The 54,919-nt window shown below is 57.8% G+C and carries 59 protein-coding genes (1 of these 59 cut by a window edge); 22 read left to right on the top strand and 37 right to left on the bottom strand.

Going from position 1 to position 54,919, the window contains the following annotated elements; genetic code table 11:
* The 3 genes in view from ACR0D7_RS15335 to lpxK are tightly spaced (each overlapping or abutting the next) and all read left to right on the top strand, a layout consistent with a single transcriptional unit that may run on beyond the window.
* On the top strand, window positions 1-284 hold the 3' portion of the coding sequence (locus ACR0D7_RS15335; protein ID WP_480679775.1) for an inositol monophosphatase family protein. Its footprint begins 517 nt before the window's first position; only the last 284 of its 801 coding nucleotides appear in the window; its start codon lies off the left edge, out of view; it ends in the stop codon at window positions 282-284.
* The gene (locus tag ACR0D7_RS15330; RefSeq protein WP_480679773.1) at window positions 281-1,504 is read left to right on the top strand and encodes a 3-deoxy-D-manno-octulosonic acid transferase; all 1,224 of its coding nucleotides are present in this window, start codon (window positions 281-283) and stop codon (window positions 1,502-1,504) included. The genes ACR0D7_RS15335 and ACR0D7_RS15330 overlap by 4 nt, the downstream gene beginning before the upstream one ends.
* Window positions 1,504-2,502 (top strand): tetraacyldisaccharide 4'-kinase, encoded by a 999-nt coding sequence (lpxK, locus tag ACR0D7_RS15325; protein ID WP_480679772.1) that lies wholly within the window; start codon window positions 1,504-1,506, stop codon window positions 2,500-2,502. Before ACR0D7_RS15330 ends, lpxK begins: the two co-directional genes overlap by 1 nt.
* A gap of 38 nt (window positions 2,503-2,540) precedes the next feature.
* Here lpxK and ACR0D7_RS15320 read toward each other — a convergent pair whose 3' ends face one another.
* On the bottom strand, window positions 2,541-3,203 hold the full coding sequence (locus ACR0D7_RS15320; protein WP_170571716.1) for a DsbA family protein: 663 nt from the start codon (window positions 3,201-3,203) through the stop codon (window positions 2,541-2,543).
* A 14-nt stretch (window positions 3,204-3,217) separates the two neighbouring features.
* Window positions 3,218-3,724, bottom strand: coding sequence for a DUF721 domain-containing protein (locus ACR0D7_RS15315; protein WP_480679771.1), 507 nt, complete (start codon window positions 3,722-3,724; stop codon window positions 3,218-3,220).
* A gap of 81 nt (window positions 3,725-3,805) precedes the next feature.
* Here ACR0D7_RS15315 and mutY point away from each other — a divergent pair, with 81 nt between their 5' ends.
* Window positions 3,806-4,861, top strand: a complete 1,056-nt coding sequence (gene mutY / locus ACR0D7_RS15310; protein ID WP_480679770.1) for an A/G-specific adenine glycosylase — start codon at window positions 3,806-3,808, stop codon at window positions 4,859-4,861.
* Window positions 4,862-4,930: 69 nt separating this feature from the next.
* Window positions 4,931-6,067, top strand: a complete 1,137-nt coding sequence (locus tag ACR0D7_RS15305; RefSeq protein ID WP_480679769.1) for an alkane 1-monooxygenase — start codon at window positions 4,931-4,933, stop codon at window positions 6,065-6,067.
* Between the two features lie 68 nt (window positions 6,068-6,135).
* Here ACR0D7_RS15305 and ACR0D7_RS15300 read toward each other — a convergent pair whose 3' ends face one another.
* The 4 genes from ACR0D7_RS15300 to ACR0D7_RS15285 form a co-directional block, all read right to left on the bottom strand.
* Window positions 6,136-7,524 (bottom strand): adenylate/guanylate cyclase domain-containing protein, encoded by a 1,389-nt coding sequence (locus ACR0D7_RS15300; RefSeq protein ID WP_480679768.1) that lies wholly within the window; start codon window positions 7,522-7,524, stop codon window positions 6,136-6,138.
* 144 nt (window positions 7,525-7,668) lie between these two features.
* Window positions 7,669-8,769 carry a site-specific DNA-methyltransferase gene (locus ACR0D7_RS15295; protein ID WP_170383905.1) on the bottom strand — a complete coding sequence of 367 codons (1,101 nt, stop codon included), beginning with the start codon at window positions 8,767-8,769 and terminating at the stop codon, window positions 7,669-7,671.
* Between the two features lie 107 nt (window positions 8,770-8,876).
* Window positions 8,877-9,494, bottom strand: a complete 618-nt coding sequence (locus ACR0D7_RS15290; RefSeq protein WP_480679767.1) for a ribonuclease HII — start codon at window positions 9,492-9,494, stop codon at window positions 8,877-8,879.
* A gap of 109 nt (window positions 9,495-9,603) precedes the next feature.
* Entirely contained in the window at window positions 9,604-10,092 is a 489-nt protein-coding gene (locus ACR0D7_RS15285; RefSeq protein ID WP_480679766.1) for a hypothetical protein, read from the bottom strand.
* 176 nt (window positions 10,093-10,268) lie between these two features.
* On the opposite strand from ACR0D7_RS15285, the gene ACR0D7_RS15280 reads away from it, so the two are divergent.
* The 3 genes from ACR0D7_RS15280 to ACR0D7_RS15270 all read left to right on the top strand — a co-directional run bounded on the left by ACR0D7_RS15280 (window position 10,269) and on the right by ACR0D7_RS15270 (window position 12,906).
* Window positions 10,269-10,556, top strand: coding sequence for a hypothetical protein (locus ACR0D7_RS15280; protein WP_170383900.1), 288 nt, complete (start codon window positions 10,269-10,271; stop codon window positions 10,554-10,556).
* A complete protein-coding gene (locus ACR0D7_RS15275; protein WP_480679765.1) occupies window positions 10,528-11,229 on the top strand; it encodes a winged helix-turn-helix domain-containing protein in 702 nt (233 codons plus the stop codon). The genes ACR0D7_RS15280 and ACR0D7_RS15275 overlap by 29 nt, the downstream gene beginning before the upstream one ends.
* A gap of 105 nt (window positions 11,230-11,334) precedes the next feature.
* Window positions 11,335-12,906, top strand: a complete 1,572-nt coding sequence (locus ACR0D7_RS15270; RefSeq protein WP_480679764.1) for a DUF427 domain-containing protein — start codon at window positions 11,335-11,337, stop codon at window positions 12,904-12,906.
* A gap of 31 nt (window positions 12,907-12,937) precedes the next feature.
* On the opposite strand, the gene ACR0D7_RS15265 is transcribed toward ACR0D7_RS15270, so the two are convergent.
* From ACR0D7_RS15265 to ACR0D7_RS15240, 6 genes are all read right to left on the bottom strand, one after another.
* Window positions 12,938-13,729: a DUF1217 domain-containing protein gene (locus ACR0D7_RS15265; RefSeq protein ID WP_480679763.1), complete on the bottom strand. Its 792-nt coding sequence runs from the start codon at window positions 13,727-13,729 to the stop codon at window positions 12,938-12,940.
* Window positions 13,726-14,127: a flagellar biosynthesis repressor FlbT gene (gene flbT, locus ACR0D7_RS15260; protein ID WP_170383891.1), complete on the bottom strand. Its 402-nt coding sequence runs from the start codon at window positions 14,125-14,127 to the stop codon at window positions 13,726-13,728. The genes ACR0D7_RS15265 and flbT overlap by 4 nt, the downstream gene beginning before the upstream one ends.
* Window positions 14,127-14,501, bottom strand: a complete 375-nt coding sequence (gene flaF, locus ACR0D7_RS15255; protein ID WP_480679762.1) for a flagellar biosynthesis regulator FlaF — start codon at window positions 14,499-14,501, stop codon at window positions 14,127-14,129. Before flaF ends, flbT begins: the two co-directional genes overlap by 1 nt.
* Before the next feature lie 77 nt (window positions 14,502-14,578).
* A complete protein-coding gene (locus ACR0D7_RS15250) occupies window positions 14,579-15,820 on the bottom strand; it encodes a flagellin N-terminal helical domain-containing protein (protein ID WP_480679761.1) in 1,242 nt (413 codons plus the stop codon).
* A 209-nt stretch (window positions 15,821-16,029) separates the two neighbouring features.
* A complete protein-coding gene (locus ACR0D7_RS15245; RefSeq protein ID WP_480679760.1) occupies window positions 16,030-16,389 on the bottom strand; it encodes a flagellar biosynthesis protein FlgN in 360 nt (119 codons plus the stop codon).
* A complete protein-coding gene (locus ACR0D7_RS15240; protein ID WP_480679759.1) occupies window positions 16,373-16,654 on the bottom strand; it encodes a rod-binding protein in 282 nt (93 codons plus the stop codon). Before ACR0D7_RS15240 ends, ACR0D7_RS15245 begins: the two co-directional genes overlap by 17 nt.
* A gap of 111 nt (window positions 16,655-16,765) precedes the next feature.
* Here ACR0D7_RS15240 and ACR0D7_RS15235 point away from each other — a divergent pair, with 111 nt between their 5' ends.
* From ACR0D7_RS15235 to ACR0D7_RS15225, 3 genes are read left to right on the top strand one after another with little or no spacing between them, the layout of a single operon-like run.
* Entirely contained in the window at window positions 16,766-17,995 is a 1,230-nt protein-coding gene (locus ACR0D7_RS15235) for a flagellar hook-length control protein FliK (protein WP_480679757.1), read from the top strand.
* A 2-nt stretch (window positions 17,996-17,997) separates the two neighbouring features.
* Complete coding sequence (locus tag ACR0D7_RS15230; protein WP_480679756.1) at window positions 17,998-18,663, top strand: flagellar hook capping FlgD N-terminal domain-containing protein; 666 nt, start codon at window positions 17,998-18,000, stop codon at window positions 18,661-18,663.
* A gap of 55 nt (window positions 18,664-18,718) precedes the next feature.
* Window positions 18,719-19,585 carry a phosphotransferase gene (locus ACR0D7_RS15225; RefSeq protein WP_480679755.1) on the top strand — a complete coding sequence of 289 codons (867 nt, stop codon included), beginning with the start codon at window positions 18,719-18,721 and terminating at the stop codon, window positions 19,583-19,585.
* Between the two features lie 3 nt (window positions 19,586-19,588).
* Here the strand turns inward: ACR0D7_RS15225 and ACR0D7_RS15220 are convergent, their stop codons facing one another.
* From ACR0D7_RS15220 to ACR0D7_RS15200, 5 genes are all read right to left on the bottom strand, one after another.
* The gene (locus tag ACR0D7_RS15220) at window positions 19,589-20,890 is read right to left on the bottom strand and encodes an NAD(P)/FAD-dependent oxidoreductase (protein WP_480679754.1); all 1,302 of its coding nucleotides are present in this window, start codon (window positions 20,888-20,890) and stop codon (window positions 19,589-19,591) included.
* On the bottom strand, window positions 20,887-21,705 hold the full coding sequence (locus ACR0D7_RS15215; protein ID WP_480679753.1) for an ABC transporter permease: 819 nt from the start codon (window positions 21,703-21,705) through the stop codon (window positions 20,887-20,889). Before ACR0D7_RS15215 ends, ACR0D7_RS15220 begins: the two co-directional genes overlap by 4 nt.
* The gene (locus ACR0D7_RS15210; RefSeq protein ID WP_480679845.1) at window positions 21,702-22,592 is read right to left on the bottom strand and encodes an ABC transporter permease subunit; all 891 of its coding nucleotides are present in this window, start codon (window positions 22,590-22,592) and stop codon (window positions 21,702-21,704) included. The genes ACR0D7_RS15215 and ACR0D7_RS15210 overlap by 4 nt, the downstream gene beginning before the upstream one ends.
* Window positions 22,592-23,719 (bottom strand): ABC transporter ATP-binding protein, encoded by a 1,128-nt coding sequence (locus ACR0D7_RS15205; protein ID WP_480679752.1) that lies wholly within the window; start codon window positions 23,717-23,719, stop codon window positions 22,592-22,594. The genes ACR0D7_RS15210 and ACR0D7_RS15205 overlap by 1 nt, the downstream gene beginning before the upstream one ends.
* A gap of 69 nt (window positions 23,720-23,788) precedes the next feature.
* Window positions 23,789-24,874, bottom strand: coding sequence for a polyamine ABC transporter substrate-binding protein (locus ACR0D7_RS15200; RefSeq protein WP_480679750.1), 1,086 nt, complete (start codon window positions 24,872-24,874; stop codon window positions 23,789-23,791).
* Between the two features lie 141 nt (window positions 24,875-25,015).
* Between ACR0D7_RS15200 and ACR0D7_RS15195 the strand changes: the two genes are divergently transcribed.
* Both ACR0D7_RS15195 and ACR0D7_RS15190 read left to right on the top strand, forming a co-directional pair.
* Window positions 25,016-25,699 (top strand): GntR family transcriptional regulator, encoded by a 684-nt coding sequence (locus tag ACR0D7_RS15195; protein WP_480679749.1) that lies wholly within the window; start codon window positions 25,016-25,018, stop codon window positions 25,697-25,699.
* A gap of 75 nt (window positions 25,700-25,774) precedes the next feature.
* A complete protein-coding gene (locus ACR0D7_RS15190; protein ID WP_480679748.1) occupies window positions 25,775-27,172 on the top strand; it encodes an aspartate aminotransferase family protein in 1,398 nt (465 codons plus the stop codon).
* Between the two features lie 397 nt (window positions 27,173-27,569).
* On the opposite strand, the gene ACR0D7_RS15185 is transcribed toward ACR0D7_RS15190, so the two are convergent.
* The 4 genes from ACR0D7_RS15185 to dapE form a co-directional block, all read right to left on the bottom strand.
* Window positions 27,570-28,868 (bottom strand): lytic murein transglycosylase, encoded by a 1,299-nt coding sequence (locus ACR0D7_RS15185; protein ID WP_480679746.1) that lies wholly within the window; start codon window positions 28,866-28,868, stop codon window positions 27,570-27,572.
* 108 nt (window positions 28,869-28,976) lie between these two features.
* On the bottom strand, window positions 28,977-31,235 hold the full coding sequence (gene rnr, locus ACR0D7_RS15180; protein WP_480679745.1) for a ribonuclease R: 2,259 nt from the start codon (window positions 31,233-31,235) through the stop codon (window positions 28,977-28,979).
* Between the two features lie 47 nt (window positions 31,236-31,282).
* Window positions 31,283-31,858: a TIGR04282 family arsenosugar biosynthesis glycosyltransferase gene (locus ACR0D7_RS15175; RefSeq protein ID WP_480679744.1), complete on the bottom strand. Its 576-nt coding sequence runs from the start codon at window positions 31,856-31,858 to the stop codon at window positions 31,283-31,285.
* Between the two features lie 3 nt (window positions 31,859-31,861).
* Window positions 31,862-33,001 carry a succinyl-diaminopimelate desuccinylase gene (dapE, locus tag ACR0D7_RS15170; protein WP_480679743.1) on the bottom strand — a complete coding sequence of 380 codons (1,140 nt, stop codon included), beginning with the start codon at window positions 32,999-33,001 and terminating at the stop codon, window positions 31,862-31,864.
* 209 nt (window positions 33,002-33,210) lie between these two features.
* On the opposite strand from dapE, the gene ACR0D7_RS15165 reads away from it, so the two are divergent.
* On the top strand, window positions 33,211-34,269 hold the full coding sequence (locus ACR0D7_RS15165) for a transporter substrate-binding domain-containing protein (RefSeq protein WP_480679742.1): 1,059 nt from the start codon (window positions 33,211-33,213) through the stop codon (window positions 34,267-34,269).
* Here ACR0D7_RS15165 and ACR0D7_RS15160 read toward each other — a convergent pair.
* On the bottom strand, window positions 34,266-34,610 hold the full coding sequence (locus ACR0D7_RS15160; protein ID WP_480679740.1) for a hypothetical protein: 345 nt from the start codon (window positions 34,608-34,610) through the stop codon (window positions 34,266-34,268). The genes ACR0D7_RS15165 and ACR0D7_RS15160 overlap by 4 nt on opposite strands.
* Before the next feature lie 106 nt (window positions 34,611-34,716).
* On the opposite strand from ACR0D7_RS15160, the gene ACR0D7_RS15155 reads away from it, so the two are divergent.
* Window positions 34,717-35,052, top strand: coding sequence for a cupin domain-containing protein (locus ACR0D7_RS15155; RefSeq protein ID WP_480679739.1), 336 nt, complete (start codon window positions 34,717-34,719; stop codon window positions 35,050-35,052).
* A 57-nt stretch (window positions 35,053-35,109) separates the two neighbouring features.
* On the opposite strand, the gene dapD is transcribed toward ACR0D7_RS15155, so the two are convergent.
* Window positions 35,110-35,937 carry a 2,3,4,5-tetrahydropyridine-2,6-dicarboxylate N-succinyltransferase gene (gene dapD / locus ACR0D7_RS15150; protein WP_480679737.1) on the bottom strand — a complete coding sequence of 276 codons (828 nt, stop codon included), beginning with the start codon at window positions 35,935-35,937 and terminating at the stop codon, window positions 35,110-35,112.
* Between the two features lie 107 nt (window positions 35,938-36,044).
* Window positions 36,045-36,962, bottom strand: coding sequence for a threonine/serine dehydratase (locus ACR0D7_RS15145; RefSeq protein ID WP_480679736.1), 918 nt, complete (start codon window positions 36,960-36,962; stop codon window positions 36,045-36,047).
* Between the two features lie 79 nt (window positions 36,963-37,041).
* Between ACR0D7_RS15145 and ACR0D7_RS15140 the strand changes: the two genes are divergently transcribed.
* On the top strand, window positions 37,042-37,884 hold the full coding sequence (locus ACR0D7_RS15140) for an LOG family protein (RefSeq protein WP_170383847.1): 843 nt from the start codon (window positions 37,042-37,044) through the stop codon (window positions 37,882-37,884).
* A 3-nt stretch (window positions 37,885-37,887) separates the two neighbouring features.
* Window positions 37,888-38,985, top strand: coding sequence for a cystathionine gamma-lyase (locus ACR0D7_RS15135; protein WP_480679735.1), 1,098 nt, complete (start codon window positions 37,888-37,890; stop codon window positions 38,983-38,985).
* Here ACR0D7_RS15135 and ACR0D7_RS15130 read toward each other — a convergent pair whose 3' ends face one another.
* Complete coding sequence (locus ACR0D7_RS15130) at window positions 38,986-39,369, bottom strand: hypothetical protein (protein ID WP_170383844.1); 384 nt, start codon at window positions 39,367-39,369, stop codon at window positions 38,986-38,988. It abuts the gene before it with no gap.
* A gap of 147 nt (window positions 39,370-39,516) precedes the next feature.
* Between ACR0D7_RS15130 and ACR0D7_RS15125 the strand changes: the two genes are divergently transcribed.
* The 3 genes from ACR0D7_RS15125 (at window position 39,517) to ACR0D7_RS15115 (ending at window position 42,497) form a co-directional block, all read left to right on the top strand.
* Entirely contained in the window at window positions 39,517-40,434 is a 918-nt protein-coding gene (locus ACR0D7_RS15125; RefSeq protein WP_480679734.1) for a DnaJ C-terminal domain-containing protein, read from the top strand.
* Window positions 40,431-40,775: a hypothetical protein gene (locus ACR0D7_RS15120; RefSeq protein ID WP_480679733.1), complete on the top strand. Its 345-nt coding sequence runs from the start codon at window positions 40,431-40,433 to the stop codon at window positions 40,773-40,775. Before ACR0D7_RS15125 ends, ACR0D7_RS15120 begins: the two co-directional genes overlap by 4 nt.
* 63 nt (window positions 40,776-40,838) lie before the next feature.
* Window positions 40,839-42,497 (top strand): U32 family peptidase, encoded by a 1,659-nt coding sequence (locus tag ACR0D7_RS15115; RefSeq protein ID WP_480679732.1) that lies wholly within the window; start codon window positions 40,839-40,841, stop codon window positions 42,495-42,497.
* Between the two features lie 3 nt (window positions 42,498-42,500).
* Here ACR0D7_RS15115 and ACR0D7_RS15110 read toward each other — a convergent pair whose 3' ends face one another.
* The 5 genes from ACR0D7_RS15110 to ACR0D7_RS15090 all read right to left on the bottom strand — a co-directional run bounded on the left by ACR0D7_RS15110 (window position 42,501) and on the right by ACR0D7_RS15090 (window position 46,016).
* On the bottom strand, window positions 42,501-43,127 hold the full coding sequence (locus ACR0D7_RS15110; protein ID WP_480679731.1) for a cytochrome P460 family protein: 627 nt from the start codon (window positions 43,125-43,127) through the stop codon (window positions 42,501-42,503).
* Window positions 43,128-43,362: 235 nt separating this feature from the next.
* Window positions 43,363-44,550, bottom strand: a complete 1,188-nt coding sequence (gene rlmN, locus ACR0D7_RS15105; protein ID WP_480679729.1) for a dual-specificity RNA methyltransferase RlmN — start codon at window positions 44,548-44,550, stop codon at window positions 43,363-43,365.
* Between the two features lie 93 nt (window positions 44,551-44,643).
* A complete protein-coding gene (locus ACR0D7_RS15100; protein ID WP_480679728.1) occupies window positions 44,644-45,021 on the bottom strand; it encodes a lysozyme inhibitor LprI family protein in 378 nt (125 codons plus the stop codon).
* A 129-nt stretch (window positions 45,022-45,150) separates the two neighbouring features.
* Window positions 45,151-45,318 (bottom strand): hypothetical protein, encoded by a 168-nt coding sequence (locus tag ACR0D7_RS15095; RefSeq protein ID WP_480679727.1) that lies wholly within the window; start codon window positions 45,316-45,318, stop codon window positions 45,151-45,153.
* Window positions 45,319-45,482: 164 nt separating this feature from the next.
* Window positions 45,483-46,016 carry an invasion associated locus B family protein gene (locus tag ACR0D7_RS15090; RefSeq protein ID WP_170383834.1) on the bottom strand — a complete coding sequence of 178 codons (534 nt, stop codon included), beginning with the start codon at window positions 46,014-46,016 and terminating at the stop codon, window positions 45,483-45,485.
* Between the two features lie 177 nt (window positions 46,017-46,193).
* Between ACR0D7_RS15090 and ACR0D7_RS15085 the strand changes: the two genes are divergently transcribed.
* On the top strand, window positions 46,194-47,192 hold the full coding sequence (locus ACR0D7_RS15085) for an asparaginase (protein WP_480679726.1): 999 nt from the start codon (window positions 46,194-46,196) through the stop codon (window positions 47,190-47,192).
* Window positions 47,193-47,195: 3 nt separating this feature from the next.
* On the opposite strand, the gene ACR0D7_RS15080 is transcribed toward ACR0D7_RS15085, so the two are convergent.
* From ACR0D7_RS15080 to serB, 4 genes are read right to left on the bottom strand one after another with little or no spacing between them, the layout of a single operon-like run.
* Window positions 47,196-47,516: a YciI family protein gene (locus ACR0D7_RS15080; protein ID WP_480679724.1), complete on the bottom strand. Its 321-nt coding sequence runs from the start codon at window positions 47,514-47,516 to the stop codon at window positions 47,196-47,198.
* A gap of 22 nt (window positions 47,517-47,538) precedes the next feature.
* A complete protein-coding gene (locus ACR0D7_RS15075) occupies window positions 47,539-47,964 on the bottom strand; it encodes an SRPBCC family protein (protein ID WP_480679723.1) in 426 nt (141 codons plus the stop codon).
* Window positions 47,952-48,281 (bottom strand): ArsR/SmtB family transcription factor, encoded by a 330-nt coding sequence (locus ACR0D7_RS15070; protein WP_480679722.1) that lies wholly within the window; start codon window positions 48,279-48,281, stop codon window positions 47,952-47,954. The genes ACR0D7_RS15075 and ACR0D7_RS15070 overlap by 13 nt, the downstream gene beginning before the upstream one ends.
* Before the next feature lie 45 nt (window positions 48,282-48,326).
* Window positions 48,327-49,205, bottom strand: a complete 879-nt coding sequence (serB, locus tag ACR0D7_RS15065) for a phosphoserine phosphatase SerB (protein WP_480679720.1) — start codon at window positions 49,203-49,205, stop codon at window positions 48,327-48,329.
* A 279-nt stretch (window positions 49,206-49,484) separates the two neighbouring features.
* Here serB and ACR0D7_RS15060 point away from each other — a divergent pair, with 279 nt between their 5' ends.
* Window positions 49,485-51,002 (top strand): malonate--CoA ligase, encoded by a 1,518-nt coding sequence (locus ACR0D7_RS15060; RefSeq protein WP_480679719.1) that lies wholly within the window; start codon window positions 49,485-49,487, stop codon window positions 51,000-51,002.
* On the opposite strand, the gene ACR0D7_RS15055 is transcribed toward ACR0D7_RS15060, so the two are convergent.
* The 3 genes from ACR0D7_RS15055 to ACR0D7_RS15045 all read right to left on the bottom strand — a co-directional run bounded on the left by ACR0D7_RS15055 (window position 50,989) and on the right by ACR0D7_RS15045 (window position 54,651).
* Window positions 50,989-51,726 (bottom strand): metallophosphoesterase family protein, encoded by a 738-nt coding sequence (locus ACR0D7_RS15055; protein ID WP_480679718.1) that lies wholly within the window; start codon window positions 51,724-51,726, stop codon window positions 50,989-50,991. The genes ACR0D7_RS15060 and ACR0D7_RS15055 overlap by 14 nt on opposite strands.
* Window positions 51,727-51,843: 117 nt before the next feature.
* Window positions 51,844-53,439 carry a phosphoglycerate dehydrogenase gene (serA, locus tag ACR0D7_RS15050; protein ID WP_170383821.1) on the bottom strand — a complete coding sequence of 532 codons (1,596 nt, stop codon included), beginning with the start codon at window positions 53,437-53,439 and terminating at the stop codon, window positions 51,844-51,846.
* A gap of 57 nt (window positions 53,440-53,496) precedes the next feature.
* The gene (locus ACR0D7_RS15045; RefSeq protein ID WP_480679717.1) at window positions 53,497-54,651 is read right to left on the bottom strand and encodes a phosphoserine transaminase; all 1,155 of its coding nucleotides are present in this window, start codon (window positions 54,649-54,651) and stop codon (window positions 53,497-53,499) included.
* Between the last annotated feature and the right edge of the window lie 268 nt (window positions 54,652-54,919).

Raw genomic sequence — 54,919 nt, 5'->3', positions numbered from 1 at the left:
AATTTAGACGGGTCTATCGCCCTTCTCTGGCCTATCGTATGGCCCTCGTGGGACAGGGACGATTTGACGGGATGCTGACACTGCGCCCCAGCTGGGAATGGGATATCGCCGCAGGTGATCTGATCATCCGCGAAGCGGGCGGCAGATGCTCGAACCGGCTGGGTGATCCATTGCGCTTTAACAACCCGCATCCGCGCCTGAATGGAGTAATCGCGGCGGGGGCATTCATACATCATGCATTGCACGCGAAACTTGACCCGAACAGTGCCGGTATTCGCCCATGAGCAAACCGCGTTCCCTCAGCATGGCCGCGTATCGGGTTCTGTCCTGGGGCGTGTCGGGCTCGGCCAATCAACCGCAAATCCCGCGCCCCGAAGGCGAACTGATATGGGTTCATATCAACGCACAGAACCGCCAGCGCGCAGTGGTCGATTTCTGCCTCAGGCTGCAGCAGGCTCACCCCACGCTGAACGTACTGCTGACAGCCCCTCCGGGGGCAGATCTGCAGCGTTGGGAGCAGGTAGACTATCCCCTGATCAATCTACCCCAAGAACAAAGCGGCGCAGCCCGTGCGTTTCTGGATTACTGGCATCCTGAAATTGGCCTGTGGGTCGGTGGTGGGCTGATGCCCAACGTGATCACCCGGGCCGAAGAACGCGGCATCCCACTGATTCTGATCGAAGCCGAGATCGACATCAACGTCGCGCGCGGGGCCAAGTGGCTACCGGATATCACCCGCGTTACCTTCGACTGTTTTAAGTCGATTTTGGCAACAACATCCTTAACTGTCCGAACAGTCCGCCGCCTTGGTGTTACTTCAGGAAAGGTTGCTGAAGCGCCGCCCTTGCAGGTCAGCGCAAATCCAAGGCCCTGGCCCGAGGATGAACTGATCGAAACCAACCACGCTTTGGCAGGACGCCCGGTGTGGTTGGCAGCGTATGTGCTGGACAAAGAGTTTATCTCGGTCCTTAGCGCCCATCGTCAGGCTTTGCGGATGCTGCCGCGGTTGACGCTGGTACTGCATGTAGCCGACATGGCCGAAGCCGAACCCTTGCACCAGCGGCTGGAAGCGATGGACCTGCGCTGCACCAGTTGGGATGATGTTGGGCGGATCGAAGACACGACGCAGGTCGTTTTGACATCTACGCCAGAAGATCTGGGCCTGTGGCATCGGGTGTCGCCGGTTACATTCATAGGCAGCTCGCTGGAACGCGGCGCAGGGGGTCATGATCCGCTGGCTGCCGTGGCTCTGGGCTCGGCTTTGATCCACGGCCCGTATGTGCATCAGCATCAGCAAATTTTCGATCAGTTGGACCAAGCCGGGGCCGCGCGTACAGTTAGAAGTGCAACTGAACTGGGCGACGCTGTTGTTGAACTGCTATCCCCGGACCGGGCCGCGAATATGGCTCTGGCCGGGTGGGAAATCGTGTCCGAGGGCGCGCCACAGGCAGATCAACTAATTGACATGGTGCAGGACTGCTTGGACCAACGGAGTGCGGATTGATGCGAGCACCTGATTTTTGGAACACCGCTCCTGATCAACTGGATCTGCGGGCACGCCTGCTGGCACCACTGGGGCGTGTTTATGCAGCCGCGACGGCGCGACGGGTTGCATCAGGTACAGGTGTCAAGCCGGGCGTCCCGGTAATCTGCATCGGTAACCTGAATGCGGGTGGTACAGGTAAAACACCGACCGTCATCTGGATGATCGAACAGTTGCGCGACGCTTGGCACGAAACGCATGTGGTTACTCGTGGCCATGGCGGCTCGTTGGAAGGACCGGTACGGGTTGATCCCAGCAAACACACGGCCGCGCAGGTCGGGGACGAGCCGCTCTTGCTCGCCGCCTTTGCCGAGGTTTGGGTTGCCAAGGACCGCGCCGCCGGTGCGCGCGCAGCGTCCGAAGCCGGGGCAACGGTAATTTTGCTGGATGACGGGTTTCAAAACCCCTCGGTCGCAAAGGATTTCTCGGTCATCGTGGTAGATGCGGCACGCGGATTCGGAAATGGACTGTGCCTGCCAGCCGGTCCGTTGCGTGAACCCGTTGACGTTGGGCTGAAGCGCGCTGATCTGGTGCTGTCTTTGGGTGATGCAGAGGCACAAACCCAGTTCGCGGACCGTTGGGGCCAAAAACTGATTACACCACACGCCAGAGGCGCTGTTGAACCGCTGCAAACCGGCATGGACTGGCGCGATACGCCCGTTCTGGCCTTTGCAGGTATCGGCCACCCCGAAAAATTCTTTGCCACCCTACGCCAGCAAGGCGCGACCCTGTTACGAGCCGAAGCACTGGACGATCACCAGCCGCTGACCCCGGCGTTGATGACTCGGTTGGAAAACGAGGCCCGCCTGCTGGGGGCTCAGATGGTAACCACGGAAAAAGACGCGGTGCGTCTGCCGTCCGCGTTTCGCAGCAAAGTCGTCACTCTGCCCGTACGTCTGAAAGTGGAAAACGCTGACGAAGTTCGGCAGATGCTGCTAGAGATTGCCCCGTCGCCCTAACAGGCGACCGGCCCGGAACAGGCCGGTCGCAAAGGCAGTTAGCTGCCCAACTCGTCTTCGATCAGCTTCTTGAAATCGCCATAAGACTGGTTGTCGACCTTCTTACCGTTCACGATGAAAGACGGGGTCGACTGAACACCGTCACGTTCAGCGTTTTCCTGATACCAGGCCACCAGCGTCTGAGCGCGGGTGCCGTCCTGCAGACAGGCTTCGAGCTGGTCATTGTCGATGCCTGCCAGACGGCCGATCTTGCGCAGTTCATCCACGATCTCAGCCGGACCACCGGCCTTGGTCCATTCGGACTGGCCCTCATAGATCAGGTCGGAAATGCCAAAGAACTTCTCGGGTCCACCACACCGCGCAACCATCGAAGCCCACAGGCCGTAGCGGTCGAAATACACCTCGCGATAGATGAATTTCACCTTACCGGTGTCAATGAAGTCTTTCTTCAGCTGCTTATAGGCGCCGGTGTGGAAATTCGCGCAATGTGGGCAGGTGTAAGACGCATATTCGATGATCTCGACAGGCGCATCCTCGGCCCCCTGCACCATCTCAACAATGGTCGAAGTGTCCAGATCGGCTTCTTGCGCCTCGGCGCTGCTGATCAACGGATATGTCGGAGAGGAATTCGACAGCGACAGCCAATAGCCGCCTGCGGCTATGGCGACAGCCGCGCAGATTCCAGTTGCAATACGGCTCATTTCTCAGCCCTTTCTCAGCGTTTCTGCTTGGATAAAACGTTTCTCCCCAGACGTTCAAGAGCCGCGCGCAGTTCACCATCGTGAACGTCGCGTGCGGTTCTGTCTGCCTCGGCCTCAATCTCTGGGTCAATCTTGGGTTTCGCCGATTTCGGTTTGTGGTCGAAACTGGCCTGCCCCTCGGCAAATCCTGTCGGAGCGGTCTGGGTGATGCGCACCCGGCTGATGGCGTTATAGCCATAAACCGCGTTCACCTTGCTGCGCAGCTGCTCTTTCTGCATCTCCAGCATCAGAGCCTGCGGGCCGGTAGTCAAAACAGTCAACGTCGCGCCGATCCCGCCTTTGCCATAACCCACGTTTACCGGCCTTGCGATGGTTGCCATGTCCTGGCCCACGATCTCGGCCCAATGGGTCAAAAGGCGCGATACGGCAAAGCCCCGGCTTTCACCGGCGCGCCTGATCTGGCCGTTCAGCAATGTCGCGGTGCGTTTGAACCCGCGGGTCGAAGAACGTCTGCGCTGCATCTGGTTTCCAACTCCTGCGCCGCTATTGTAAAGGGCGTGGCACCGGACGCCAGCGAAACCCGACAGGGAGATACATAAAAGTTGCGTGACACCATTCAACAAGACCTGAGCGCTGCCCTGCTTGGCTGGTATGACCGCCACGCGCGTCAGATGCCTTGGCGGGTTGGCCCATCGGATCGGGCGGCTGGCGTGTTACCTGACCCTTATCGTGTGTGGTTGTCCGAGGTGATGCTGCAGCAAACCACTGTTACTGCTGTCCGCGATTATTTCCTGCGGTTCACCGCCCGCTGGCCTAACGTCGATGCGCTGGCCGCCGCCCCAGATGATCAGGTCATGGGTGAATGGGCCGGTCTGGGGTATTACGCCCGCGCCCGCAACCTGCTGAAATGCGCCCGGGTGGTAAGCGAAGATCACAGAGGCACCTTCCCCGACACCTACGACACCCTGCTGAAGCTGCCCGGCATCGGCCCCTATACCGCAGCCGCAATCTCGGCGATCGCCTTCGACCAACCCGAAACGGTGTTGGACGGCAATGTCGAACGGGTTATGGCGCGACTCTACGACATCCACGATCCCCTGCCCGGTTCAAAACCGCTGTTGAAAGAGAAAGCCGCCGCGCTAACACCCGACATCCGACCCGGAGATTATGCGCAGGCAGTAATGGATCTGGGCGCCACGATCTGCACTCCGAAATCTCCGGCCTGCGGCATCTGCCCCCTCCGCGAACCCTGTCTGGCACGTGCAGCCGGAACCCAGAATGATTTGCCACGCAAGACACCGAAAAAACCCAAACCCACGCGCTTTGGCCATGTCTACATCGCCCAAAGCGATGACGGTGCTCTCCTGCTGGAACGCCGCCCTGACAAAGGGCTTCTGGGGGGTATGCTTGGATGGCCCGGTTCGGACTGGTCCGATGCTCCGATCGAAGCCCCTCCGTTTGCGGCTGACTGGCAGGTAATGGCAGGTGAAGTGCGCCACACTTTTACCCATTTCCACCTGATCTTGCGCATTTGGACAGCTACCTTGCCCCCTGCCTACGCGCCCGAAGACCTTATAGTGATGGAAAAACACGTCTTCCGCCCCAGCGACTTGCCCACCGTGATGCGCAAGGCCCATGACCTTTGGCGCAACCGGTAACCCCCGGTAACCCATTGTGCACACTATCGGACTAGGACTAATCTTGCCGCAGCTGCTCGGAGCCCCAGAATGATCGCAACTGCTACCTTGTCTCGCTGGCAATCGGCCCTTCCTTTCTGGGTTTCGTTCCTGCTGATCCCGCTGATCTGGTTCACCGCTTTTGAAGGTGGCTGGTGGGTGCTGCTGGTCCCGCTATCGACCTGGTGGGCATTTGCCGTTCTGGACCAGTTAACCGGGCAAGAGCTTGGCAACGCGGATCCAAACGCCGATGATTCTGTACTGCGCTGGTACATCCTGCTGACCAATACTTGGGTGCCGGTGCAGTTTTTAACCCTATATGGGTTGATCTGGTACGCCACACATGCTGACCACCTGTCGACACTGTCCAAGATCGGGTTGTTCTTTGGCATGGGGGTGATCTCGGGCACGATCGGGATCAACTACAGCCATGAATTGATGCACCAGAAAGGCCGGTTCGAACGCTGGCTGGGCGATATCCTGCTGGCCATGGTGCTGTATTCGCATTTCCGGTCCGAACATCTGCTGGTCCACCACCGTTATGTCGGCACCCCGCGCGACCCGGTCACCGCGCGCTATAACGAGGGCTTTCACCGGTTCTACCCGCGCGTACTGAAACAATGCCTGATCTCTGCTTTTAGCGCCGAGCGGGACAAGCTGGCCCGCAAGAATCGGCCCTGGACCGATCCCGCCAACCCATTCTGGCGCTACTGGGCGCTGCAAGGCGTCATGCTGGCGCTGGCATTCCTGGTCGGAGGCTTCTCGGGCCTCGCCTTGTTTCTGCTGCAGGCCGGTGTCGCCATCTGGCAGCTCGAACTGGTCAATTACGTTGAACATTACGGCCTGACCCGCAAATACCTGGGCGAGGGGAAGTATGAACATGTCAAACCACGCCATTCGTGGAATGCATCGCAAAAAGCATCAAACTGGCTGCTGATTAACCTGCAGCGCCACTCTGACCACCACTACAAACCCAACCGACGCTTTCCGCTACTACAACATCACTCTGAAGACACCGCCCCGCAACTGCCCTACGGCTATCCGGTTATGACGGTCGCTGCCATGATCCCTCCACTCTGGCGACGCGTCATGAACCCCCGTGTCCGCGCATGGCGCCGCACATACTACCCCGAAGTCGCAGACTGGACGCCTTACAACAAGTCCCTGAACCCCAACCCAAGGGCCTGACAACAGCGCGCTGCCCTGCCCAACGATATGACGGGCATCCTTGATGCAGGCCACATCGGCGCGAGCCGTCACCCCCTCATCACCCACACATCCATAAGGGTCTCTACCCCACGGATGGCACGGTTTTCGTGTTTCTCGAACCCAACCATTAACTCGGAATTGCTGTTTCCCTCCACCCCTAGCTGCGCCCGAACTGCTTCGCTTATGACCACACGCGCTTGAAGCTCACGGGTCATCGCCTCAAGCTTGGCGGCCACGTTCACTGCATCCCCGATCACCGCGAATTCCAGGCGGTTGGCACCTATGTCGCCTAAAACCACCGAACCAAAATGCACCCCGACCCCAATGTTGATCTCAGGCTCGCCCGCCCGTCGACGCTCAACGTTCCATCGCTTGATCACATCCACCATTGCACGGGCACAAGCCACCGCATTGCTGGCGTCCAGCGGCGTGGGAACCGGCGTACCAAAAGTCGCCATCAACCCATCCCCAAGATACTTGTCCAATGTGCCGTGATGACGGAAGACCTCGGCCTCCATCCGGGCGTGGAACCCGCGCAGAACTTCGATCACCTCATAAGTATCGCGCCCGGCGGCATATTTGGTGAACCCCACGATATCGATGAACAGAACCGCGATGTTCTCTTTGCGCACCTGCTTTAGCGGCTCGTCATTCTGGCTCAGTTCGTCCACCACGTTGGGTGAAAAATATCGTGACAGGTTTGCTCGCTCCCTCTCCAAACCTGCATTCATCATCAACAACCGATTGAGTCGGCGCATTGAAATGCCAAGCGTCACAGCAACCATCATGAACACAATGACCTGCTGAATGCGCAGCTCAGGCATAAAGCTGTTTGGGTTCAGCCATTCACCTACATCCGGGTATCCAACCAACGCCTCGGCCACACGTTCGCTCAAACCGGGCATCGGTGTCGCAACCCACCAAGCAATGATCCATCCCGCAGTCCAGACGCCCGCCGTCCAGGACCCGATCGCAATAACCGTGCGCCATGAATAGGCCAGCGTGCCGGCTGCCAGAATGATGAAGAAGTACTGGAAATTGTCGAACCGATACTGCATTGCCAGCGGCCGTACATCATCGCTGAACGGGTTGGGAACGATCATGCCCAATGTCATGATCAGCAGATCCACAAAAATCAGCAGCAACTCGGCTCGTGATTGCCCCACCCGGCCTGCTCGCCGAATAAACCAGCCGTTCGCGCAGATCAGCAGCAGGATGAAGTGATACCAAAGCACTTCCCATTGCGGGTTGAGGAAAACCAGCAGAACCGCAGTCAGTCCCATAGCGATCCACCGGGCGCGGACAGCAAGCTCCAGCCCTTCACGTTTGTGCCGCTCCAGCGCGGCCTCGGTGTATTTGTTGTCCAGATCGAAATTGTCCGGACGTGTCACCGAGAGCCGGTCAAGGCGGGATGGGCTGGCTGTAGTATCCGTCATCGCTAAGGCTCCTTCACTGCACCGCAGAATACAGAAGGCAGACTTCGAGACCAGACATCCTCAAAACAAAAGACCCCGCCGAGGTCGGCGGGGCAAGGCGTAGTGCCTAGTGTCAGGCCACAGGCACCGGCGGTGTTCGTGAAATCAGTTCATCTCGGCCCGGATCTGCTGGCGCAGCACGTCGATCGGCACCGTCTTGCCATCACGTTTAAAGCACCAGTATGTCCAGCCGTTGCAGGACGGCGCGTTTTCCAGGTGCGCGCCCACCTGATGGATCGAGCCTTTAACGTTGTCGCCGACCAGCGTGCCATCGGCGCGGACCTTGGCTTTGTGACGCTGGTTCATGGAGTACAGCTCCTCACCCGGACGAAGCATGCCGCGTTCCACCAACTGGCCAAAAGGCACACGCGGTTCGGCACGTTTGCTGGCGCTGACTTCCAGCGCCTCGCGGTCGAACTTGCGAACCTTGGCGATGCGCTTTTCGGCCACTTTGCGATAGTTTTCCTCGCGCTCGATGCCGATGAACTCACGCCCCAGCATCTTGGCAACGGCGCCTGTTGTCCCGGTGCCAAAGAACGGGTCCAAAATAACATCGCCCGGATTGGTCGAACCGATCAGCACGCGGTGCAACAGCGATTCTGGTTTCTGCGTCGGATGCGCCTTGTCGCCGTTTTCGTCTTTCAGGCGCTCATGCCCGGTGCAGATCGGCAGCACCCAGTCGCTACGCATCTGCACGCCTTCATTCAGGGCTTTCAGCGCTTCGTAGTTGAATGTGTATTTCGCACCTTCGCGTTTCGACGCCCAGATCATCGTCTCATGAGCATTGGTGAAGCGTTTACCGCGGAAATTCGGCATCGGGTTGGATTTGCGCCACACAACATCGTTCAAAATCCAATATCCCGCGTCCTGCAGAGCCGAGCCCACACGGAAGATATTGTGATAGGAACCAATCACCCAGATCGCGCCATTTGGCTTCAACAGGCGATGCGCGGCTTTCAACCAGTCGCGTGTGAACTGGTCATAAGCACCAAAGCTGGAAAACTGATCCCAGTGATCGTCGACCGCATCTACCTGGCTGTTATCGGGGCGATGCAACTGGCCTTTCAGCTGCAGGTTATAGGGCGGATCTGCAAAGATAAGGTCCACCGACGCCTCGGGCAGACTGTTCATCACATCGATGCAGTCCCCGGATAGAATCGTGTTTAAAGGGAGCGCTTTTGCGCCCTTTTTGGTGGTTGTTGTCATTTTACTGCCTCAAGTATCCACGGCGCTTTTGCGCTCATTTGGTTGAGACAAGGATGAGTCAAAGACGATTCGGCGTCAATTTCTTTTTTGAATCAGCAACTTACAATTTACTCTTGATACAAGATATTGTGTACTGGCTTGAACGAACGTCTATGGTGTGGGGTTACACCAAGATTTTGCAGCGCTTCGCGGTGTTGTTTCGACGGATAACCGGCGTTTGTCTCCCAGCCATAGCCGGGATGCTGTTGCGCCAAATCCACCATCAGTTGATCGCGCCAGTTTTTGGCGATGATCGAAGCGGCCGCGATTGAGACGGAACGGGCATCGCCCTTGACCACTGCCTGTGACGGGATTTTCAGCCCGCGAGGTATCATATTGCCATCTATCAGCAAAAAATCGGGGGCCGGATCCAACGCCGCTATCGCCCGCGCCATCGCCAGGTGAGAGGCCCGCAGAATGTTGATCTCGTCAATCTCGGCCACCGAGGCTTCGGCCACCGCGATTTCGGCCCGTTCCCGCAAGGCGCTGTCCAGAGCCTCGCGGCGTTTTGCCGTCAACTTTTTAGAATCGTTCAACCCGTCCGGAATATCGTCGGGGTTCAGGATAACAGCGGCTGCGACCACAGGCCCGGCCAATGGCCCGCGCCCAACCTCATCCACGCCAGCGATCCTCAGGCAACCGCGCGCCAACAGCGCCTTTTCAAGTTCAAAGTCAGGTGTCGTCATACCCCCGGAAGATCGTGTTTCGCCTCGCATCGCAAGAAAAAAGAGAGGGCGGCTTGCGCCACCCTCTCCCGCGTGGCGCTTCTGCGGCGCCACTCCTGCTCGAAATCTGTTACTTGTAACTCACGCGGTATCCTTTCTGGCGCAGGCAGGCAGGTTCGTAAGCCCGCTTGACCTTTTTGCCGTTCCAGAACCCGACCTTGCACTGTTGCGGCAGGCTATCGCTGTATTTGTAGTGCTTGTTAAGGCACTGCGTCCCCAGCAGCGGGCGCTTCGGGGAATATCCTTTGAACGTATGCAAGCATCGTTGTGGCAAGTTGTAGCGTGCAACACGCTTTGGCAGCGGGCGCACGTGATGCGGCCTGTGTTTTGGCTGCTTGCGCACATGTTTCTTAGGCGCCTTATATATGTGATTATAGTTATGCGTCACGGTGTTCTTTTTGCTTTCGTCGCTAAAATGCTTCACGGCAACGCCAAGCAGCGCGATGGCCGCCAACCCGCCAATAATGTCTTCGGCATCAGCCGCCCGCGCCTGCGAAGCCGAGATACCTGTAATGGCAACCGCAGACGCCACGATCAAGGCGATGAATCTCTTGTGCATGGTGCTTGTCCTTCAATAGTCCTAATGCGCCCGGTGCTGGGCCATTTGCTCGATGTCCCGACACTGTTTGCAGCCCACTCCGACAAGCAATAACGGGCCGGTGTTATCCGATATCAGGCCCCGGAAACCCTTTAGGTTATTGAATATCAGGCCGACCCGTGCGCAGGATGCGGCCTATGAAACAGATCCTCTCTTCTCTGGCCGTTTTGGCCCTGATAACGCTTGGAACCACTGCGTCGGCGGCGGATTGTTATGCCGACTACAAGGCCAAGCAGGACAATCCGCTGCGCCTGCATTATGGCGTTATGCAGGTGAACTCCTGCGGTAAGGGAAAGGCCAAGAAAGAGGTCGCCCAGCGCCTGAAAGGGTCGGGTTGGACCTTGCTGAACGTCATGTCCGTATTCGGACCAGAAGGGTTGGATAAAAGGAAGGCCAATGCCGGAAAATTCTATCTCCGTTACTGAAGCCCGTCGATCCGGTGTCAGACTGGTCGGCGCAGGCATAGCGGCGATCGTGTTGATTCTGGTAACGGCAGCGATTTTTTTGTTCTGGACGCTGCCAGATGCCAACGCTTTCAACGCGCGGGTCGAGCGTTTGTTTGTCGAAAGCGATCTAACCTCGCAGACTGAGATCCGCCTGCTTGAAATTCTGGCGCAATCGGGCACCGCCTTTGCTGACACGCTGTCCAGTTACCGAATGGTTATTTTTGTCCTGCTAGTCTTTGCCAGCGCTATGCTGGTCACAGCGCTGGTGTTCCTGGTGATGCTCGTGCTGTTGAATCGCCGAATGGCACAGATCGAACGTACAGGCATTCAGGTGACCTCACTACTGATCAGCCGGGAAGAAAACACCGTCTACCTCAACAACATGGATTTCAAGCTGACCCCGGCGGCGATGGAAACCCTGTCAGTGCTGGCTGAATCCCGTCTGGATGACGAGGTTCTGTCCGGCGTGCAGATCGAGGCGATGATCTCCGGCAAAGACGCCGCCGATTGCGATGAGGCAGCAGGAGCCACCCGGATCAAACGGCTGCGCGATGCTTTGGGCAATCAGATGGTTAGCGAGTTGTTGGTCAAGAACATCGCCAAAAAGGGCTACATGCTATCGATCGAAAAAAACGTGATTCAGATGGTCTGATCCGGACGCACCCAAAGGGGCGGCGTGATAAATTAGCGATGAAACCTCTTGGAATACTCAATCCAAAAGCCCATCCTATAAGGACTCACGTCAGGGAGTCTGATGATGAACGTCCATACCACACCCAAAACCAAAGGCTATGGAATCTCGGTCGAGCCGCTGACCGGCCAGATCGAGATTTACCGAGATGACATTCTGCTGGCCAAAAGCTCCAATGCCAAAGTCATGTATGAAACGCGGCTGCCCGCCACGCTCTACATCCCGCGTGCGGATGTCTGCGTTGATCTGGGCGAGGAAACCGACCTGCAAACTTTTTGTCCATTCAAAGGGACTGCAACCTATCACGACGTTATTCTGGACGGTCAGCGGCTAGCCAATTCCGTCTGGGCCTACGAAGAAGCGCTGCCAGAAAGTATCGCTATTCAGGGATGTGTCGGCTTCATGCCCAGCGCCTACACACATGTCGATCTAGGCGAAAACACCCTGCGAGAGCCCGATGACGGAAACATTAGCGGCCCCTTGATTGATTGGCTGATGCGTGGCGCATCCGAAAATGGCACTCCCGAAGCCTTTACCAAAGCGCTTGCCGAAAAAATGCTGGAACATGGCATTGCCATTCAGCGCCTAAGTATCCTGACCTGGTCTCTACATCCGCTGATCGCCGGCAAACATTATATCTGGGAGAAGGGTGAGGCAGAAATTTCGACCAATGTGCCGACCTATGAAATCCACGATCATCCCGCCTATATCAACAGCCCCCTGCGCCATGTCTCAAACGGTTTGGGCGGCGTACGTCAGCGGCTAAACGACGAAAACCCCCAGAACAGCTTTCCGATCATGGAGGATTTGCGAGCCAAGGGCGCGACCGACTATGTTGCCATGCCACTTCCGTTCTCGGATGGCAGGACCAATGTGCTGACCCTGACCTGTGACCACCCGGACGGGTTCACCACGGAAAACCTTGGGCTGGTGTTCGAATGCTCATCCGTCATCGCCCGTTTCTATGAGGTCTTCATGCAACGCGAGAACGCGCAGGTACTGCTGGAAACATATGTGGGCAAACGCTCTGGCGCGCGCGTTCTGGGCGGTGAGATCCGACGCGGCGATGGAGATGAGATCGACGCCGCCATCATGTTTTGCGATTTGCGTAATTCAACCAGTTTGGAAGAGAAGCTTGGCCGTACAGCTTACATCAGCCTGTTGAACGATTTTTTCGAAACCGTTTCAGGTATCGTGCATGACAATGGTGGCGAGGTATTGAAATTCATCGGCGACGCTGTGTTGGCCGTCTTTCCCGAGGGTGAAGATTCGATCGCAGCACGAGGGAGCGCACAGCGCTCTGCCATCGAAATTGTCGAGAAACTGGGTGAGCTGCGCGTTTCCGGCGACGACACCTATTGTGATTGCTCCATCGGAGTGGCCTTTGGACGGGTCACCTACGGCAATGTCGGATCGCGCGAGCGATTGGATTTCACCGTCATCGGGCAAGCCGCAAATATCGCCGCCCGCCTGGGGGAATACGGGAAAAAAGTGGGGCATCGGATTGTTGTCTCAGCCGACATTCAACCCGCTTGCGCCAGTGCTTTGCCCCTGGGCGAAATCAAGCTGCACAACGTGTCCCAGCCGGTAACATCCTATGCGCTCAGAACGTCGGCGGATACAGTGCTGAACACGTGATACCCTTTTTTCGCAGGGCTGGTAGGAACGATTATGCACCCAGCAGAATCAGCGCGGTTTGGGCGGGTGAAATGGTGCTTTGCAGTTGGGCAATCTGACTGCGGGCAAGATACTGATCCGTCAGCCTGCCCACCGCTGCCTCGTCGGCGAATTGCGCCAGATCATCAGATCCGGTTACTTTGGACAGCCTGTCTTTGAAAACCTCAAGCTGCTTATCGATGTCCAACTGCGCAAAACTCGACGGCAGGCCAAGCGCCGTCTCCATCATGCTGCGCAGAGGAGGCTGTCCCATCAGGTCGAACCACTTTGTATCCGCGCTGCTATCCTGCGCGGCCAGGTCCGACAACGTGTGCTGAGCATAAAGCGAAATCCGCATGGTTTCATTCGCCTCACCCACTGCGACTTCAAACCGGGACACTACATTGTCCTGCGCAATCGCTTCCATATTGGATTTCAGACCCGTTTTCCGCACGTCTCCGGGCCCCAGACCAAAAGCTTGGGAAAACTCTCGATAACGCTTGTCGGCAAGCCGGTTAGACAGAGCGTCATCTGCGCTTGTCCCATCTGACAATATTTTCTGGATGAAATAGCGATTGTTGACGTCACCCTCTAACCCGAAGGCACCCAGCGCCACTTGCAGCAATCGCCGGTCTGAGACCAAATCCTCGGCCGTCTGCACCTTGCCGATATTGTCCAGAAAGTACTTTGCCTCTCTTTCATTGACGGCTGAGGATGAAAAACTCTCTAACTGCGCATCATAGGTACGCTGCAAAAAACGCCAGCCGACGATGCCGCCTGTAGGGATGACAGGCTGAAATGTCATTGCTGATACGCCATCAACCGTTCTTCGCGCGGCAGCAAAGCTCGCAATGACTTAAGGCACTTGTAATAATGTTCAGCAAGCAAAGCTTCGGTGGCTTCGGACAAGACCCGGCGGCTGTCTGCATCAGTGAAGACTTGGCTCAACTCTTCGACTCGTCGAAGAAGCTGTTGCCGCGCGTGCTCTGGCTCCATATCACCCGACAAGACAAGCTGAACGGCGTAGCACACCCGCCGCACGGGCGTGTTCACTTCATCCGGGTGAATGGCGTCGCGCAAACGGAGGACATTGGCGTCCGGCGTCATGATTGAAAACCGGCCACGGCGGTCCCCATTTTCAACGACGACGCCATTGATCAGCACCCTCTCTTTCGGTGCCAGTTTCAGAACCAGCCCCCCCATCAGGTTGCACCCATCTGCCGCAGACCCCGAAGAACCGCCATGTTGATCTCAAGCAGAGGCTCCACGGTTGCCTTATTGCCCAACACCTGACTGCTGTGCTGCTCGGTAAATTCTGCCAGATAAAAGATCCGCGCCCGCAGTTCACTGGGCAGGGCGTTGTCGGAATCCGATACGCCAGTTGCCAGAACGGTCCACAAACGACGATTTTCGTGCAGCGCCTGAACGAATCCCCCGAAGTCGGTTTTGCGCCGCGCGGCCGCTGCCTTGAGCCGATGCGTGATCTTTGAAATCGCCTCGTATTCGGTATCGCGCGGCGTGCGTGTCGGGGCGGCGGTTTGCGCATAGGCACGTTGTGCAAGAGTTTGCGGTGTCACTTGAAATCCTTCCAATGGGCCGTCTTGTGGCAGTCAGGGCCGGGGCGCGTTTTCGCGCCCCGGCCAGGTTCCGAGAATTAGCGGAACAGCGACAGGATCGACTGCGGTGCCTGATTGGCGATCGACAGCGACTGGGTGGCCAACTGCTGCTGCACTTGCAGGGCCTGCAGACGGGCCGAGGTCTCTTCCATGTCGGCGTCAACCATCGAACCGATGCCGGACTTGAACGAGTCCGTCAGCTTGGAAACAAAATCCTGCTGCGTTTCGATACGACCCTGCGCCGAACCAAAAGCCGCCGCCGCGTCAATCGACGTGTCGATCAGGGTTTCGATAGTGCCCAATGCAGCCGATGCCCCACCAGCGGTGGAAACGTCGATCGAGCTCAATGCGCCAAGGCCACCTGCACCTGCATTGGTAAATTGCGCGGAAACGGACACATCCCGATCTGCGGCATCAACACCCGCGCCGGTCACAAACGACAGAGTTCCCTCTGCGCTTGGATCATAATCGATAGACAACCCCTGAACACCCAAAGCGTCGATTTGATTCTTCAGGCCGATGGCAACATTGGCGTCGGTATTCGCCGCGTCATAGGTACCAGATGGATCAAGGTCAGAATCCTGCACAGTGTAGGAGACAGATCGATCACCCACGGTGATTGAGATTTTGTCGCCCACGGCAAAGTTGTCGGTCGAACTGTCGATCACAATCGTTCCGGTGCCACTGTCCTTGTCCATGGTGAAACCAGCTGCATCGTTGTCTGTTGCCGTATTGTCAGAACCGGCAAGAACGGCCTTGCTGGCGTAACCACCGGTGGACAGGTTCTGGCTTGCAACCGAAATCGACGAAGAGGTCACAGTGCCTGTGTTGTCACGGTCAAGCGAGGACAGGATAGATGCAGTTCCTGCTGTACCATCCACAAGATTCAGGCCGTTGAACTGAGCCGCACCAACAACCGATTCAATTTGATCACGCAAAGCGCTCACATCGTCGTTGATCTTGCCGCGGTCCACGTTGTCTTCCTGCGCAGCGACGATTTTCTCCTTCATCTGAGTCAGCAGGTCGGTCACTGTTTCCGACGCGTTGCGCGCCACGGCCACAGTCGATTCACCCAAGGCAAGGCTATCTTTGATCGCGTTGAAACCCTTAACATCTGATTCCATGACTTTGGAGATCGCCCAGACCGCCGAATTGTCCTTGGCGGTCGCGACGTCCTTACCGGTCGAAATCGCGTTCTGGGTCATTTCCAGATTCTTGTTAACCGATTTCAGGGTTTGCAGCGCCACCATTGCGCCATTGTTTGTCAGAATGCTGGACATAGCTTTCTTCCTTTTCCGTTCGGGCCCTTTGCGCCCATGCTTACCCCGCACCGCAGGCGGGCTTTGACGTCTTTCTGATCAATGCGATCCGCCGTCGGGCTTGTTCGCGCCACCTGCTGTTTCAGGTGCCCGCCCACTTTGGCTTTTGATCCCTAACGGAGTGCTAAAACGTCCAAGCCAGAAAATTCGGATTTGAATCAAACCAGCAGCTATGCCCGCTTTTCCAGCTTTGCATTGCGGCGCACAGCAAACCCGCTGCGCTGCCCGTCTGCCCCATAAGTGCTGAATTCCTGCCGGACACGACGCAATTCGGCCATGCGGCTGGCCACGGCGCGAATTCCTTCGGCCGCGCTGTTCAGCAAGGCCTGGTTCCGCTCGACCTTTTTCTGCAGACGCACCAACTCGGCGCTTTCAAAGACCTGAAGCTCATTGATGGCGCCAATCAACTTCTCTTTTTCCGGCACCATATGGTTCAGACGATCCAGATCACCGTCAACAAGTGCTAAGCGTTCGAGATCCAGCACTTCTTCAAGGGATCTAAACAAGTCGGTGTCAGGTTTGGTCGGCATTCGTTTTCTCCATCATGGACTGAAACAGAATTTCGGACAGGCCAACACCGCCGGACTCGGCCAGCGCACGGGCCTGATGCTGCACCAGAAATGACGAGAACTGATCCTCACCTGCGCCACCGCCGAAGGATTCGCTTGTTTCACCCAAGCCCGAGGATTTCAGCATTTCTGCCAAAAACGCCGACTCCAAATCGACGGCGGCGGCCTGCAGTTTCTCAGTGGTCGTGGGGGCCTGTACGGCAGGAGGGGGCGCAGAAATCTTCATCGCTTTCTCCGAAATTTACATCGAACTTTCTCGATCAAAGAGGAAAGCAGTTAAAATAAACGTAACTTCCTGCGGGCAGATTTCCGGTCACACAATCGGAGTCGGAGCAAAATGCCCAATCCTCTTTCAGTCTTGATGCCTTCGCCTGGCAACACCGTGAAACCTGATGCAGCCCGGCATGGCGCGCATGACGCCATTAGCTCCGTATCTTTTCAAAATATCATGGACCAGGAAACCGACCCGCAACCGGCTGAGTCGGAAACTACGATTCTTGTGGTTCAGCAGCCCGATGCAGAATCAGAACTGGAATTGGCCGGTGTGGAAGGTGAAACCCTGGATACTCCTGACGTGCCGGATGATCAGCCGCTTGCTGATTTACGCCCTGTATTACCGGAACCGGTTCAGAAGCAAACCGCGCAAACGCCACTCGAAAACCAATTCCCGCCACAGCCGAACACGCAGACGGGCATCGAAATGGCCGTTGAGGTACAACCAGATGCCCCGAACAACACAGCTGTGTACGCACCAGAAAGCGCTGCTGAACGCGCGGAACTTCCAGCCGTTCAGACCCTTGTAGTCAGGTCGGTGCCACTTCAAAAATCTCCGGACACTGCGACTGCGTTCCAAAGTTTCCCGAATGGACCGGCAATTCCAAATTCGCGTCCAGGTGAGGTTCCCGAACTCTCGCCCGTATTTCGACCAGAACGAGATATGCGCAATACCTCTGCCGTACCACCCGTGCATAACGCAAACCCCGTGACGACCGACCGTGTGTCAACACTCGTGCAGTTGCAACTTTTGGCGTCGGAGCAAAACGACACGCGAACAGAAGCACTCACTGACTCCGTAGTCGAAGAAGCCTCGTCCGTCAGAGAGTCCCTATCGACGTCGACCACACGAGATGCGGCACCTGCACCCCAAGTAACAACATCCACAGCTCGCGCTGAAACGGCGCGCGCTGTGGCCAACCAAATGGCGACACTCGTCTCTGCCCGTGGACAGCCCGGCACCATCGAAGTCGCCCTAAACCCCGAAGAACTGGGGCGTGTTTCGATTGTCCTGAACAGCCGCGAGGATGGTCTGCACATGACGATTTTGGCCGAGCGGCCAGAGACGCTGGACATGATGCGCCGCCACCTTTCGGTTCTGGAGACCGAGTTCCAGAACTTTGGACTTGGTGATCTGTCCCTTGATCTGGGCACTTCGAGCGACGCGCAGCATGGCGACTCTGAAACGGGCGAACCCCGCGGTTTATCGGACTCACAGCCCGAGCCTGCCCCGGCGGCTGGCCCGTCCATTCCGAAACTCGGCCCGGATGGCCGGATCGACATAAGGCTCTGACCATGATCACCCCGACACAACCCACGACCCAGACAAATTCCCAATCGCAGGGGACAGCGCCATCACAGGCATCTTCCATCGCATCGGATTTCGACACGTTCTTGCTGTTGATGACCACGCAAGCGCGAAATCAGGACCCCCTAGAGCCGATGGATTCCACGGAATATGCCTCGCAACTGGCCCAGTTCTCGATGGTTGAGCAACAGGTGCAGGCCAATGAGTTACTGTCAGAACTGGCGCTATCACTGGGTGGAATAAAGCTGGAGGAGCTTGCCAATTGGGTTGGCATGGATGTCCAGACAACCGGAGCCTTCCATTTTGACGGAGAGCCGGTGGCGCTGTCTGCACAGGCAGCAGCGGCGGCGGATAACGCCGTAATGGTGATCCGGAACAGTACCGGCACCGAGGTGGAACGGGTTTCAGTCCCGGTGACGCAGACCGAGTTTTCCTGGGCCGGAACAGCCAGCGACGGTAGCCCTTTGCCAACGGGCAGTTACTCAGCCACTTTGGAGAGCTATGACAGCGAGGAATTACTATCGGCCCAGCCGGTCGCAGCATTCAATCAGGTAGTCGAAGCTCAGGTTGGGGAGGATACGGTCCTGCTCACTTTGGAAAGTGGCGAGGTTGTTCCAGCAGGAGCGGTGACAGCGGTCCGAACCGGAACTTGATCTGTTGGGCAGGACAGGCCACACCTGAGCAACCTGCGACTCGCTTACTGTACTGGTGACCCCTCTGACTGACCCAACCTGCCCCCCATTGGATCTTGTCGACGACCTGCGCCGTCGGGGCCTGATTGCAGCGGACGTGCAATTTCAGACCCTGTATGGCGGGCGCACCAATCATGTATGGAAAGTACTTGGGGAAAACGGCGGAAAGGTTTTGAAACTCTACCGTGCCGCTTTGCGCAACCCGCTATTTCGCAATGACGCCGAACTAGAGGCACAATGCCTGTCGATATTGGAACCCGCAGGTTTTGCCCCGCGCCTACGCGCAACCGGGCGGCACGAATCCGGCCGATGGGTATTTTACGACCATGCTCCGGGCGCACCGTGGCGCGAGGGGGCAGATGCGGTGGCGCAATTGTTGCGCAGGTTGCACGCGCTGGCGTTGTCGGTGCCAGCGCCCAAAGGATGCAACGGCAGCACGGATCTGGCCCGGCACGGACAAAACATCCTGAACGGGTGCTCATCCCCAGATCGGCATTTGCTTGAAAGCCTGAAGCCCTACGAACAGGTTCCGTCAACCAATCAGACATGCCTTATTCACGGTGATCCAGTCGCCGGGAATATTCTTGTCGCTCCATCGGGGTTGACCCTGATTGACTGGCAATGCCCAGCGCTGGGGGACCCATGCGAGGATCTTGCCCTGTTTCTGTCACCTGCCATGCAGCATATTTATCGGGGCGCAGCCCTGAGCGCCAAGGAAGAGGATCAGTTCCTGTCAGCCTATGATCATGCAGCCACGGTAGACCGTTATCACTCGTTGCGACGTTGGTATGCTTGGAGGATGGCAGCCTATTGCCTGTGGCGTGTCGAAAACGGAACCCCGGACTATGCAGCGGGGTTTGAGTTGGAACTGGCGACTTTGTAGCCGTTACATATCCATAAGCGCCATCGCCGCATAGGCTGGCGGCAGCAACGCGCGGCGCCAGCGACCAAGCGGGAATCGCCTGGGATGCCGCGTTATTGGTTCCGGAAGATTGGCCTGCTGTCCCAAAACCATCCGGGCCAACGCCCGTCCGCAATAGGTACCCATCGCCACCCCGTTGCCGTGATAGGCAAACCCGGCGAACAGCCCCGGCTGATCCGCTACAGGGCCGACATAAGGCGTCAAACTCCGCGAAAGACAGACCATACCGGACCACATATGGGTGACATCGACCGCCGCCCATTCTGGAAACATCCGCCGGAAATCTATCATGGCCCTGCGCCGAATGGCGGCCTCAGCCCGTGGTGAAGAACGTAGTCCGCCGCGCATCCCGAATAAGAATCTCCGATCGGGCATAAGGCGGAAATAATGCAATAGGTGGCGGGTATCATAGCACATCTGCTGCGAAGTCCAGCCCTGTGCTTGAAGTTCCTGTTCAGACAATGGGCGCGTGACCAGAACCGTAGATTGGGCTGGCATGTATCGTCCGGCCATCCAGTTCGGAATATCCTCGCTGGAGTAACCGTTTGTGCAGATCAGCACATTCGCCGCTTTGACCCAACCAGCATTGGTGTGAACATCGAAACCGGTATGCGTTTTACTTATGCTTTGAACGGTACTTTTCTGGAACAGCTCGGCACCGGATGATCGGGCGGCTTGGGCGATGCCGAACAAGTATTTTCTGGGGTTCAGCGCGAATCCGACAGGATTTGAGTATCCACCATGAAACGTGCCCTCCAACCCCAGCGCTGGCAGGTCACCGGGCTCATGAAGCTCTCCCAATGCATCAGCATTGCGACGCAGCTTTTCCATAGCGCGCCGGGTGTGGGCCAGTTGGGTTTCACCCTTCGAATGCACATCTGCATCTATGCCATGGGATTTCAGAAGGTCAGCCACTAGATGGACGGCATCTTTTTCAGCCCGTTCATAATCTTGCGCTTCGGCCTCTCCGAATTGCCTAACCATCGCAGAGTGACTCAGTTTTGACCCGCTCAAACAGCAAAAGCCGCCATTGCGCCCCGATGCGCCCCAACCCGGCGTCTCTGCCTCAAGCACCGCAACCGAAACCCCGGCCTTAACCAAATACAGAGCAGCCGAAACCCCGGTAAAACCACCGCCGACGATTGCAACGTCAACGCTCAGATCCCCTTGCAGCACCGGCCAGTCCGGGCTGGCGATCGTCTCATCCCACCAGCAGTTGGCCCTTGGACCGGAGCCATAGGTGTAGTCTGGAAATAGCCGCTTCATTCGGTCTGCGCAGCGGCCATTTCGTCTTGCTTTTGCCGCACCATAGCGCGTTTTGTGACCAACGAGGCTGTGATGACACCCACGGTCACAATCGCGATCATGATTGTGGACAGTGCATTGATCTCGGGACTGACGCCCAGACGCACGGCCGAGAAAATTTTGATCGGCAAGGTGGTGGCAGACGGGCCCGAGGTAAAGGACGCGATCACCAGATCATCCAGCGACAGGGTGAAGGCCAGCAACCAGCCCGAGATCACAGCGGGCGCAATGATCGGCAGGGTCACCAGCCGGAACGCCTGCGCAGGCGAACAGCCCAGATCCAGCGCGGCCTCTTCCAATGACTGGTCAAAAGTCACTAGGCGTGAGGATACGACAACCGAGACAAAGCACATCGAAAAGGTCGTATGCGCCAGAACGATGGTCAGAATACCCCTGTCCAACCCGATACCGATGAACAGCAACAGCAGCGACAGGCCGGTGATTACCTCGGGCATCACCAACGGCGCGTAAATCATGCCGGAAAACAGCGTACGGCCAAAAAACCGCTTGCCGCGTACCAGCACATAGGCCGCTGCAGTGCCCAAGATCGTTGCCAGCGTCGAGGAAAACACTGCAACCCGCACGGTCACCCAGGCTGCATCCAGAAAGGCTTCGTTCTGGACCACTTCGCCATACCACTTGGTCGAAAACCCGGCCCAAACCGTGACAAGCTTGCTTTCGTTAAAGCTGAAGATCACCAGAATGATCATCGGAATGTAAAGGAACGCAAACCCCAGCGTCAGCGAGACAGCGTTGAACCAGCTCATCCTGTTCATTGCTCAGCCTCCGCCTGCTTCTGCTGGTTGCGCTGGAACAGCACAATCGGGATCACAAGGATCAGCAGCAGAACCACAGCCACAGCACTGGCCACAGGCCAGTCGCGGTTCGAGAAGAACTCTTCCCACAAAACCTTACCAATCATCAGCGTGCCCGAGCCGCCCAACAGCGAGGGGATCACAAACTCACCGATCACCGGAATCATAACAAGAAAACAACCCGCGATGATGCCCGGGCGTGACAGTGGGATAGTCACAAGCCAAAACGCCTGAAAACGCGAACAACCCAGATCTTCGGCCGCTTCGATGAGTGAGTCATCCATTCGTTCGAGCGCGGAGTAAATCGGCAGGATCATGAAGGGCAGATAGGTATAGACGATGCCGATATAGACCGCTGTATTTGTGTTCAGAATAGTCAGTGGGGTCGAGATGATACCCGTCCACAACAGGAACTGGTTCAAATAACCTTCGTTCGACAGAATACCCATCCATGCATAGACACGGATCAGGAATGAGGTCCAGAACGGCAGGATTACCAACATCATCAGCGTCGGTCGCCATTCGGTCGGGGCGCGGGCCATGCCATACGCAATGGGATAGCCCACCAGCAGCGTCAGGAATGTTGAAATCACCGCTATTTTGACACTGGACAGGTAGGCCTTCCAATACAAGTCATCCTCGGTCAGCCAGACGTAGTTTTCGAAATCGAGCTGGCTGAAGAATTCCTTGATCCCCGCCCATCCCTGCGAGAAATCCAGCGTCGGCGTGTAAGGTGGAATTGCCAGCTCGGTATCCGACAAAGAGATTTTCAGAACAATGAAAAACGGCACCAGAAACAGCGCCAGCAGCCAGACATAGGGAACGGCGATTAGAACAGCGCGGCGCATCAGTTTGCCAGCAGAACCGCAGCCGTCGCTGTCCACGACAGCCAGACCGGGTCTTCCCATGTGAATGATCGGCGCGAGATACGACGCGTATTGGCCGTTTGCGCCTTGATGATCGTGCCGTTTGGCAGTTCGACGTGATAGGTGGACATGTTGCCCAGGTAGGCAATGTCATGCACCTTGCCCTGTACCGCGTTGATGGCGTCCGCCGGACGATCCGCCGAGATCGTCACCTTCTCGGGCCGGATGGCCAGATGACAGGACTGACCATTTGAAATCCCGTTGGCCGAGGTTGCCGTCAGCGGCGCCTGCCCTTCGGCCCAGTCGATCTGATAGGTTTCATCACCATTGGCCGAAGCCCGGCCCTCAATAATGTTCACGTCGCCAATGAAGTCCGCAACATAGACCGAGTTCGGATTTTCATAGATTCGATCTGGTGTAGACACCTGCATCAACTTGCCTTGATCCATCACAGCCACGCGGCTGGCGACGGTCATTGCCTCTTCCTGATCGTGGGTGACGATTACGAAAGTGGTGCCGGTCTTCTCCTGAATATCCATCAGTTCAAACTGCGTATCCTGTCGCAGTTTCTTGTCGAGCGCACCCAGGGGTTCATCCAGCAGCAGCAGCTTCGGCGCCTTGGCCAGAGACCGCGCCAGCGCCACGCGTTGCCTCTGACCGCCTGAGATCTGATGCGGCTTGCGTCGGGCGAATTGCTCGAGCCGGGTCAGGCGCAACATCTCTTCAACACGGTTTTCAAGATCGTGCTTGGCCATGTTGTCTCGACGCAGGCCGAAAGCGATGTTGTCCCAAATGCTTAGGTGAGGGAACAACGCGTAGGATTGGAACATCATGTTCACCGCCCGCTTGTTTGGCGGGATCGGGTCGATGTCCTGACCGCCTAAGATGATGTGTCCTTCAGTCGGGGTTTCGAACCCGGCCAGCATCCGCATCATGGTGGTCTTGCCGCAGCCAGACGGCCCCAGCAAGGCAAAGAATTCTTTTTCGAAGATATCCAGAGACAGGTTGTCGATGGCCGTGAAGGCACCAAATCGCTTGGTAACATTCTGGAACTGGATCAAAGGTTTCGCCTGCGGGTCATCCCACGGCGCAAAGACGTCAGAGTTCAAAACGGCCCCCGTTCGACAATCTGGGAAAAGGAGCAAGGCGGACGAACCGCCTTGCGCAGACAGATAGGATCAGGTGCCCGACTTGATCTTGGTCCACAGTCGGGTCACGACCCGCTGCGTTTTCGACGGGTACGGCGTCGTGATATACAGATTTTGCATCGTGGCCTCATCCGGATAGATCGCCGGATCGCCAATCACGTCTTCCTCAAGAAACTCCTGCGAGGCCTTGTTGCCGTTGGCATAGTAAACATAGTTCGACGCGGCAGCCATGTTGTTGGCGTCCAGAATGAAATCCAGGAATTTATGCGCGCCTTCCGGGTTCGGAGCATCCGCCGGAATCGCCATCTGGTCAAACCACATCAACGAACCTTCGGCAAATGGATGGTATTCGATTTCCACCCCGTTGTCGGCCTCAGCCGCACGATCCCGCGCCTGAAGGATGTCCCCGGACCAACCAACAGCCACGCAGATATCCCCGTTTGCCAGCGCGTTGATGTATTCCGAACTGTGGAATTTCTGGATATGCGGCCGGACACTCAGAAGAACCTCTTCAGTCTTGCCAATGACGTCCTTGTCATGGCTATCCGGGTCCTCGCCGATATACTGCAGTACCATCGGGATAATCTCGGCTGGCGCATCCAGGAAATGCACACCGCACGATGCCAGCTTTTCCATGTTCTCAGGTTTCAGCACCAGGTCCATGCTGTTCAACGCGACATCATCACCCAAGGCTTCCTTGACCTTGTTTACGTTAACGCCGATCCCTGTAGTGCCCCACATATAGTTAATCGAATACGCGTTGTTTGGATCATACCCCGCGGTGCGCTCCTGAATCACGTCCCACAGGTTTCCCGTGTTTGACAGTTTTGACGCATCCAACTCTTGGAACGCACCCGCCTGTATCTGGCGCTGAAGGAAAGTACCGGACGGCACCACCACATCATAACCTGATCCTCCGGCCAGCATCTTGGTTTCCAGAACCTCGTTGCTGTCGAACACGTCATAGATCAGCGTCAGGCCGGTTTCCTCTTCGAATTTGGCAAGCAGGTCCTCATCAATGTAGTCGGACCAGTTGTACACGCGCACCTCTTCGGCGAAGGCCGCCGAAGTCCCCAATGCGATGATCGCCGTCAGCGTCAGCGTTTTCAGTTTCATTTTTCTTCTCCCTGCAACTGTACGGGTATTTTCCCGTTTTTTTGGATTTGATCAAGTTTTGCGTTTTCCCTCGATCTGGCGTATGGTTCCACGACGTCAGAAACCTGACAAGTCAACATCAGTGGAAACAGGGCAAATCAATTGGATTTGATCAAAAATATCGCATCCGGCTCGCAATCAGAGACCGAAAAAAAACCTGCGCATGAGCAGGTGTACCAGACCCTAAAAGCACAGATCATGTTTGGTGATCTGGTACCCGGGCAGCCCGTCACGATACAGGGTCTGACTGATTCGCTGGGTGTTGGCATGACCCCCGTACGAGAAGCGATTCGCCGCCTGATCTCGGACGGGGCACTGGTATTTCAGGGCAACCGCAGGGTCAGCGTGCCCCTTTTGTCATCGGGTGACGTCGAGCAGATGATCTTCGCCAGATTATCAATAGAATCAGAACTTTCCAGACGTGCAACAACAAATATGAACCACTCGGATATCGACCACCTGGAACGCATCGACCAGCGGTTGGACCGCACCATCGCCGACGGGGACGTCAGCGGATACCTGCATCTGAACCACACGTTCCACGAAACGCTGTATTCCCACGCAGGCGCTCCGATCCTAAGCGATTTGGCCGAGCGGCTTTGGCTGAGATTCGGCCCGTCTTTACGCGTGGTATGCGGTCGATTTGGAACTCAGAGCCTACCGGATCGTCATAAGGATATCATCGTCGCGCTACGCGCGCAGGACGCCGATGGGGCTGCAAAAGCCACGGCTCAGGACATCGAACAAGGTATGGAACTGATGGCCGGTGCGTTGGTTGAGGCCTGAGTTCGATCGATTCGATTGACAGAAAAAAATTTGATCATATTGTGAGTCCCAATCGCTCTTTCAGGAGATTTTCGGATGTCCACCATCACAAATCACATGCCCACCGCCGAATTGCAGGCGCTGGATGCCGCCCATCACATTCACCCGTTCTCGGCCAATGGCTCACTAGGTGAGGAAGGTGCGCGTGTCATCACCCGCGCCAACGGTGTTTACCTGACCGATAGCGAAGGCGAAGAGATTCTGGACGCCATGGCCGGTCTTTGGTGCGTCAACATCGGCTATGGCCGGGATGAGTTGTCCGAAGTTGCCGCCCGCCAGATGCGTGAACTGCCCTATTACAACACCTTCTTCAAAACCACCCACGTGCCTGCGATTGCTCTGGCCGCCAAGATTGCCGAACTTGCGCCGGGCGATCTGAACCACGTCTTCTTCGCCGGTAGCGGGTCCGAGGCGAACGACACCAACATCCGCCTGGTGCGCACCTATTGGGCCGAAAAAGGCCAACCCGACAAGAATATCATCATCAGCCGCCACAATGCTTATCACGGCTCGTCTGTGGGTTCGGCGTCTCTGGGTGGTATGGCCGGGATGCATGCGCAGGGCGGCATTCCGATCCCGAATATCCACCACATTAACCAGCCGAATTGGTGGGCCGAGGGCGGCGACACAACGCCCGAAGAATTCGGTCTGGCCCGCGCGCGAGAGCTGGAAGAGGCCATTCTGGAACTGGGCGAAGACCGCGTTGCGGCCTTTATCGCCGAACCCGTTCAGGGGGCCGGCGGCGTGATCGTCGCGCCGGACAGCTACTGGCCCGAGGTTCAGCGCATCTGCGACAAGTACGATATTCTGCTGATCGCGGATGAGGTGATTTGCGGGTTCGGCCGTACCGGTAACTGGTTCGGCTCAGAGACCGTTGGCATCAAGCCGGATATCATGACCATCGCCAAGGGGCTTAGTTCGGGCTACGCGCCCATTGGCGCCTCGATTGTGAATGACGAGATCGCCGCAGTGATCGGCGGGACCGAGTTCAACCACGGCTACACCTATTCAGGCCACCCGGTCGCCGCCGCCGTGGCACTGGAAAATCTGCGCATCCTCGAAGAGGAGAAGATCGTCGAGCACGTCCGCGACGTGGCCGGACCCTACCTGAAACAGAAATGGGAGGCGTTGGCCGACCACCCGCTGGTCGGTGAGGCCAAGATTGTCGGCATGATGGCCTCGATCGCGCTGACGCCGGATAAGGCCAGCCGCGCCAAATTCGCGTCCGAGCCTGGCACCATCGGTTATATCTGCCGCGACCGCTGCTTTGCCAACAACCTGATCATGCGCCACGTGGGTGACCGGATGATCATCTCACCGCCACTGATCTTGACGCCAGCGGATATCGACGAGATGTTCGTGCGGATTTACAAGTCGCTGGACGAGGCGCAGGCCGAAATCATCAATCAAGGGCTAATGAAAGCCGCGTCATAGGCCATTCCTGAAAACAGCTATTTAAGGGACGCTTGAAAAAGGCGTCCCTTATTTTGTTTCAACATTGAATTTACCCGCTGCTCGCCCGGAGCAGCCCCTAACACGTTGTCTCATAAAAGAAATTACCTGCCGAAGTAACGAAATAAATCATCGCGCGGAAACCCATCAATTTACGCGCGATAAAATTTCTTGATTTGATGTATTTCAGATTAATATATTCGCATACGGTTCAGCGCTCATATTACCTCGGCTGGTGCCGTGACCCAATATTCTGGAGGGTCTGCCTCCCGCCTATCGAAGTGAGTGGCGATAGTCGGGAGGCTACACAACCTCAACTCTTGCTGGACAGAAAAACGTTTTGCATCGTGGATTGGGCGACAACAGAGTATGCCCCCCTTCACCGCAACCGCTCCAACAGCTTCAAACTGGCATAGCCATCCGGCAGCAAACCCTGTGCTAGCTGATAGGCCCTTACCGCGTCGGTTGTATTCGGCCCGGTACGGCCGTCGATGCCCTGCGTGTCAAATCCAGCTTCGGTCAGGCGGGTTTGCAGTTCCTTTTTCTCGGTGAAACTCAGCACCCGGTCACCGCGCGGCCAGTCAGCCTGAAACGGGGCACGACCCGCCAGGCGGTCGGAAAGGTGGCCGATGCCAATCACATAAGCATCGGCGCCGTTGTATTTCTCGATCACACCAAAATTGTCGAAGACCATCAGCGCCACACCCTGCCCTCCGGCAGGCAACAGGATAGCGGCCTGCCCGTGGTCCGGCACCGGCTTACCGTCACGTCCGACCACGCCATGCGCGGCCCAGTCTGAAGGCATCAAAGTGAATTCGCGTTTGGCAGTGGCATAGTCGAACCCTTCAGGTAGGCGCACCTCGACCCCCCAGGGTTGCCCCTTGATCCAGCCATGACGCGCAAGGTAGGCGGCAGCCGAGGCCAGCGCATCGGTCGGATCATCAGACCAGATATCGCGCCGCCCGTCGCCGTCGAAGTCCACCGCGTGATCCAGATACGAGGTCGGCATGAACTGCGTGTGCCCCATTGCTCCGGCCCAGCTGCCAATCATATTACCGGGGCTGACATCTCCGGCTTGAACGATCTGCAGCGCGGCGATCAGCTGGGTTTCAAAGAACTTTGCCCGCCGTGCGTCAAAGGCCAATGTGGCCAAAGATCGAATGGTATGATCGCTGCCACGGAACGTCCCGAAGGCAGTCTCGAGCCCCCAAATCGCCGTGACAACCTCTTTTTCGACGCCATATTGCGCTTCGATCCGGGTCAGGGTTGCGTGGTGGCGCTCAAGTCCCGCGCGACCGTTCGATATCCGCGTGTCCGAGACGGCAGAATCCAGATACTCCCAGATCGGCTTTGAGAACTCGGCCTGATTACGGTCACGCTCGATGATCTTCTTGTCATAGGTCAGGCCGGCCAGCGCCCGATCCAGAGTCGCGGGTGAAATACCCCGCTGCATCGCGCGCTTACGAAACGCCCCCAGCCACGCCTGAAAACGCGCATTTCCTTCGGTTGACACCCGATACTCCTTAACTGGAGGCCGCAAAACCGGTCGGATCGATACCATTACATCGGCCGAAGCCAGCTGAAAGGTCTGCGACCCATCTGCTGAATTGAGGGATTCCGCCTGCACAATGGATGCCCATAATGCAGCGGCTATGATGCCACTTGCGCATTTACGCATTCCGATATTCCTGATGACTGCTCGCCCTCAGGGTAGCGCATAATCGGAAATTCTCAAAGCATCTAAACCGTGATCCCACGCAATTGCGAACAGATCGGCGTTTCGCCGCTATCTCTGGCGGCGCTTGCGTTCGACCTTGCGCTTGATCTTGTCCTTTTTGCGCCTGGTGCTGACCGCCTTGCGCCGTGTGGGCCGTCCCCTTGATCCACGCCCCCGCGGCAGGGCCTGATCATCAATCGACAGCAGCTCCAATTCCAACCCGCCAGTTACCGGTGTTGCCTCGGTCAGGCGCACGGTGACACGCTGGCCGATGGCGATGATCAGGCCCGTGTCCGAGCCCATCAGCGTTCCAGCCTCGCGGTCGAAATGGAAAAACTCGCGCCCTAGCGAGCGCACGGGCACCAGCCCATCCGCACCGGTTTCATCCATCTTCACAAAAGCACCAAACCGGGCAATGCCGCTGATGCGACCTGAGAATTCATTGCCTACCCGCTCGCTCAGATACGCGGCCAAATAGCGGTCGGTTGTGTCACGCTCGGCCATCATCGAGCGGCGCTCGGTGTCCGAAATATGGGTGGCGGTTTCATCGAGCCGCGCGATCTCATCCTCGGTCAACCCATCCTTGCCCCAACCATGCGCCGAGATCAGCGCCCGGTGCACGATCAGGTCGGCATAGCGGCGGATGGGTGAAGTGAAATGCGCATAGTTGCGCAGCGCCAATCCGAAATGCCCGAAATTCTCGGGGTTGTAATAGGCCTGCGCCATCGACCGCAGGGTCGTCAGGTTAATCAGTTCTGCATCCTCAGTTCCGGCAGCGGCGTTCAGCAGCGCATTCAGATGTCGGGTTTGCAGCACCTGCCCTTTGGCAAGGTTCAGCCCCGCTGCCTGCGCGGTTTCCCGTAAGCTTTCCAATTTCTCAGGCGCGGGTTCTTCGTGCACGCGGAACAGCAGCGGGCGGCGCTTGGCGATCAGGGTTTCGGCGGCCGCGACATTGGCGAGGATCATGAATTCCTCGATCAGCTTGTGCGCATCCAACCGGTCACGGAACGCCACGCTGGTCACTTCGCCCGTGTCGCTGAGCACGATCTTGCGTTCTGGCAGGTCCAGTTCCAAAGGCTGCCGCGCGGCACGGGCCTTTTTCAACGCGGCGTACGCGGCGTAAAGCGGTTTCAGCACCGGCTCCAGCAACGGCCCGGTGCGGTCATTGGAGCTGCCGTCGATAGCCTCCTGTACCTCGGCATAATGCAGCGAGGCGGCGGACCGCATCAGGCCCCGCACAAACCGATGGCCGATTTTGTTGCCATCCGCGTCAATTTGCATCCGCACAGCGATACAGGCGCGTGGGACGCCCTCGTGCAGAGAACACAAATCGCCCGACAAACGGTCGGGCAACATGGGCACAACACGGTCAGGGAAATAGCTGGAGTTGCCGCGTATACGCGCCTCACGGTCCAGTGCCGTGCCCGGTTGCACATAGGCGGCGACGTCGGCAATGGCGACCCAGATCACATGCCCACCAGGGTTTTTCGGATCGTCATCCGCATGCGCGTAACAAGCGTCGTCATGGTCCCGCGCGTCCGAAGGGTCGATTGTCAGCAGAGGCATATCCCGCAGGTCTTCGCGGCCTTTCAGGCCGACGGGTTTGGCCTTATCCGCCTCGGCAATGACCTTGTCGGGAAAATCGTCGGGAATTCCATGCTGATGGATCGCGATCAGCGAGACAGCCTTGGGCGCCGAGGGGTCTCCTAACCGTTCAACGATTCTGGCGCGCGGCAGGCCCATGCGGTTCTTGGGTCCAGCCTGTTCGGCCTCGACCAATTCACCATCCTTGGCGCCCAGCACCGCGCCATCGTGGACCAGCCATTCAGTCTGACCTGTTTTGTCGATGGGAACGATCCGCCCGCCCTCGGCCCCTTTGCGGAAGATGCCAACAATCTTGCGCGGGTTGGTCCCGATGCGGCGGATCAGACGGGCTTCGTAGTTGTGGTCCTCTTCATGCACCACGGTCAGGCGGGCCAGAATGCGGTCGCCCTCACCCAACGCAGGATCACTGGCGCGAGCGACGATCAGCACGATCGGTTCAACTCCTTCGCCATGCCACTCCAGAGGTCGCGCGAACAGGTCGCCATCCTCGTTCGGGGCCTTCACCTGCAGCACGCTGACGGGTGGCAAACGATCCGGGTCGCGATAGCTGCGCTTGCGCTTTTCCAGATGGCCCTCGGCCTCAAGTTCTTTGAGGATACGCTTCAGGTCGATCCGGTCCGCGCCCTTGATACCAAAGGCTTTGGCGATGTCGCGTTTCGAAGTCAGGGTGGGGTTCGCCGAGATCCAGTCGAGGACCTCCTGCTTGGTGGGAATGCGAGTCATGATTCCGGCCTAGCACGGCGGTGCGACGGCGTCATGACTAAAAAAGATCAGGGTTTCAGATCGGCCACCGTATCCACGTCGCGCAGATGGTCCAACAGCGCCACCCGGCGATCAGGGATCGAGGTCAGCGTATCCGTCAATGCATGTTCTGTCGACCAGCGCACACCACTGAACAGATTGGACGGCAAAGCGCCGTAACGCTGGGCGCCAACCAGCCAATATCCTCCGTCTGGCGCGGGGCCAAATACCATCTGCGCCTGTCCCAGTGCCCCAAACGCCTGCGCGATGTGGCCTCTGGTGATGCCGGGAATATCCGCACCGATCAGACAGACCGGACCTTTTGGCATTCCACGCAGCATCCGGCCCATCCGGTCGCCCAGGTCACCATGCCCTTGCGCCGCGCGGGGCAGATCAACCGGCCAAATACGGCTGGTCAGCCCCTCTCGATCTGGCGAAACCGCAAGCACGATCTGCCAGCGCGGATCGCGCAACCGACGGATCAGCGACCGGGTCTGGTGCCGGAACCACCACGCCGCGCCAACCATACCAATGTCGCGCCCCAAACGCGTTTTCACACGGCCCGGGCGCGGCTCTTTCACCATTATGACCAGAGTGCGCTGCATGGATCAGGCGAAATAGTCCCGCAGAATCCGAGTGTAGATCGTCTTGAGCTGGGCAATCTGCGCTACCTCGACACATTCATCCACCTGATGCATCGTCCGCCCGACAAGGCCAAATTCCACGACCGGGCAGTGGTTTTTCACAAATCGCGCATCCGAGGTGCCTCCGCTGGTGGACATCTCGGGGCGGGTGCCGGTTTCCGCCTCTACCGCTTGCGCCACCAGATCAGACAGCGGACCAGGCGGGGTCAGAAAGCTTTCGCCTGAAATTTTGATCTTGATATCAACTTCAACACCATATGCCTCGGCCACAGTTGCAGCTTCGGCCTGCAACCACTCGCTGAGACTTGCGCCCGTATGCAGATCGTTGAAACGGATATTTACCGCCCCGCTGCATTGCGCCGGGATCACGTTGGTCGCGGTATTTCCGGTGTCGATATTCACAACCGCCAGCGTCGAGGCATCGAAATGGTCCGTACCCCGGTCCAGTTCATGACTTGCCAACCTGTCCATCAGACGCGCCATCACGGGCAGAGGATTCTTGGCCCGATGTGGATAAGCCGAATGCCCCTGTACGCCGGTGACTGTAAACCACGCGGTCATCGAGCCTCGGCGGCCGATCTTCATCATTTCGCCCATCGTATTGGGACAGGTCGGCTCACCCACCAAACAGACAGTCATGCGCTCATCCGTACTGTCCATGTAATCCAGCAGCGCCGTAGTACCGTCCACGGCGTCGCCCTCTTCATCACCGGTGATGGTCAGGATCACAGCACCATTGGGCGGCGTGTCGCGGACAAAATCCACAGCCGCAGCTGCAAAGGCCGCCACGCCCGATTTCATGTCAGTCGTTCCACGACCAAACATCACCCCATCGTGGATTTCCGCACCAAAAGGTGGCTTGCTCCAGGCCGCCTCATCCCCAACAGGCACAACATCAGTGTGTCCGTTAAAGCCGAAACTGCGCGCGTGGCCTTTCTCACCCCAACGCGCAAACAGGTTGCTGATGCCGCCCCGATCGACGCGGGTGCAATCGAACCCAGCATTGGAAAGGAGTTCCTCCAGCAATACCAGCGCACCCCCTTCCTCGGGTGTGACCGATGGGCAACGGATCAGATCTGCTGTCAATTTCACCGGATCTGTCATTGTTCGCCCTTTCTGGTTCATTTGCACGAAGGTTCGCGCACAGATTCAACGAATTGCACCGATTGCCAACCCCTGCGCGCTATAATTTGCGGGCTTTTTACCTTTTGTGTCGACCTGACACCCCAATAAAACATGAGGATTTACCCAGCGACCACCTTGCCGCGCCGTTCGAAAGTGCGTTAGAGCCGCGCGAAACAGGTACATTGATAATGATACGCGCGCTTTTCGCATTGATCTGTCTGACTTTCACGGTTTTTGCACAGCAAAGCCAGGCGCAGACACTGACTGTCACCACGGTGACCCGCCCTCCGTTCTCCTATGTTGAAGACGGAGCTCAGACCGGGTTTTCCATGGATTTGCTTCAGGCACTCGCGCAATCGCTGAATTGGGACTACACCGTTAACCGTGTCGAGGGGTTCGCTGACATGCTGGGCGCGGTGCAGGATGGATCAGCTGATCTGGCTATTGCCAATATCTCGATCACCGCATCCCGCGAGACGCAGATGGATTTCAGCCAGCCGATTTTTGAATCCGGTTTGCAAATCATGGTCCCGTCCGAGGCCGCGCGCCAACCGTCGCTTTTACATGCGCTGCTGTCGCGTGAATTGTTCATTGCCATCGGGCTGGCCTTTGCCCTGCTTCTGGGTGGCGGCATGTTGATGTGGAGTTTCGAGCGCCGCTCGCAACCCTATTTCGACCGCAAACTGAAAGAGGCGTGGTTCCCCTCGTTCTGGTGGGCGCTCAATCTGGTGGTGAATGGCGGCTTCGAAGAACGCATGCCGCGTACACCCTTTGGCCGTTTGCTGGGTGTGATTTTGGTTATTTCATCCCTGTTCATCGTCTCGGTCTTCACCGCGCGGATCACTTCGGTCATGACAGTGGACGCGATCAGTGGCAACGTGAACTCGGTCAACGATCTGTATGGCAAGCAGGTCGGCACGATTTCAGGCTCGACTGCCGCCAATTTCCTGAACCGGCGCGAGATTGAATTTACCGGATATTCCGGCCTCGAAGAAATGCTGACCGCGTTTGAAAACAAGAACGTGGACGCCGTGGTCTTTGATGCGCCGATCCTGTCCTATTACGCCTCACATGAAGGGCGTCGGATTGCCAGCATGACCGGTGGCGTTTTCATGCGTGAAAACTACGGGATCACCTTCCCCACGGGCTCGCCACTGGTCGAAGACGTCAATCAGGCTTTGCTCGCCCTGCGTGAAGACGGCACCTATGACGAGATTTATCGCAAATGGTTTGGGGTACGGAACTAGGCCGGTTCCTCATCCCCGAAAAACGGCGTCATCTGCGCGACAATAACCGCGTTTTCATCCAAAGCCCGCTGCATCAGCGCCCGCTCATCCGGTTCAATCTCATGGCCCTGCGCCTCACGCTCGGCCAGAGTGCCATAACCGGTGACATCCAAAGGCGCGGTGTCGGCCTGTTTCAAAATCGCCACGGTTTCGCGCACGGCCTCGGCCTCATCCACGCCGCTGGCGAAACACATCAGCGCCGCCCCGGTCGCACCTTCGGGCAAGCCGTCGCCATCCTTACGACCGATCTGAACAAGCAGTGTATAGACTTGCTGACGAGAGGGTTTCTTTTGCTTTTCCATGCAGGGGGCCATAACGGCGTGCCTGCCCCCGGTCAAGCGGTCGGGAATTGCGAGACCGCGGCTTCACCGCCATAGTACCGGAACACAGACCGCAAAGGACGTTTTCATGACCTATCCTGATTTCATTACCGACTTTCCAAGCCTTGATGTGCCGTTCCCCGAAGACGTGGTGCAAAGCGCGGTTATCCGATCCGATGCAGGTCTGGTCGCGTTCTTCACCTTTCTCAAGGATTTCGAACTGCCCCTGCATTCGCACAAGGCGCAATGGGGTACTGTAATCGAGGGCGAAATTGAACTGACCATCGGGGATGACACCAGAACCTATCGCCCCGGAGACAGCTATTCGATCCCCTCGGGCGTCGAACATGGCGGGACGATCAAAGCGGGGACGCGGGTCATTGATGTTTTTGAAGAGCCCGACCGCTACCCGGTCAAAGATTAACGCAACAAAAAAGGGCCGCAGCAATGCTGCAGCCCCCTTTGAATTCTGTGCCCGGATTTAGTCGCGCAGCAACTCGTTGATCCCGGTTTTCGAGCGGGTCTTTTCATCCACCCGCTTCACGATCACTGCGCAATACAGGCCGATGTTATTCTTGGTCGGCATCGAACCGGCAACAACCACCGAGTACGGCGGCACCTCGCCATATGTGACCTCACCTGTTTCGCGGTCGACGATCTTGGTCGACTTGCCGATGAACACGCCCATGCCCAAAACCGAGCCTTCGCGAACGATACAGCCCTCAACCACCTCGGAACGGGCACCGATAAAGCAGTTATCTTCAATGATGGTCGGACCAGCTTGCATCGGCTCCAGCACACCACCGATGCCGACGCCGCCGGACAGGTGCACGTTCTTACCGATCTGTGCGCATGATCCGACGGTAGCCCAAGTATCGACCATGGTGCCTTCGCCCACATAGGCGCCCAGATTTACGAAAGACGGCATCAGAACGGCGCCCGGCGCGATATAAGCCGATTTGCGGACCACGCAATTCGGCACGGCGCGGAAACCGGCGGCCTGCCACTGGCTTTCATCCCAACCAGCGAACTTGCTGTCCACCTTGTCCCACCATCCACCGGCCTGCGGGCCTCCGTGCTGAATTTCCATGTCCTTGATGCGGAAACCCAGCAGAACCGCTTTCTTGGCCCACTGGTTCACGTGCCATTCGCCGCTCTCCAGCTTCTCGGCAACTCGCAACGAACCGCTGTCCAGCGCGTTCAGAGTCTCTTCGATAGCCTCACGCTGTTCGCCAGTGGTGGCGGGGGTGATGGTATCGCGTGCCTCCCAGGCGGCTTCGATGGCGGCTTCCAGTTGCGCGTTGGACATGGGGTGCTCCCTGCTGAATCTGTTCACGTTGGTGTTGCCTATACGCAAGCAAGGGACTGGCCGCAATGCGACGCAGAACGCGCACTTTGCGGCTGATTGCTGCGGTTTCAGCCATTCAGCGGGTCGGGAGAAATATTTCCACCGCAGATCAGCACCGCCACACGCTCTCCTGGCGTTGGCTGATACGCCCCCGAAATCAGGGCGGCCAGAGCCGTCGCGCCCGCTGGTTCCACCAGTATGCGATGGGCGCGCCACAGACGTTGCTGTGCCTCGGCGATGGCTTCATCCGTCACCAGAACCGAAGTCATCCCCTGCGCCAGACCAAAACAAATTGAGCCAATCCGCCGCGCGCCCAGCGCGTTGGCGGCGATGCCCGAAACGGTGACATCAACCATTTCACCCGCTTGCAGGGCCGCGTTCAGCGCGCAGGAAGTCGCAGGCTCAACCGCTACGATTTTGCGGGTACCATCCAACCATGCCAGAGCACCCGCAATCAGACCCCCGCCACCTACAGCAACCAAGACCGTGTCTGCCTGAAGACCTTGCGCCTCCCATTCGGAAAAGCAGGTTCCCTGCCCGGCCACGGTGGCAGGCGCATCATAGGCGTGGATTTGCATCGCGCCGGTCGCCTCCTCATGTTCTTGCGCCCCAGTCAGCGCGTTTGCGTATTCGCCGGACACAACGCTCAGGTCAGCGCCGGATTGCTTGATCAAGGCAATCTTGGAAGGCCCCGCGATTTCCGGCACAAAGATCTTTGCCGGGTAGCCCAGCGCACGCGCCGCGTAAGCCGCAGCGGCACCATGATTGCCACCCGAGGCCGCCACAACTCCCGCTTGGGGTACATCCGAACTCAGCAACGTGTTGAACGCCCCGCGCGCCTTGAAGCTACCGGTATGTTGCAAATGCTCCAGCTTCATCTCGACCGGGTAATCCAACCCCAAAGCCGTACTTTCCATAACCGGCGTGACCTGCGCATGTCCGGCAATCCGCACGGCTGCTGCTGAAATTTCGCTCTTCCAATTCATTGTTGTTCTTCCGTGACTGGCGCTCTGCCCGCGAACCCTATAGCTGTTTGAAGAACACGCAAGCAGGGAACCATCACCCATGAGAGAAGACCGCCTCAGCCCTTTCCGCGACGCACAGACCGACCGTTCGACCGCGAGCGAAGTACCTGACACGCCGCAAACGCGCTCACCCGCGTATCGTCTGGCCTTTGCGGATGACGATTTCCTCTGCCGGGATGAACTGCGCCCGGTGCGCCTGCAATTGGAACTGCTGAAACCCGAGATGATCATGACCGAACGCGAGATCACCTCGACCATCGTCATGTTCGGCGGCGCGCGTATTCCCGAACCGTCGCAGAAGCACACCGCCCGGACCGAGACGCTCGCCAATCTGTCGGAATACTATGACGAGGCGCGCGAATTCGCCCGGCTGATGACCGAGAAATCGAACCAAACCGGCTGCCGTGAAAACGTGATCGTCACCGGTGGCGGCCCCGGCGTTATGGAGGCCGGAAACCGTGGCGCTCAGGATGCCGGTGGCTGTTCCATTGGGTTGAACATCGTGCTGCCACACGAACAGGCACCGAACCTCTTTGTGACCCCCGAACTCAGCTTCAACTTCCACTATTTCGCAATCCGCAAGATGCATTTCCTGATGCGCGCCCGTGCCATCACGATCTTTCCCGGCGGGTTCGGCACGATGGATGAGCTGTTCGAATCCCTGACGCTGATCCAGACCGGCCGCATGGACCGCGTGCCCTTCCTGTTGTTTGGCCGCGAATTCTGGGAAAAGGTCATCAACTGGGAAGCTCTGGCCGACGCGGGCACCATCTCGGACGAAGATCTTGACCTGTTCCGGTTCGTCGACACAGCGCAGGAGGCGGTCGACATCATCGAGAACTGGGAACCCGCTCCGCCCCGCGACGAAATCCCGGGTCGCTGAGTCATGGCCTCGAAAATCGGAGAGATGCTGCACCTGCGCGGCAATGAATTGAACGCTGGCGATCCGGTGGCGCTGCCGCTGACGCAAAGCAGCATGTACCACCTGCCCGGTGCCACGGACGGGCTGCCCACCTATGGCCGGGTCGACAATCCTACGTGGCAGCATCTGGAACACGTTCTGTCCCATCTGGAAGACGCGCCCTGCCTGACCTTTCCGTCAGGCATGGGGGCGATTTCGGCTGCGTTGTTTGCGACCCTTAAGGTCGGGTCGCGTCTGTTGATCCCATCGGATGGGTATTACGTCACACGGGTACTGGCCGACCGGTTCCTGTCGGGGCTGGGAGTTTCCGTCACCGAACGCCCGACAACCGCATTCGCCGAGGGCGGTTTCGAAGGTTTTGATGTGGTGTTTCTCGAAAGCCCCTCAAACCCCGGCCTGGATATGATGGACCTGCCGGCCATAGCCGCTGCAGTGCGTGCTGCGGGTGGGATCACCATTGCCGACAACACAACCATGACGCCTCTGGGACAGCGTCCGTTGGACATGGGCATCGACGTCGTTGTGGCCTCGGACACCAAGGCCATGGGCGGGCATTCCGACCTTTTGATGGGTCACGTGGCCAGCCGCAATGCGCAGATCATGGAACGGGTCGAGGAATGGCGGAAAGTCTCGGGCGCAATCCCCGGCCCTCATGAGGCGTGGCTTCTGCATCGCGGGTTGGAGACGCTGGACGTGCGGTTTGATCGCATGTGTTCTTCGGCACAGGTATTGGCCGAGCGGTTGGCCGAACATTCGGCTGTCAAGAACATCCGCTATCCCGGTTTGCCCGGCGATCCGTCCCACGCGCTGGCAAAGGCTCAGACCGCGCGGTTCGGTTTTCTGCTTTCAATCACGTTGGAGTCCGAAACCAAAGCCGAGACCTTCATCAACGCCTGTCCGATGCTGCGCCCTGCGACATCCTTTGGCGGCGTCCACAGTTCTGCCGAGCGTCGTGCGCGGTGGGGTGACGATGTCGACCCCGCCTTTATCCGCCTGTCGATCGGATGCGAACCGGTGGAAGAACTGTGGCAAGCGATCGAGGCCAGCCTGAACGCGCTGTAATTACTTCTTGGGCTCGCGCAATTCGGTAAACACATAGATCGGCAACACGATGCTGCCGATCAAAGCGCCCAGCCAGACCAGCAGCGTCGCCGCCAGCAGGTTGGAGATGCCACCAATGGTCAGCCCGTTGGTGATCAGATCGGTCACCAGCAGACCCACGAAAGTGACGATCAGCGCGATACCGCCCTTGATCGCGGGTGCTCTTTTCTGGCCCAGCTTCAGAATCACGGGCTCGGCAATCCACTGCACCAGTGTAAAGACGATCACCACCACAATGAACGAGATCGGCCGGATCGCAAATTCCGGTAACAATAGCGCGGCAAGCAGCAACCCGATGGCATTGCCGGCCAGCAGGGCCAGAATGGACTTGAGTCTGCGCGTCATGGTGGTCTCCGTCAGAAAATAATTAAAAACATGCATATGTTAACAGGCTCGCGGGAATTTGCGAGCGGTTTCAAAAGCCTCTTCCTTTTGGCCCTGTGAAAACGCATGATCAAACCATCCTGTTCTGACTGACCTGCGAGAGGTGAGATGAGCGACGATCCCTATTCCGTCCTTGGCGTCGCCAAAGACGCCAGCGACACCGAGATTAAGAAAGCCTATCGGCGCATCGCCAAGGAATGCCACCCCGACCTGAAACCCGGCGACGCCGAGGCCGAAGCCAAGTTCAAGGCTGCAGCCGCCGCCTATGATCTGCTGAAAGACCCGGAAAAGCGAGCGCAATATGACCGTGGTGAGATTGACGCCTCGGGTCAGGAGCGCCCGCAGCAGCAATACTATCGTGACTATGCCGAGGCCGCCGGGAACCCATATCGCGGACGGGCGGCAGACCCCGACGACATGTCGGACATCTTTGCCGAATTCATGCGGGGCCGTGGCGGCTACGGCCAGCGCACTCATGAATTTCACGCGCCGGGGCACAATCGCAGCTACAGCCTGCAGATCAGCTTTCTGGATGCGGTGTTCGGGGCCAGCCAAAAACTGACCCTGCCCGATGGGGACCGGATCGAGGTCAAAATCCCCGCGGGTATCACCGACGGCCAGACCATCCGCCTGCGCGGCAAGGGTGAACCGGGCTTTGGTGAGGGTCCTCCGGGCGACGCACTGGTCACGGTCACGGTTGCGAAACACCCCGTCTTTGATCGTCAGGGCGACGACATCCACATCACCCTGCCAATCACCATCGATGAAGCCATTTTGGGCGGCAAGGTGCCCGCCCCCACCATCGATGGCGGCGTCAATGTCAATGTTCCGGCGGGCACCAGCAGCGGAAAGACCCTGCGCCTGCGCGGCAAGGGGGTGAAGAAGCGTGGCTCATCCGAACGCGGCGATCAACTGATCGAACTGACTGTCGCGATGCCGGACAAGATCGACGAAGACCTGAAGCACTTCATGGAGACATGGCGCGAGAACCACCGCTATGATCCGCGCAATGGAATGCCGTCATGACCCGCACCCTGACCGAAGAGCAGCTGATCGAAACCGTCACGCGCCTGACCTCGACCCGGTTGACCGAATATCTGGCCGCCGAGATCGTGATCCCTGAACAAACGGAACAAGGCCTGATCTACCACAGCCTCGACGTTGCGCGGCTGGAACTGGCCTGCGAGTTGCATGACCAGTACGAGATGGAACCCGATGCCCTGTCGATGGTGATTTCTCTGATCGACCAGATGCACGGTCTGCGCGCTGAATTGCGTGAGGTTCTGAACGCCGTAGATGCGCAACCCGAACCCGTACGCAAGCAACTGATCGAGGTCATCGGTACAGCGCGGTTCCGTCGCAGATAACGGGCTTTTGGACTCGGGGCGATTACCGTAAAAGGCCCCCTTGATCCAAAACCCGGTATACCCATGACCCAATCCAGATCCGAACTGCTGATGCCTGCAGGCAATCTGCGCAAGCTGAAACTCGCCATCCTTTACGGGGCGGACGCCGTGTATCTGGGTACGCCGGATATGTCGCTGCGCACGAAATCCGAGTTCTCGCTGGAAGAGGTGATCGAAGGGGTCGAGTTCTGCCACCAGCACGGGCGGCGCGCCTACCTGACGTTAAACCTGTTTTCGCACAACAAAGACATCCCGAAGCTGGACGAATATATTGACACGGTCCGCAAGGTGAAGCCCGACGGGCTGATCATCGCCGACCCCGGCGTGTTCCAATATGTCCGCGAACGGGCCCCCGAGCTGCCGCTGCATATCTCGACCCAGGCCAATATCTGTTCCTGGCTTTCGGTGAAGTTCTGGCAGGATCAGGGGGCCGAGCTGGTGGTTCTGGCGCGTGAAGTCTCGTACCCCGAACTAGTCGAGATCCGCGAGAAATGCCCCGACATCAAGCTAGAAGCCTTTGTCCACGGTGCTATGTGCATGACCTATTCAGGCCGCTGCCTGCTGTCGAACTTCATGGCCGAGCGAGGGGCGAACCAGGGCAACTGTGCCAATTCATGCCGCTGGAACTACGGCCTGAAACTGCGCATCAAGGATGGCACACATCAGGAACTGCGCATCACAGAAGAAAACGCCGACCTGTTCGAGTTTCTGCTGGAAGAGGGCTGCCGCCCCGGTGATCTGATGCCCATCGAAGAGGATGATCGTGGCTCGTATATCCTGAACTCGCGCGATCTGTGCATCATGCCGAAACTGGATGAGTACCTGAAGATCGGCGTCGACAGCCTCAAGGTCGAAGGGCGCGGCAAGTCGGAATATTACGCTGCCATCGTCGCCCGCGCCTATCGCATGGCCATCGACGATTATCACGCGAACCCCGAGAACTGGGATCCGAAGCCCTATATGCGCGAACTCGAAACCGTCGGGAACCGCGGCTATACGTTGGCCTTCCACGAAGGGCGGCTGACCAACTATTCCCACGACTACGAGCACACGGCATCCATCGCCCAATGGGAATATGCCGGGATCGTCACCGAAGTGACCGAAGATGCGTTTCTGGTTGAGGTGAAGAACAAGCTGGAACCAGGCGATGTGCTGGATTTTGTCTCGCCCATCTCGCGCGACACGGTTCTGCTGCGGGTTTATGATTTCGAGCGCGCCCATGACGGCGCGCGGCTGGACGTGGTGCATGGCAGCACGAAAACCGTCATCCGCCTGCCCTTCACCCTGTTCGATCACGAGGACATCGACGACCTGCGCGCCCGTTTCCCGGTCTATTCCGTCCTGCGCAAGGAGCGCGCCCTGACCGACGAACACTGGAGCCGCATCCGGTTCGACAAGCTGGTACAAGGGCTGGAAACCTCGGGCCGTGACAATCCAAAGGCCTATGAACGCCGCCGCGACGAACTGGTGGAAAAGATCGGCGAGGACGGCAACGAACGCCGCTTCAAGACCAACCGCATTGGCACCGAAGGCTGCTGCGGCAAAGGCTGCAACGGCTGTCTGATCTTCTGGCAGGATGAGAAATACGCGCTGGCCCGCGAGGTGTTGTCGAAACGCAAACAGGGCGAACAACTCAGCCGCCGCGAAGCCACGGCGCTGAAGCTGCCTAACGAGGCCGTCTGACGATCAGTTCCCAGCGATATAGTCTTCGGGAACAAAGAACGTGTAATCCCGGTCCGCGACCGCCTCGTGACAGTCGTGGCAATAGGCAACCGCCGACGCACGAAAGCCCGTCGTGTCGCCAAACATCGACCCATCCGGCAGCACCATGATATAACGCCAGTCGGCGGTTTCTGGGCTGGCACCTTCCGGCAGTTTCTCCATTACGAACAAAGCGCCCGGGTGGATGTTGCCCTCGTCCGTGACCGTCACACTATCCTTGGCCAAGACCGAGCCAACGGGCAGCTTTTCGCCCTCTTGCAAGGTTCCGTAATTGTGCGCCATACGATTGGCATAGCTGTTCACGTAACGCTGCCCATGAGTTGCCGAGATATAGGGCGCATCATTGAACAGCGGCCAGTTCTGATAATTCATTAGCAGATCCAGATGCGCGGCGTCGTAACCTCGCGCCATGCGCCGCTGCAACGATTTGTAGATACGCGACGCCTCTTCTTTTGAGAGATCGGCAGGATTCTCAATGGCGATATGTGCATCTTCGTCGGTTGATTGCGCAGCAGCATTAGGGGCTGACACACCCGAATATGCCAGCGCAGCCAAATAGATCGAAATCAATCGTGTTAATCTTAAGATCATTAGGATGGCCCACCTGAATTCAAAAGGTTCGCCTGAACGCCGCTCGTTTTACTTGCAAAAAGGATAACGGCCCTGAACAAAAGCGCTAGCACCTGAACACAGCTTTCACCCCTTCGTGCACAAGAGTGAAGCGTTGAGCCGATGCTGACTGGGGAAACATACCAAATTACGCATACAAAAAACAGCGATCCGCGCAATAAATTAGCGCAGACCGCCAAGAGCCGATCGAAAAAGCTTAACTTTGCAGCCCTGCTTCGGCTTCGATCTGCTTGCGTGATTTGCGCGCGCGTTCGGTGGCCGATTTCAGCTGACCACAGGCCGCCATGATATCCTCGCCCCGTGTTTTGCGGATCGGTGAGGCATAGCCCGCCTGGTAGATAATGTTCGCAAATGCCCGAATGCGATTGTTCGAGCTGCGCTTGTAGGGCGCGCCGGGCCATTCGTTGAACGGGATCAGGTTGATCTTGGCCGGAATGTTGTGGCGCTTGATATGGTCGATCAGGCGGTGCGCATCCTCGTCACTGTCATTGACGCCATCCAACATCACATACTCAAAGGTGATCCGCTCGGAATTCGAAGCTTTGGGATAGCTGGCTAGCGCCTGCAGTAGTTCCTCGATATTCCACCGCTTGTTGATCGGCACCAGCACATCGCGGGTTTCGTTCGTGGTTGCATGAAACGAGATCGCCAGCAGACAGCCGATTTCCTCGGCCGTGCGCGCGATTTCAGGCACCACGCCCGAGGTCGACAGGGTAATCCGACGGCGCGACAGAGAAATTCCTTCGGGGTCCATGGCGATCTTCATCGCGTCGCGCACGTTTTCAAAGTTATAGAGCGGCTCGCCCATGCCCATCAGAACGATGTTCGATAGCAGGCGCGTTTCATCCTTGGGCGCACCGGGGACCGGCCATTCCTCAAGATCGTCGCGGGCCATCATCACTTGCCCGACAATCTCGGCCGCCGTCAGGTTGCGTACCAGTTTCTGCGTACCCGTATGACAGAACGAACAAGTCAGCGTGCACCCGACCTGAGACGAGATACACAGCGTGCCGCGATCTTCTTCGGGAATGTAAACCACCTCGACCTCGTGACCACCCGCTATACGGCACAGATACTTGCGGGTGCCATCCTCGGACACCTGACGGGTCACGACCCCGGGGATTTCGATGACGAACTTCTCGGCCAACTGCGCACGATAGGCTTTGGCCAGATTGGTCATTTCACCAAAGTCGCGCACGCCCCATTGATAGATCCACTGCCATATCTGCCCGGTGCGCATCTTGGCCTGTTTTTCCGGCGTGCCATTTTCGATCAGCACCTCGCGCAACTGGTCGCGGGTCAGGCCGACAAGGTTAATCTTCCCCTCGGGCAATTTGCGGGGGACGGTCATGACGTCTTGAGTGATCGGCGCTTTGGGCGACATTGGGGTACCTACTGGGACGTATCTCGAAGGATTCTGGCTTGGGATGCGCCTCTATATAGGATCGAGCGCAAAGATCAAAAGAATTCGTCCGACCTAATTCGCAAAGGCTAGCAATTCTTCCACACGCGCCCGGCCCAGCTCAACTCGGCAAGATGTGATGGCGATGCCGGAACCGGAGCCTCCGCCATAGGAAGCGCCGACGGCCTCGCATTGGGTATCCCGGTAAATGACCCAGGCTTTCTGTGCCGCCTCCAGCGCCGGTTGCGCGACCACGCGGCCAGTGACCTCGTCCAGTTCAGTGGCGGCCTGCTGCGCGATTCTGAAACTCGCTTCCACCGCCTGGTTGACCCGGTTTTCCATTTCACCAACGCATTCACCGATTTCCTCCTGCGAGCTTGCGTCAGAACACTCCAACGAAGGATCTGCGAGTGCCGCAGGTGAAAAAAGCAGTATGAGCAACAAGTAACGCATGTTCCATTCCCATCAGATGCTTCGCAAAAAACAACGATAGCACGCATCAACAAAGGCCCCAAAAACGGCTTGGCCGCACTGGCAATGCCAATGCGGCCACAATTGATGTCTGTAGGTTCAGAAAACCTGTTAGATGCCCGCAGGCAGAATATCGCAGTCTGCGGCGTCCAGCGTTTTCACGGGATCTTCCGGGCCGCACTGCTCACCAGTCACGGGGTAGGTTTCCGTTTCTTTTTCACATGCGCTCAACAATACGGCAGCCGTCATCATAAACGCGACGAGGGATTTGTTCAGCATTCGATGGCTCCTTCTGATTTTCTAAACTGAGTAGTTCAGAAAACCAGACATCCCGCCTTGATGCGGATCAAATTCCTAGATTGACTGCGCGTAAGATCGAGGCGTGGCTCTGCCAAAAGAAATCCCCGCCAAATGACGGGGTTTCGTGTCTCAACAGATGCGGATCAGTTGGTGCAGCGCGTCTCGGCGTCTTCGATCGCTGCGGTAAAGCCCAGAAGCGAGAAAGTGTCCTTGGTCTGCGTGCCACGCTCGGAACGAGCGGTCAGCACAGCCTCGGAACCGCGTTTCATTGCTGCAACAACTTTCAAGTCTTCACCTGCAGTTGCAGGCCACGCCCATTCGCCTTCGGTGATGAACTCGAACTCTGAACCGTCGATTTCAACATTCACGGTCGATCCCGGAGCAAAGGGATAGCCGCCGGTAAAGGTCACCTGTCCTTTGACATCCGCGTTAGGGCGATAGAACACGAACAAAAGAATATCGCTGCGGCGAACAGAAACCACCCGACCGCCACGCGTGTTGACGGTTTCCTTGGGGGCAGACACGCTCCAGCATTCGGTGGGATCGTCTTCGACGAAAACGCTCCAGTCCGTTTTTGCTGCCACGCGGTTGGTGCTTGTCGCCTGCTGAGCGGCTACAGTTGTGGCCATCCCTGCCACGCACAGGCCCGCGATCACACGGACGAGTTTCGATCCCATCTGTCCAGCCTCCTAGCTCGACCTAAACCTCATACCCATCGGAAACGCCTGCGCACCTTGCCGGGTCGTCTGTAAGTTGCGTATTCCGATGATTGCCGACATACACACACTAACGCAGGTTTCGCCACAGGCGAAAGGGCGATTGGCAGAATTTTGCGCATATTACGGAGGGGCCAGATGACGCAGCCGGTACCAATGACAGAACTGTGGCGAGGCCCCTTGCTGGAAAGCTTGCATCTGGGTCACGCGGTGATCTGTGATGACAGCGGTCAGATCGTGCAAAGCTGGGGCGATCCCGATGTAACGATCTATCCCCGGTCCTCGGCCAAGATGATTCAGGGACTGCCGCTGATCACCTCCGGTGCAGCTGCGAAATATGGGCTAAATTCCGAGCATCTGGCACTTGCCTGCGCCTCTCACAGCGGCGCGCATATTCATACGGATCGGGTGTCGGCTTGGCTGGACCATTTGGGCCTGACCGAGCATGATCTGCGATGCGGCCCGCAGGAGCCACAGGATATGGCCGCGCGGGACGGGCTGATCCTGGCCGACGATACACCCTGCCAGCTTCACAACAATTGTTCAGGTAAACATTGCGGGTTCCTGACCGTGGCGCAGCATATGGGTGCCGGGCCGGAATATCTTGAGATCGATCATGACGTGCAACAGGCTTGCCTCTCTGCACTAGAAGAAACGACCGGCGAAACCAGCCCGGCTTATGGTATCGATGGCTGCTCGGCTCCGAACTTTGCCACTTCGCTGGTGGGGCTGGCGCGCTCGATGGCGTGGTTTGCCTCTGCAGCTGACCGTTCTGACCGGGCTAGCGATGCGGCAGGTCAGTTGACCGCTGCAATGATCAAGCATCCGGAACTGGTGGCCGGTGAAAACCGCGCTTGCACCGAGCTTATGCGCGCCATGGAGGGTCGCGCCGCGATCAAAACCGGGGCCGAGGCCGTATTCGTCGCGATCATTCCGGAAAAACGCATGGGTGTGGCACTGAAGATCACCGATGGCACCACCCGCGCCAGCGAATGCGCCATCGCGGCCATTCTGGTGCATCTGGGCGTGCTGGAGGCCGAGCACCCGGCCACCCGCAACTTCATGAACGCCATCCAATACAGCCGCCGCGGGCTGGAATGCGGCCTGATCAGGCCCGCGCCGGGGTTCCCCGGCTGAGAATCACATTTCGATCGGATGCACCTCGGCCACTTCGACCGAGCCTGTTCCGCTCACAACCATGGGGCAGCCCTTGGCCATGTCAGTGGCGGCGTCGATGCTGTCGGCCTTGATGACGGTAAAGCCCGACGCCGGGTTTGCTCCACCATTGTCGACGACACCACCGGAACTGACCGTATAGGACTGGCCCACCGGATTACCGGGAATGTCCAGCGCGTCGCCCATGTTCTGGAACCACGCGCCCCAGGCGACCATGGTCGCTTCGATTTCAGCGGGATCAGTCGGGGTGTGACCGCCATGATAAACAAACAGAAATTGGGGCATTTCTTCCTCCCTGATGAAATCCTTAAAACTGAGCTTCCAACTTGCGTAGCGACGAGGTCCATCCCTGGTTGTGGTTCGCTGCGATCTCATCATCGCCCAGATCACGGTGATCCAGGATCAGGCGCGCGCCTTCGCCAGCCGCTTCGACGGTCAGCGTTACATGGCTTTCCGCACCGCGCCGGTCCTGATCGTCATGCCAGCCCCATGTGAACCCCACCGAATTGGGCGGATCGACATGGGTGACCTGCCCCGAGACCTTGTATTTCTGGCCCTCGGCGTTCTGCATGACCGAATACCACGGTCCAAGGCGCGAGAAATCCAGATCATGCTCGGGCACATGCATCCCTTCAGGCCCCCACCACTGCAACAGCTTCGCGCCATCGCTGATCCAGGCAAACAGGTTTTCCGGTGCGGTCGGGAACTCACGTTCCAGTTTCAGGTCGGCCATGAATTCTCCCTTTCAATCAAGTCGTTCAAACGGTCGAGACTGCTCTCCCAGAACTGTCGTTTCGAGATGGTCCACTCGGCAATCGCCCGCAGCCCCTCGGGCTGGATGGAATACATCCGTTGGCTGCCCTGAACCCGTTGCTGCACCAAGCCAGCTTCGCGCAGCACCTTCAGGTGGCGCGAGATCGCAGCGCCGGACATGCCGCGCCCTTCGATCAGATCACCGGCGGGAAGCTCTCCGTCTTGCATCAGTTGCTCGACGATTGAGAATCGGGTGGCATCGGACAAGGCCGAGAATGTGGTCAGAAGCGTATTCATGACCACTGTTTAACATTTTTGTTAAATAAAGGGAAGCCCCTGCTGTCACACGTCCGCAAAGTCCGCGCGGGCATATCCCTGAAGGTACAGCAGCGCCGTCAGATCCCCATAGTTGATCCGAATGTCACATTGCTCTGCGACAGAGGGTTTGGCGTGCAGGGCCACACCCGTTCCAGCCCGGCCCAGCATACCCAGATCATTGGCGCCATCGCCAACGGCAATGACATCTTCTTCGGACAGGCCCAGACGACTGGTAATCTGCTCCAGCGCGTCCACCTTGGCCTGCTTACCCAAAATCGGGCGCAGTACGTCGCCGGTGAGTTTGCCATTCTCGGCCAACAGCGTATTGGCGCGGTTTTCGTCAAAACCCAATTCACTTGCCACTTTCGCAGTAAACGCCGTGAACCCGCCCGAGACCAGCGCTGCATAGCCGCCGTTTGTCCGCATGGTTGCAACCAGTTCCGCGCCGCCAGGCATCAGCGTGATGCGTTCCTCAAGCACCTTGTCAATCACCGCCTCGTCCAGACTTTTCAGCAGGCCGACCCGTTCGATCAGCGCGCCTTCGAAATCCAGCTCACCATTCATGGCCCGCGCAGTGATATCCTTGACCCGGTCGCCTACACCTGCTTCATCGGCTAATTCGTCGATGCATTCCTGCTGGATCATGGTGCTGTCCATATCGGCCAACAACATCTGCTTGCGGCGTTTTTCGACCGGCTGCACAATCAGGTCGACCTCCAACAGCTGCAGCTCAGACCAGGCCTCCCACTGGTTGTCAGGCAGGTCGGCAAAGGTGAACTCTGCCACCTCATCCGGGCTGAGCCAGACCACTTCACCACCACCCCACGCATTGCGCAACGACTCGACCAGAGCGTACTCAAGCTTTGGCGTGTTCGGGTTGGTCAACAGGGTGGCTACGTACATCTTCAATCTCCAGAAAGCTCCCCTGCGCATATCGCAGGGGCGGGCAATTCACCAGAGACAGTTGGCGCATTTACTCCGGCATGCCGGACAAACGCAGCCCGTATTCACAAGCGCAGCCCGTCACGATGCCACAACCCGTATTTGCAAGCACGACGCGCTAGGTAACGGTTACCCATTCCAACCCAGCAATTCCGGATCTTTCCTGAATTTCTGCTTTACCCCCCGTTTATTCCGATACAGATTCAGCCGGGATAGAGCAGGCGCAAAGGGCAGAACAATATGGGCAACCCGCTTTATGACAGGCTGTTTGGCATTCACGCGGGCAAGGACACCCCCTTTCTGCATCTGCCCGATGGTCAGACCCTGACCCACGCCGCTTTTCTGGACATGGCCGCGCAGATCGCAAACGCCCTGTCCGGGTTCGAACTGGAACCCGGCGAACGGGTGGCCGTGCAGGTCGAGAAATCGCCCGAGGCGCTGGCGCTCTATACTGCCTGTGCGCAAACCGGGCTGATATTTTTACCGCTGAACACCGGCTACACCTCAGCCGAGCTGCAATACTTCATCGAAAACAGCGGTGCTAAGCTGGTCGTTTGTGACGATGCAAAAGCCCAAGGGCTTGCCCCTATCGCCGCCGCCCAGAACGCCCGGCTGGAGACATTGAACGCCGATGGGACGGGCAGCCTGACGCGGCGGGCCATGGGAATGCTGCCCGCGTTCGAACCCGTTCGACGAACCGAGGATGACCTAGCCGCGTTTCTGTATACGTCCGGCACCACAGGAAGGTCGAAGGGGGCGATGCTGACTCAGGCCAATCTGCTGTCGAATGCGGAGATGCTAGTGCAGGAATGGCGGTTCACCCGCGATGATGTATTGCTGCATGCGCTGCCGATCTTTCACACTCATGGACTTTTCGTGGCCACGAATGTGATCCTCGCCTCGGGCGGGGCGATGATCTTTCTGCCTAAATTCGATCTGGACGACATGCTGCGCCTGATGCCACAGGCCACGTCGATGATGGGAGTTCCGACATACTACACCCGCCTGCTGGGGGATGATCGTTTCACCGGCGATCTGACGCGGCACATGCGCTTGTTCATCTCCGGCTCGGCCCCGTTGCTTGCGGAAACTCATGAGCGGTTCGAGGCCCGCACCGGCCACCGCATCCTGGAACGCTACGGTATGACCGAGACAAATATGAACACATCTAACCCCTATGATGGTGAGCGTCGTGCGGGAACGGTCGGCTTCCCCCTGCCCGGCGTTGAGTTGAAGGTGACTGATCCCGCAAGCGGTGAGACGTTGCCCGAGGGGGAAATCGGCATGATCGAAGTGCGTGGCCCAAATGTGTTTCAAGGCTATTGGCAGATGCCCGAGAAAACCGCCGCCGAGTTGCGCGAGGACGGTTTCTTTATCACCGGCGATCTGGGGCGCTTGGATGAGGACGGTTATGTCCACATCGTAGGGCGCGGCAATGACCTGATCATCTCGGGCGGCTACAACATCTATCCCAAAGAAATTGAGCTGATACTGGACGACCAACCCGGCGTTCTGGAAAGTGCGGTGATCGGCGTACCGCACCCGGATTTTGGCGAGACCCCTGTGGGCATTTTGGTGCCGAAACCGGGTCAAACGCCAGATCTCGACGCCATCCTTGCCAATGTGCAAGAGGCACTGGCCCGGTTCAAGCACCCTCGCAAGCTGATCATTCTGGACGAGCTGCCCCGAAACACGATGGGCAAGGTACAGAAAAACGCGCTACGCGAGGACTACAAAGGCCTGTTCACAAAAGACTAGGGGTCAACGGAACACGGCCATTTTCGGTCAGCAGCAAACAGTCCCGCCCTTCAAAGACAGCCGGAACCAAGGGGCGCCACATCCCGGCACCTCCATCCAGATTGATACGGTTTCCACGATGCTCGGCCTGCGGCGCGGGCGTGTGCCCGTGAACAACCAGCCACGGATGCCGGCGAGGATCATCCAGAAACTCATGCCGTATCCAGATCAGGTCTTCCTCGGTCTGATCAGACAAGGGTACACCGGGGCGGATGCCAGCGTGAGCGAACAACACGTCACCCGCCAGATGGTGTGTCAGCAAACCGTTCAGAAAGTCGACATGTTCTGGCGGCACTTTGGCCCGCGTGCGCTCAAGAACCCGAAAAATTCGCTCATCAGGCAGGAAATCGACACCGTAAGAGGCCAAAGTTTCCGCCCCACCCAATCGGTCGTGCAACCAGTGCTCACCTACCCGCAGCTTGGCTTCGGACACGGACCCGTCCCGCATGAATCTGGCGAACATCCTGTCGTGATTTCCCAGCAGAAAGATCCAGTTTCGCCCTGCTTTCTGCCCTGCGATCAAATGGTCCAGAACTCCGCGGCTATCTGGTCCGCGATCCACGTAATCGCCCAAAAAAACAATCCGCGCATCAGACCCGCCGTCCCGTTCAATCAGGTGTAATGCTTTTTCCAGCATCTCGAGATGACCGTGAATGTCGCCGACGGCGTATATGGGGGATGGCATAAAAAACCCTCGGGTCTAATGAACACCTTGCTTGTGGCGCGAATTGGAGGGCGGGAAAAGAAAATACCCGCGCCTCGGTGGCGCGGGTACGAAATAGTCTCAGAAATTCAACACCACTTAGGCGACATCGAATTCCAGCGGCTTGACCTGTGTGAACAGACCTGTCTCAGCCAGCTTGGCGCGCGCCTCGGCTGGCACCGGCTCGTCCACATAAAGCAGCGCAATGGCTTCACCTCCCGCCTCGGCGCGACCCAGGGTAAAGTTCGCGATGTTAACGTTGGCCTCACCCATGGTCTGACCCAGCGTGCCAATGATACCCGGAACGTCTTCGTTGGTCGTATAAAGCATATGCGCACCAATCTCGGCATCGATGTTGATACCCTTGATCTGGATAAAACGCGGCTTGCCATCACTGAACACGGTCCCCCCGATCGAGCGCTCGCGCTTTTCGGTCACCACAGTCACCTTGATATAGCCTTCAAACGCCCCGGACTTGTCCTGATTAGTCGTAGAAATCTGAATCCCACGCTCTTTGGCCACAACCGGAGCCGAGACCATGTTCACCTCGGGGTTAAACTTTTTCATGATCCCCGCGATCACCGAGCAATTCAGCGCGGCCAGGTTCATCTCGGACGCCACACCGTCATACAGGATGTTGATCGCCTTGATCGGTTCATCCGTCATCTGGCCGATGAAACTGCCGAGATGACCGGCCAGTTTGATCCACGGCCCCATGACCTTGGCCTCTTCGGCGGTGACGCTGGGCATGTTCAGCGCGTTTTCCACCGCGCCGGTCAGCAGGTAGTTCGAGATTTGCTCGGCCACCTGCAGCGCGACGTTTTCCTGCGCTTCAGTCGTGGCCGCACCAAGGTGAGGCGTGCAGACCACGTTGGGTAGGTTGAACAACGCGTTTTCCTTGGCCGGTTCCTCGCTGAACACATCAAAGGCTGCACCCGCGACCTGACCCGATTGCAGCGCCTCAGCCAGTGCCTCTTCGTCCACCAGACCGCCGCGGGCACAGTTCACGATGCGCACGCCTTTCTTAGTCTTGGCAAGGTTCTCGCGGCTTAGGATGTTGCGGGTCTGATCGGTCAACGGCACGTGCAGGGTTATGAAATCGGCGCGAGCCAGCAGCTCGTCCAACTCGACCTTTTCCACACCCATCTTGGCCGCTTTCTCTTCGCCCAGATACGGATCATAGGCGACAACCTTCATTTTCAGGCCAAGTGCGCGTTCGCAGACGATGCCACCGATATTACCGGCACCGATCACACCGAGCGTCTTGTTGGTCAGCTCGATCCCCATGAACTTGGACTTTTCCCATTTACCCGCATGAGTCGATGTGCTGGCCTCGGGAATTTGACGCGCCACAGCGAACATCATCGCAATCGCGTGCTCGGCCGTGGTGATCATGTTGCCAAAAGGTGTGTTCATCACGATCACACCTTTTTTCGACGCCGCTTCTTTGTCGACATTGTCTGTGCCGATCCCGGCGCGACCGATGACTTTCAACTTGTCAGCTTTTTCCAGAATGGAAGGCGTGACTTTGGTGGCCGAGCGGATGGCAAGGCCGTCATACTGACCGATCACCTCGGCCAGCTTGTCTTTGTCCTTGCCCAGATCGGGCATAAAATCCACGTCGATGCCGCGATCGCGGAAGATCTGCACGGCGGTTTCGCTGAGCTTGTCAGATACGAGTACTTTGGGGGCCATATCTCTGGTCCTTGAATTTTATGGGAGGTCCGGGCCTTTGGCGGCCCGGTGAAAATTTCAGGCAGCTTCGGTTTGCGCGGCGATCTCAGCCTCAAAGGCCCATGCCAGCCAAGGCAACATCGCCTCGATATCCGAGGTCTCGACCGTGCCACCGCACCAGATGCGCAGACCCGCAGGCGCGTCACGATAGGCACCGATGTCCAGCGCGATGTTCTCGGCCTCCAACCGCTTGGCCACGGCCTTGGCGAATGCCGCACCGTCCTGAATACGCGCGTCGGTGAATTTCAGGCAGACCGAGGTGTTGGATTGAGTCGCCGCATCCTCAGCTAGGTTCGCGATCCAGTCATTCTGGTCACAGAACGCATGCACCGCTCCGGCATTGGCATCCGCACGGGCGATCAGGCCCTTCAGACCACCAACCGAGCGCGCCCAGTCCAGCGCGAACAGGTAGTCTTCAACTGCCAGCATCGAAGGTGTGTTGATCGTGGCACCGGTAAAGATACCGTCGATCAGCTTGCCGCCCTTGGTCAGGCGGAAAATCTTGGGCAGTGGCCATGCAGGTGTGTAGCTCTCCAACCGCTCAACAGCACGAGGGCTGAGGATCAGTATCCCATGGGCCGCTTCACCACCCAGCACTTTCTGCCAGCTAAAGGTGGTCACATCCAACCTGTCCCACGGCAGGTCCATCGCAAAGGCCGCCGAGGTCGCATCGCAGATCGTCAGACCCTGGCGATCATCCGCGATCCAGTCGCTGTTGGGAACCCGCACGCCCGAGGTGGTGCCGTTCCATGTAAACACAACATCATTGGCGAAATCGACAGACGCGAGATCAACGATCTGACCATATTCGGCGGTCTTCACTTCCGCGTCGATCTTCAGTTGCTTGACCACATCGGTGACCCAACCGGAGCCGAAGCTTTCCCACGCCAGCATCTCAACCTTGCGTTCGCCCAACAGGGACCACAGGGCCATTTCGACCGCGCCGGTATCCGAGGCGGGAACGATGCCGATCTTGTAATCTGCCGGAATACCCAGCACTTCGCGCGTGCCCTCGATAGCCGCTTTCAGCTTATCCTTGCCAACAGCGGCACGGTGCGACCGCCCCAGCGCAGCATCGGCCAGCTTGCTCAGCTCGAATGTAGGGGGTTTGGCGCAGGGGCCCGAGGAAAAACGCGGATTGGCCGGCCGCGCTGCCGGTTGTTCGATACTCATGTGTATTACCCTTCCAGATACACGCCCCTCGTTGGGGAGGGGTGTCCCGCGGACAGAGCTATGATGCACATGCAGCATCAGCAAGCATAAAAGACGCTTTGAATCCAGAAAACGACATCTGGAGAGGGTACAAATTAGAACAGAGGTTTCCGATTGGCGAAAAAACCCCCCGCTTTTTTGGCGGGGGGTTTTGTTTTTTTATTCTGCGGCGTCTTGGTATGCGTCCATTGGGGGGCATGTGCAGACGAGGTTTCTGTCGCCGTATGCG

Source organism: Ruegeria sp. BB7 (genome assembly GCF_056539365.1).
This window is presented reverse-complemented; position numbering and strand designations above follow the sequence as displayed.

What these genes read in the sequence shown, in the direction of transcription:
- ACR0D7_RS15045 (WP_480679717.1), bottom strand. Translation starts at nt 54,651, where the DNA reads ATGAGTATCGAACAACCGGCAGCGCGGCCGGCCAATCCGCGTTTTTCC.
- ACR0D7_RS15190 (WP_480679748.1), top strand. Translation starts at nt 25,775, where the DNA reads ATGTCCACCATCACAAATCACATGCCCACCGCCGAATTGCAGGCGCTG.
- ACR0D7_RS15250 (WP_480679761.1), bottom strand. Translation starts at nt 15,820, where the DNA reads ATGTCCAGCATTCTGACAAACAATGGCGCAATGGTGGCGCTGCAAACC.
- ACR0D7_RS15245 (WP_480679760.1), bottom strand. Translation starts at nt 16,389, where the DNA reads ATGCCGACCAAACCTGACACCGACTTGTTTAGATCCCTTGAAGAAGTG.
- serB (WP_480679720.1), bottom strand. Translation starts at nt 49,205, where the DNA reads ATGTACGTAGCCACCCTGTTGACCAACCCGAACACGCCAAAGCTTGAG.
- ACR0D7_RS15130 (WP_170383844.1), bottom strand. Translation starts at nt 39,369, where the DNA reads ATGACGCGCAGACTCAAGTCCATTCTGGCCCTGCTGGCCGGCAATGCC.
- ACR0D7_RS15070 (WP_480679722.1), bottom strand. Translation starts at nt 48,281, where the DNA reads ATGAATACGCTTCTGACCACATTCTCGGCCTTGTCCGATGCCACCCGA.
- ACR0D7_RS15140 (WP_170383847.1), top strand. Translation starts at nt 37,042, where the DNA reads ATGAGAGAAGACCGCCTCAGCCCTTTCCGCGACGCACAGACCGACCGT.
- ACR0D7_RS15095 (WP_480679727.1), bottom strand. Translation starts at nt 45,318, where the DNA reads ATGCTGAACAAATCCCTCGTCGCGTTTATGATGACGGCTGCCGTATTG.
- ACR0D7_RS15280 (WP_170383900.1), top strand. Translation starts at nt 10,269, where the DNA reads ATGAAACAGATCCTCTCTTCTCTGGCCGTTTTGGCCCTGATAACGCTT.
- ACR0D7_RS15220 (WP_480679754.1), bottom strand. Translation starts at nt 20,890, where the DNA reads ATGAAGCGGCTATTTCCAGACTACACCTATGGCTCCGGTCCAAGGGCC.
- ACR0D7_RS15210 (WP_480679845.1), bottom strand. Translation starts at nt 22,592, where the DNA reads ATGCGCCGCGCTGTTCTAATCGCCGTTCCCTATGTCTGGCTGCTGGCG.
- ACR0D7_RS15055 (WP_480679718.1), bottom strand. Translation starts at nt 51,726, where the DNA reads ATGCCATCCCCCATATACGCCGTCGGCGACATTCACGGTCATCTCGAG.
- ACR0D7_RS15200 (WP_480679750.1), bottom strand. Translation starts at nt 24,874, where the DNA reads ATGAAACTGAAAACGCTGACGCTGACGGCGATCATCGCATTGGGGACT.
- ACR0D7_RS15320 (WP_170571716.1), bottom strand. Translation starts at nt 3,203, where the DNA reads ATGAGCCGTATTGCAACTGGAATCTGCGCGGCTGTCGCCATAGCCGCA.
- serA (WP_170383821.1), bottom strand. Translation starts at nt 53,439, where the DNA reads ATGGCCCCCAAAGTACTCGTATCTGACAAGCTCAGCGAAACCGCCGTG.
- ACR0D7_RS15080 (WP_480679724.1), bottom strand. Translation starts at nt 47,516, where the DNA reads ATGCCCCAATTTCTGTTTGTTTATCATGGCGGTCACACCCCGACTGAT.
- ACR0D7_RS15145 (WP_480679736.1), bottom strand. Translation starts at nt 36,962, where the DNA reads ATGAATTGGAAGAGCGAAATTTCAGCAGCAGCCGTGCGGATTGCCGGA.
- dapD (WP_480679737.1), bottom strand. Translation starts at nt 35,937, where the DNA reads ATGTCCAACGCGCAACTGGAAGCCGCCATCGAAGCCGCCTGGGAGGCA.
- ACR0D7_RS15215 (WP_480679753.1), bottom strand. Translation starts at nt 21,705, where the DNA reads ATGAACAGGATGAGCTGGTTCAACGCTGTCTCGCTGACGCTGGGGTTT.
- ACR0D7_RS15175 (WP_480679744.1), bottom strand. Translation starts at nt 31,858, where the DNA reads ATGCAGCGCACTCTGGTCATAATGGTGAAAGAGCCGCGCCCGGGCCGT.
- ACR0D7_RS15155 (WP_480679739.1), top strand. Translation starts at nt 34,717, where the DNA reads ATGACCTATCCTGATTTCATTACCGACTTTCCAAGCCTTGATGTGCCG.
- ACR0D7_RS15165 (WP_480679742.1), top strand. Translation starts at nt 33,211, where the DNA reads ATGATACGCGCGCTTTTCGCATTGATCTGTCTGACTTTCACGGTTTTT.
- ACR0D7_RS15305 (WP_480679769.1), top strand. Translation starts at nt 4,931, where the DNA reads ATGATCGCAACTGCTACCTTGTCTCGCTGGCAATCGGCCCTTCCTTTC.
- ACR0D7_RS15230 (WP_480679756.1), top strand. Translation starts at nt 17,998, where the DNA reads ATGATCACCCCGACACAACCCACGACCCAGACAAATTCCCAATCGCAG.
- flbT (WP_170383891.1), bottom strand. Translation starts at nt 14,127, where the DNA reads ATGGGGGGGCTGGTTCTGAAACTGGCACCGAAAGAGAGGGTGCTGATC.
- ACR0D7_RS15265 (WP_480679763.1), bottom strand. Translation starts at nt 13,729, where the DNA reads ATGACATTTCAGCCTGTCATCCCTACAGGCGGCATCGTCGGCTGGCGT.
- ACR0D7_RS15295 (WP_170383905.1), bottom strand. Translation starts at nt 8,769, where the DNA reads ATGACAACAACCACCAAAAAGGGCGCAAAAGCGCTCCCTTTAAACACG.
- ACR0D7_RS15120 (WP_480679733.1), top strand. Translation starts at nt 40,431, where the DNA reads ATGACCCGCACCCTGACCGAAGAGCAGCTGATCGAAACCGTCACGCGC.
- ACR0D7_RS15315 (WP_480679771.1), bottom strand. Translation starts at nt 3,724, where the DNA reads ATGCAGCGCAGACGTTCTTCGACCCGCGGGTTCAAACGCACCGCGACA.
- lpxK (WP_480679772.1), top strand. Translation starts at nt 1,504, where the DNA reads ATGCGAGCACCTGATTTTTGGAACACCGCTCCTGATCAACTGGATCTG.
- ACR0D7_RS15240 (WP_480679759.1), bottom strand. Translation starts at nt 16,654, where the DNA reads ATGAAGATTTCTGCGCCCCCTCCTGCCGTACAGGCCCCCACGACCACT.
- ACR0D7_RS15330 (WP_480679773.1), top strand. Translation starts at nt 281, where the DNA reads ATGAGCAAACCGCGTTCCCTCAGCATGGCCGCGTATCGGGTTCTGTCC.
- ACR0D7_RS15275 (WP_480679765.1), top strand. Translation starts at nt 10,528, where the DNA reads ATGCCGGAAAATTCTATCTCCGTTACTGAAGCCCGTCGATCCGGTGTC.
- rlmN (WP_480679729.1), bottom strand. Translation starts at nt 44,550, where the DNA reads ATGTCGCCCAAAGCGCCGATCACTCAAGACGTCATGACCGTCCCCCGC.
- ACR0D7_RS15135 (WP_480679735.1), top strand. Translation starts at nt 37,888, where the DNA reads ATGGCCTCGAAAATCGGAGAGATGCTGCACCTGCGCGGCAATGAATTG.
- ACR0D7_RS15100 (WP_480679728.1), bottom strand. Translation starts at nt 45,021, where the DNA reads ATGCGTTACTTGTTGCTCATACTGCTTTTTTCACCTGCGGCACTCGCA.
- ACR0D7_RS15075 (WP_480679723.1), bottom strand. Translation starts at nt 47,964, where the DNA reads ATGGCCGACCTGAAACTGGAACGTGAGTTCCCGACCGCACCGGAAAAC.
- ACR0D7_RS15160 (WP_480679740.1), bottom strand. Translation starts at nt 34,610, where the DNA reads ATGGAAAAGCAAAAGAAACCCTCTCGTCAGCAAGTCTATACACTGCTT.
- dapE (WP_480679743.1), bottom strand. Translation starts at nt 33,001, where the DNA reads ATGACAGATCCGGTGAAATTGACAGCAGATCTGATCCGTTGCCCATCG.
- ACR0D7_RS15115 (WP_480679732.1), top strand. Translation starts at nt 40,839, where the DNA reads ATGACCCAATCCAGATCCGAACTGCTGATGCCTGCAGGCAATCTGCGC.
- ACR0D7_RS15235 (WP_480679757.1), top strand. Translation starts at nt 16,766, where the DNA reads ATGCCCAATCCTCTTTCAGTCTTGATGCCTTCGCCTGGCAACACCGTG.
- ACR0D7_RS15125 (WP_480679734.1), top strand. Translation starts at nt 39,517, where the DNA reads ATGAGCGACGATCCCTATTCCGTCCTTGGCGTCGCCAAAGACGCCAGC.
- ACR0D7_RS15060 (WP_480679719.1), top strand. Translation starts at nt 49,485, where the DNA reads ATGGGCAACCCGCTTTATGACAGGCTGTTTGGCATTCACGCGGGCAAG.
- ACR0D7_RS15290 (WP_480679767.1), bottom strand. Translation starts at nt 9,494, where the DNA reads ATGACGACACCTGACTTTGAACTTGAAAAGGCGCTGTTGGCGCGCGGT.
- ACR0D7_RS15090 (WP_170383834.1), bottom strand. Translation starts at nt 46,016, where the DNA reads ATGGGATCGAAACTCGTCCGTGTGATCGCGGGCCTGTGCGTGGCAGGG.
- ACR0D7_RS15085 (WP_480679726.1), top strand. Translation starts at nt 46,194, where the DNA reads ATGACGCAGCCGGTACCAATGACAGAACTGTGGCGAGGCCCCTTGCTG.
- ACR0D7_RS15285 (WP_480679766.1), bottom strand. Translation starts at nt 10,092, where the DNA reads ATGCACAAGAGATTCATCGCCTTGATCGTGGCGTCTGCGGTTGCCATT.
- rnr (WP_480679745.1), bottom strand. Translation starts at nt 31,235, where the DNA reads ATGACTCGCATTCCCACCAAGCAGGAGGTCCTCGACTGGATCTCGGCG.
- ACR0D7_RS15300 (WP_480679768.1), bottom strand. Translation starts at nt 7,524, where the DNA reads ATGACGGATACTACAGCCAGCCCATCCCGCCTTGACCGGCTCTCGGTG.
- ACR0D7_RS15185 (WP_480679746.1), bottom strand. Translation starts at nt 28,868, where the DNA reads ATGCGTAAATGCGCAAGTGGCATCATAGCCGCTGCATTATGGGCATCC.
- ACR0D7_RS15110 (WP_480679731.1), bottom strand. Translation starts at nt 43,127, where the DNA reads ATGATCTTAAGATTAACACGATTGATTTCGATCTATTTGGCTGCGCTG.
- ACR0D7_RS15270 (WP_480679764.1), top strand. Translation starts at nt 11,335, where the DNA reads ATGAACGTCCATACCACACCCAAAACCAAAGGCTATGGAATCTCGGTC.